Below are 56,453 nucleotides of genomic sequence, written 5' to 3' on the forward strand. Positions count from 1 at the left end.
GCCACCGCAAGCTGACGACCCAGATCAACATCGCCGGCGACCCGTTGGTCAATGACGACTTCGCCTATGCGACCCGGGACGGGCTGGTGCCCGATGTCACCGAGCGTACCGACGAGGCGAGCATCAAGGCCAATGGTCTTGCCGGTCCCTTCGCCGAGATCGAATTCGACATCCATCTGACCTCGCTGGTCAATGGCGTCGACAACCAGATCAACGAGCAGCGCAAGCGCGCCGCCGCCTGATTTGCATCTGCGGCGGCCGACTGAGCCGCCGCCCCCTGACATCAGACATTGTTGCAATCGCTAGAGCCGAGCACGGATCAGCCGTTTGCGGGAGAAGAACCATGTCCGCCGTTATCGACAAAGCCCAAGCCCTCGACGACCTGCTCGCGACAGCGGTCGAGGACGATCATGAGGCCGGCACCTTCCGTTGCCGCCGCGACATCTTCACCAACGAAGACCTCTTCGAACTTGAGATGAAGCACATCTTCGAAAGCAACTGGGTCTATCTCGCCCATGAGAGCCAGATCCCCGAGAACAACGACTATTACACCACCACGATCGGCCGGCAGCCGGTTGTCGTCACCCGCGACAAGACGGGCGAACTGCATGCGGTCATTAATGCCTGCGCCCACCGCGGCGCCATGCTCTGCCGGCGCAAGCACGGCAACAAGGGCAGCTTCACCTGTCCCTTCCATGGCTGGACCTTCTCCAACACCGGCAAGCTTCTGAAGGTGAAGGACGAAAAAACCACGCAATATCCGCCGCAATTCGCCAAGGACGGTTCGCACGACCTGAAGCGCGTCGCCCGTTTCGAGAGCTATCGCGGCTTCCTGTTCGGCAGCCTGAACCCGGATGTCTCGTCGCTCGAAGACTATCTCGGCGAAACGAAAGTCATCATCGACCAGATCGTCGACCAGGCGCCCGATGGCCTCGAAGTGCTACGCGGCAACTCCTCCTACATCTACGACGGGAACTGGAAGCTGCAGATGGAGAACGGCTGCGACGGCTACCACGTCAGCTCCGTTCACTGGAACTATTCGGCGACCATGGGCCGGCGCCACGAGGAAGGCACCAAGGCGGTCGATGCCTCGAGCTGGAGCCGGTCCGTCGCCGGCGTCTACGGCTTCGACAATGGCCACATCCTGCTCTGGACCACGACGATGAACCCCGAGGTTCGCCCGGTCTTCAACTACCGCGACGAGATCAAGGCGCGCGTCGGCGAGGTGCAGGCGGACTTCATCGTCAACCAGACCCGCAATCTCTGCCTCTACCCGAACGTCTTCCTGATGGACCAGTTCAGCACGCAGATCCGCGTGACGCGCCCGATCAGCGTCGACAAGACCGAGATCAGCATCTTCTGCTTCGCGCCGAAGGGCGAAAGTGCCGCAGACCGCACCCTGCGCATCCGTCAGTACGAGGACTTCTTCAACGTGTCGGGCATGGGCACGGCCGACGATCTCGAGGAGTTCCGCGCCTGCCAGCAGGGCTATGCCGGCATCACCGCGCTCTGGAACGACCTTTCGCGCGGCGCGCCGCTCTGGATCGACGGTCCGGATGAAAATGCCAAGCGCATGGGCATCGAACCCTTGCTCTCCGGCGAGCGCAGCGAAGACGAGGGCCTCTTCGTCCGCCAGCACGAATATTGGGCGAAGGTGATGCGCGAAGCGCTTGCCTCCGAGAGACAAGGAGCGGTCGCATGACGATCTCCTATGACACCGCCTGCGCCTTCCTCTACCGCGAAGCGCGCCTGCTCGACGACCGGCAGTGGGACGAATGGCTGACCTGCTATGCGCCCGATGTCAGCTACTGGATGCCGGCCTGGGACGACGACGATCAACTCACCGAGGACCCGCAATCTGAGATCTCGCTGATCTACTATCCGAGCCGAGACGGCCTGGAGGATCGCGTCTTCCGCATCAAGACCGAACGCTCCGGTGCGTCGACGCCGGAGCCGCGCACCAGCCACAACGTCAACAATGTCGAGCTTGTGGCCAATCGCGGTGAGGAGGCGGACTTCCGCTACAACTTTCACACGCTCAACCACCGCTACAAGGTCACCGACCATTTCTTCGGCACCATGTTCGTCACGCTGCGCAAGAGCGGCGACGGGCTCGTGATCGCGCAAAAGAAGATCGTGCTGAAGAACGACTACATCCGCCAGGTCATCGACGTCTACCACATCTGATGACCGCCGCCTGACAGGACTGGGAGGAACAACCATGGCCAGCTACAGGATCGCTTTGAATTTCGAGGACGGCGTCACCCGGTTCGTCGAGTGCCGGGACGACGAGAAGGTGCTCGATGCCGCCTTTCGCAACAAGATCAACCTGCCGATGGACTGTTCCGACGGGGTTTGCGGCACCTGCAAGTGTCGCGCCGAAAGCGGCGCCTACGACCTCGGCGACGATTTCATCGACGACGCGTTGACGGCGGACGAGGCGGCAAGCGGGCTGGTGCTGACCTGCCAGATGAAGCCGTCGAGCGACTGCGTCATCGCGGTGCCGACGACAGCAGCTGCCTGCAAGACCGGGCAGCAGAAGTTCTCCGCCACCGTAGCGCGCGTCGCCCCGCACAACGATGCGGCGATCGTGCTTGAACTGGATATCGAGGGCGCGCCGGCCTTCCTACCGGGCCAATACGTCAATATCGACGTGCCCGGCAGCGGTCAGAGCCGTTCCTATTCCTTCTCCTCGGCTCCGGGCGAGACGCGCCTCGGCTTCCTGCTCAAGAAGATCCCGGGCGGCGTGATGAGCACGTGGCTGGAACGTGCCGAGGCGGGCACGAAGCTGGAACTGACCGGACCGCTCGGCAGCTTCTATCTGCGCGAGGTCCAGCGCCCCTTGCTCTTCCTCGCCGGTGGCACCGGTCTAGCGCCGTTCCTGTCGATGCTTGAGGTGCTGGCGCGCACCAATCCGCAGCAGAAGGTGCATCTGATTTACGGCGTCACCCGCGATCTCGATCTGGTACTTGTCGATGAAATCGAGGCCTATGCCAAGCGGCTTGCCAACTTCACCTTCGACACGGTCGTCGCCGACGCGGCGTCCAGTCATCCGCGCAAGGGCTGGGTCACCCAGCATATGCCGGAGGACGTGCTCAACGGCGGCGACGTCGATGTCTATCTCTGCGGTCCACCGCCAATGGTGGACGCCGTGCGCAAGCATTTCGACGACACCGGCGTGAGGCCCAGCAGCTTTCACTACGAGAAGTTCACGCCGAATGCGGTGGCGAAGGTGGCGGCATGAGCACGCCGCGATTCGAAGGCCGCTTTGCCGGAAAGGTGCTGGTCGTCACCGGCGCTGCGCAAGGCATCGGTCGGGCGGTGGCGCTGCGCGCTGCGCATGAAGGCGGCACGGTGGTGTTCGTCGATCGCGCCGATTTCGTCGCCGAGGTGGCGGCGGAGGCGGGCAGCGAGCGGGCGGCGCCTTTCGTTGCCGATCTCGAATCCCACGAAGGGGCGGCTGCCGCGATGCGCTTTGCGGCGGAAAAATTCGGCGGCATCGACATCCTGATCAACAATGTCGGCGGCGCGATCCGCATGCGTCCCTTCTCGGAGTTTGAACCGGCGCAGATCGATGCGGAGATCCGCCGCTCGCTGATGCCAACGCTTTTTTGCTGCCATGCGGTGCTGCCGCATCTCTTTGCCCGCGGCGGCGGCACCATCGTCAATGTCTCCTCGAACGCCACGCGCGGCATTCACCGCGTGCCCTATTCGGCGGCAAAGGGCGGCGTCAACGCCATCACCCAGTCGCTGGCGATGGAGCTTGCCGATTGCAACATCCGCGTCGTCGCCACGGCGCCCGGCGGAACGGAAGCGCCGCCGCGCCGCATTCCGCGCAATGCCGACGGCGATAGCGAAGCCGAAAAGGCCTGGATGGGCGATGTCGTTCACCAGGTGAAACAGTCGAGCTTCATGAAGCGCTACGGCAGCATCGATGAGCAGGCGGCACCCATTCTGTTCCTGGCCTCGGACGAGGCCTCCTACATCACCGGCAGCGTGCTGCCGGTCGCCGGCGGCGATCTCGGCTGACGGACCATCATTTAAACGCGCTAACACCTGGGGAGGAGATGATGCGCTCTATCGATGTGAATGAGGCGATTGACGGGAGCCCGCTCGGGCGCTTCCAGTGGATGGTGGTGGCGCTGACCGCCCTACTTTTGATCGTTGACGGCTACGACGTCTTCGTCGCCGGAACCGTGCTGCCGACGCTGATCAAGGAATGGGGCCTGAGCAAGCCGCAGGCTGGCGCGCTGCAGGCCTGGGCGCTGTTCGGCATGATGTTCGGGGCGCTGATCTTCGGCCCGCTCGCCGACCGGATCGGCCGCAAGAAAGGCATCGCCATCAGCTTTCTGCTGTTTACGCTTTCGACGCTTCTGACCGGCTTTGCCAATTCGCCGGAGCAGTTCAAGATCTTCCGGTTCTTCGCCGGTCTCGGCTGCGGCGGGTTGATGCCGAATGCCGTGGCGCTGATGAACGAATATGCGCCGAAGCGGCTGCGCGGTACGCTGGTGGCGCTGATGTTCTCCGGCTATTCGGTCGGCGGCATGGTCGCTGCCGGTCTCGGCATCGGCCTCATTCCGTCCTATGGCTGGAAGCCGATGTTCTTCATCGCCGCCGTGCCGCTGCTGCTGTTACCCGTCATTCTCTGGAAGCTGCCGGAATCGCTCGGCTTCCTCATCCGTCAGGGGAAGCAGGACGAGGCGAAGAGGATTTACGCGAAGATCGACCCAAGCGCACGTCTTGATGCCATAGACAGGCTGGTCTTCACGGAAGCGAAGGGCGCCTCCGCATCGGTACTGGAACTTTTCCGCCACCAACGCACGCTACGCACCGTCATGCTCTGGGTCGCCTTCTTCTGCTGCCTGCTGCTCGTCTATCTCTTGTCGTCCTGGCTGCCGAAAGTGCTGCAGGAGGCCGGTTATGCCGAGAAGGCGAGCCTGCTCAGCCTGTTCTCGCTCAATTTCGGCGGCATGGTCGGCGCCATTGCCGGCGGCTGGCTCGGTGACCGCTTCGGACTTCCCAAGGTGGTGGTCGGCTTCTTCGTCGCAGCCGCATTCTCGATCGCGCTGATCGGCTTCAACCCGCCGGCAGGTGTCCTGTTCCTGCTGGTCTTCGTTGCCGGTGCCACCACGATTGGCACGCAGATCCTGCTCTATGCCAGCGTGGCGCAGCTCTACAATCTCTCGGTGCGCTCGACCGGGCTCGGCTGGGCCTCCGGCGTCGGTCGTATCGGCGCCATCGTCGGCCCGACGCTCGGCGGCGTGCTTCTGGCGCAGGAGCTTCCGCTGCAGCAGAACTTCGCGATCTTCGCCATCCCGGCGGCGATCTCGGCCGTCGCCATGTTGGTCTTCGCGGTTAGCAATGCCCGCCGCGTCGAGATCGCACGTCTGGCGGCCGCATAGATTAAGGCGAAGCAATTGGGCCGTGAAAGGCCCGGTTGCCACCCCTTGAGCGCGCGCCGTCGATATCTACCTATTGCAGCGCGCCCACCACCTAGCGCGGCTCTCGCGCCAGCAACATTGGAGCCGCCCTCGCTGGCGGCTTTCCCTATCGGAGCTCCTCTTTCATGGCCTATCTCGACCTGCCCAGCCACCGGCTTCACTACCGCATCGACGGCGACCAGAGCGGCAACGCGCCCTGGCTGCTCTTCTGCAATTCGCTCGGCACCGACCTCTCCATGTGGGACGCGCAGATCACTGATCTGTCGCCGCATTTCCGCGTGCTTCGCTATGATCGCCGTGGCCATGGCCGCTCATCGGCGCCGCCGCCGCCCTATGCACTGTCCGACCTTGGCCAGGACGTGATCGCCCTGTTGGATGGGCTGGAAATTGAGCGGGCACATTTCTGCGGCCTGTCGATCGGCGGCCTGACCGGGCAATGGCTCGGTATCCATGCCGGCGAGCGTTTCGACAGGATGGTTCTCTGCGCGAGCGCGGCCCGCATCGGGACGCCCGAGAGTTGGGCCGCGCGCGTCGACAGCGTCCGGGCGGACGGTCTCGCAGGGCTCGCCGCAGCCACGGCCGAACGCTGGTTCAGTCCGCAATTTGCGGCGAGCCACCCGGAAGCCGTCGATCGCATTCTCGGCGCCTTCACCGCCACCTCGACCGACGGCTATATCGGTGGCTGCACCGCGCTCGCGGGCGCGGACCTGCGGGAGGAGATCGCAGCGATCGCCAATCCCGTGCTCGCCGTCTCCGGCGATAGTGATCCGGTATGCCCGCCGGCGGATCTCGAATACATCGCCGCCCGGGTGCAACGAGGCCGCCACCTGTCGCTGCCGGGCCGGCACATCGTTAACATCGAGTCGGCCAAAGCGTTCAACGCGGCGCTTCTGGCATTCCTTCGCGCTTGATCGCGGCTCGAACGGCGCCACGCCAATCAAATCAGCGCTTACTTGACGGGAACGAGAAGCGGCGCGTCCTTTGTGACGATGTAGGTCGCGAGTTCCGATGCCGTGGCAGTGCCGACGTTCTTCGCCACATGGGCAACGCCGGCCGGAATGAACAGCGCCTGACCGGCCTGAAGCGTCACCGGATCCCGGCCCTCAAGGTGGTATTCGAGCGAGCCTTCAAGCACATAGGCGATTTCTTCGCCCGGATGGGAATGCTTGATCGAGGCCGTGCCCGGTTCGATGTCGACACGAACCTGCACGGCCTCGTGTCCGGGCACGCTGATCTCGTTCTTGATCAGGTCCGTGCGCTGGATGCCTTGCATCTGCTGGGCCTCCGCGATGCGAAGCGTCGTCATGCTGCCGGCGATCAGCAGGGCTGCGGTGATGATGCGGGTCGTTTTCATGGGATCCTCCGTCATGGATGGTTGCATGTGCGTTGTTGGAAGCACGTGCATTTCAGCGGAGGCGTGTATTGGCGGTGTGTCCGCCGATCGGTGCTTTTGTAAGCCTTTGTAGTCTGCGACCTCGTCCTGGCCAGGCGGCGATCCGCGGTGCGCATCGCCGCCTGCCTTGCGATTTTACCGACCGCTATTCGCCAAGGCTCTGTTGCAAGGCCTCGCGGGCAAGTTCGACGATTTCTGCGTGGATGTCGGCACGGGGGCGTTCGGTCGGTTGGCAGATTGGATCGACCTCGCCGAAGGTCTTGAGCAGTTCGGCGGCGCCGTCCTTGCATATCGGCAGGAAGCTGAAGTGGTCCGCTCCGGCGACCGCGGCATAGGAGCCCTTCGGCGTCACCGCCGCCAGCGGCTCGGAGGCGACCGCAAGCGGGATCGTCTCCTTGCTGCCGAGATTGATGAAATGCATCGGGATCGCGATCGCCTTGAGGCTGTCTTCCACATAGGCCTGGGCAAGACCTGGGTCGACGAGTACCGCGGATTTGACCCGGGGGTCCCGGTTCGACTGTTCGAAACGCGCCTTGTCGACGGTGCGCAGATCGAGCTTATCGACATCGACCGGCGCATCATCGACATAGCCCCTGCCGCCGACAAACCACGCGCAGTCCCACTTTTTGTAGCTGTCGCAGTAGCGGGCATAGGCATCGAGACTGGCCCTTGCCCCCGAAATCTCCATGGCGGTCGAGCCGCCGAGAGAAAAACCGAGGACGGCGATCCGCTCCGGGTCGATTGCAGCGCTCCATTGCGGATCCCGGGTGAACGTGTCGATCAATGCCGAAAGGTCAGCCGTCCGTTCCCAAAGCTTCGGCGTGTTGGAGGGCATCGAGTCGCCGCTGGTGGTGCCGGGATGGTTGGGGCCCGCGACGATGAAACCCGCTTTCGCCAGGTCGGCTGCAAGCCAGCTCATGGCTTCGACGCGGCCGCCCGACCCATGGGACAGAACCACCAGCGGATATCGGCCTTGGCGCAAGGGGGCGTTCTTCGATGCGGGCGATCCCTCGAAGATGCGGTTGTCGCCGATAAGCACGGGCTCACCCCCGGCTCCGGCGGGATACCAGACGGTGACGGCAAGTTGGCGTTCCCGCTTGGGTGCGGCAACGTCGATCTCGCGGACGCCGACGTCATCGGCCTGCGCCGAGGCAGCCAGGCTCAGAAGGAAGGCGGCGGCGGGAATGAACTGGAGGAGGGGCATGGGTATCTCGCTGTGTTGGAAAAGACGGCCGATCGTCACAAACGCCCCGCTTGTCCGCGTCCTCGATCGTGATTGAGGTCGTCCCGAATCGCGATCTGGGCAATGATCTGCCCATCGAATGCTTGCCGGCCTTTTGTCTGCCAGCCTTTCCTTTGAAGGACATGTCTTGATCTTCCTGCCGCTCCCGTTCGTCGTCGCCTTGCTGCTTCTCGTCCTGCTTGCCTTCGTGCTGCATGGCGACGAGCCGGCGCGGCGGAACCGGCCGTTCTATGCCCTGTTGACGCTGTGCGCGCTCCAGTCTGTGATCGTCGGGCTGCGTTGGGGCTATGACGTCGCGGCGTTGAAATTCGCGCTGCCGGTGCTCGCGAGCGGTGTGCCGCCGCTGGTGCTTGCGAGTTTCCACAGCCTGATCCGCAAAGACGAGCGCAGCGTTGCTGCGGCGGGGTGGGTCCACGCGGCGCCGACGATCGGCATGCTCGTGCTCGTGCTGTTTGCACCGCGCTACATCGATTTCGCCTTGATCGTCGAATATGTCGGATATGCGCTGGCGCTCCTGAACCTGGCGCGCGTCGGTACGGATGCGCTGGACGAAGCGCGTTTCGAAGGCGCCACCGCGGCGCACCGTGCCCTGCTCATTGCCGCGTTCTCGCTCTGCCTTTCGGCGCTCTTCGATCTGGCGATCCTTCTGGATTTCGAATGGACGAAGGGCGCGAATATCGGCCTTATCGTCAGCAACGCGAACTTGCTGGGCCTGCTCTTCATCGGGCTGACAGCAGTGGTCGCGGACCGTGCGCGCGCGCTTCCGGCCGCCGGCGCGGTCGCCGAAGAGGATCCGGTTGCAACGCCGCAGGATCGCGAAATCCTCAATAGGATCGAGCGCTTGCTCGTCGGCCAGAAACTGGCCCGCGACGAAAACCTCACCCTGTCACGATTGGCGCGCCGCGCGGGCCTGCCCGCCCGGCAGATATCGGCTGCCGTCAACCGGCTGGCGGGCAAGAACGTCTCGCAATACATCAACGAGATCAGAATTGCGGAGGCCTGCCGGCTGTTGCGCGAGACCGATATGTCGGTGACTGCGGCCATGCTTGAATCCGGCTTTCAGACGAAATCGAATTTCAACCGCGAATTCCGCCGCGTCACCACCTTGAGCCCCGTCGCCTGGCGCGAGCAGAACCGGGCCGGTTCGCTTGCCGCCTGACTGCGGCCATGGCGATGCCCGGCCGCGATGCGGCCGGGCTTGAGGGATGCAAGTTGTACGGTGACGCGCTTGCGACCGTTACTGCTGATCTGCGGCATTGTCGCCGATCGTGATCGGAACGTCCTTCGTCTTGCCGGTCCGCCATACGCTTACGTTCTTCGAGGTGCCGGGCGACAGGTCGGCGACCATGCGTGAGAGGTCACGCGGCGACTTCACCGGGTTGCCGCCGAGCGCGGTGATGACGTCGCCGGCCTTGATGCCGGCCTTGGCGGCAGGCGTTCCGCCGTTGACGCCGGCAACGAGCGCGCCCTCGGGCTGGGCAAGGCCGATGGCGTCGGCGATATCAGCCGTGACCGGCTGTATCTGCACGCCGATAAAGCCGTGCTGGATCGAACCATCCTTCATCAGCTCAGCGACGACCTTCTGCGCCTGGTCCGACGGGATGGCGAAGCCGACGCCGACGCTACCGCCGTTCGGCGAATAGATCGCCGTGTTGATGCCGACCACCTGGCCCTTTGCGTCGACCAGCGGTCCGCCGGAATTGCCGTGGTTGATCGGGGCGTCGATCTGGATGAAGTCGTCATAGGGGCCGCTGTGCAGGTCGCGGCCGCGTGCCGAGACGATCCCCGACGTCACCGTCGTGCCGATGCCGAACGGGTTGCCGATCGCCAGCACCTGGTCGCCGACCCGCAAGGTGTCGGAATCGCCCCAAGCAACCGTTGCAAGCGGCTTCGGCGCTGCGATTTTCAGGACCGCCAAATCGTTTTTCGGGTCGGCGCCGACAAGCTTGGCAGGTATCTGCGTGCCGTCGTCGAGCGTCACCATGATGCTCGACGCCTTGTCGATGACATGGTTGTTGGTGACGACGTAACCGTCCGCGGTCACGATGAAACCGGAGCCGAGCGCTTCGGCCCGTTGCGGCTGGCGCTGCTCGGGCGCCTGGTCCGGCATCGGGATGCCCTGGTCGTGGAAGAATTGGCGGAACTGTTCGTCGAAGGGCGAGTTTCCGCCCTGTTGCGAAGGTTCGCTCGCACCGGTGTTGTCGGCCTTGATTACGGTCGTGACCGTGACGACTGCGGGCCTGTCGGCCGATACGATCGGCGCGAAGGACCCGCCAGATGCGGCCGGGACTGCAACGGCCGGTGCGGCCGCGGCGGCGGCCACGTCATGGCCTGAGAAGGCTGCCACGGACAGGGGCGCAATGATGACGGCTGCGCCGAGGAGGGCGGCAGCTCTATACCTCGTGAGAATGTTTGACATGATCCTGTTCCTTTCGCTGCCTGTTTGCCGGACGAACGTGGTCGGGCGCAGCCCGAGGCAGGTCGGGTCTGCGGCGCGGCGTCGGCCGGCTTCGGATTAAGGGCGTCTTGGTGCCGAAGGACCGGACCCTGGGAAGGGCCCGGCGCCATCGGCTACGGCTCACCCGAAGACCGGGTGAGCCTCAACGTCTCGGTCAAGCCATGCGGGCGATGTCACGGTTGAGGTGATGAACGTCACCCTGAAGCCGGGCATAGGACTTGTCCGGCAGCATGCCGTGATGGGCGGCGGCGGTGTTGATCGCTTCGGCGCGCACGGCGCCGTCCTCGCGTTCAAGCTTGCTGTAGTTTGCTGCCGTCAGCTTGCCTTGTTCGCGATCGACGTTGATGCGGTGATTGTCGACCCGGAGTTCATGCAGGACATGATCGAGCCGCGTCGATGCCATGTGGGTCGGTGTCCGGTAGACCGGCATGGCCGGGGTGGACATGTCGTCCTGGGCGAAAATACCCTGGTAGTAATCGCCGGTATAGGCACCCTTTTCGTTGTCGCGGCCGAAATCGTGATGATCGGCGGCAAAGGCGGCGCCGCTCAAAAGGACGAGGGCGACGGTTGCGATGGTGGTGGTCTTGAAGGGCGAGCGCATGACTGCATCTCCTGAATTGAAGGAAGCGCTGCGCGCTTCCATTCGAGACTGTCTCCTATTGTCGCGTCACGGCCGAAGCGGTCGCCGGCAATATTCAGCCTCGAAATGAAGGTATTACTTCCATGCGTCGCCGTCATGTTAATAACGCGTAATATTTCGGTAAACATCTCCGGGAAGCCGCTTCATTAACATTATTTAATGAAGGCAGATTTGCTCTCACATGGCGGTTATTCTTTTCCGGATCGTGTATTGTGGCTCTTTTGCGGCAGTCAGGCTGCGCCTTTTCTAGTCAGTCGAGCCTTTGGGGCGCGAGCACGGAGACGGAACTACGATCCCGCATAATGGGCGCGCGGCCGGATCAGATCGCCGCTGACGACCTGTTCCATCGCGTGTGCGAGCCAGCCGACGGTGCGCGCGAGGGCGAATATCACCATCGGCGCGTCGTCGGGCAGCGCATAGGCGGCCGCGAGTGCGGCCAGCGAGAAATCGAGATTGGCCGGTTCTCCGAGCAGTTCCTCGCCGGCTTCGGCCAGCGCGGCATAGAGCGGCGGCACGTCGAAGCTCGACATGATCGCCTTCGCGCGCGGGTCGCCGTCGGGATAGAGCCTGTGGCCGAAAGCCCGGACCACGCCATCCGAAGACAGCATGGTACGGATCGCCTCGCGCACCCCGCCCACGGCCGCCTGTTCGGCAAGTCGCGTGACACTCAGCCAGGCGCCGCCGTGCCTGGGGCCGGTGAGGGTGGCAAGACCCGAAAGCGTGGCGGCAGAAAGTGCTGCACCGGACGATGCGGTGACCCGTGCCGCAAAGGCGGAGACGTTGAGTTCGTGTTCCGCCGTCAGAACCAGGCATCGGCGGATCGGTTCCGCCGCTTCCGGCCGCCCCCAGCCCTGCGCCAGGCGGTCGTGCAGCAGCCCGTTTTCCCGCAATGGCGCGAGGCCGGCGGCAACGGTCGCGAGCACCTCGGTGGCCTCGGCCTTCAGGATGGCGTGCCTGCGTCCGAGCGCCGGCAGGTCGGCTTCGATGCGCCCGGCAAGAAGGGTAAAGGTCGTTGCAAGCCGCGATTGGCCGCTGTCGGGATCGTTTGCTGGAATGTCAACCGCCGCCGGTGTCTGCCAGAGCAGCGCGGCAATCTCCTCCAGGGTTGCCGTGGCGGCAAGTTCGATCGCGTTGTGGCCGCGATAGGAGAGCTGTCCGCCGGCAATGCTGGAGATCGTCGTCGGCAACACCGGTTCGCCCCAGCGGATCGTCTCGGCCGCCACGACCGATGCCTGTCTTCTGCCGGCGTGGCGCTCGGCCAGCCGGTGCACATCGTCGGCCTGGTAGAGGCTGCGGCGCGGATCGGCAGGATCGGGCTTGGCCCGAATGCGGCCGCGGCTGACATTGGCATAGAGCGTCTGCCGCTTGCTGCCGAGCCTTAGGAGTGCCTCTTCGGCGGTGATCCAGAGTGTGTTCATGTTGATCAATTGCATCAAGATTGACGTCAATAGGTCTAGGTCGGATCATTCTCCTCGTAAAGGAGAAACTTGATGATGAAGAACGGACTTGAAGACGTCGTCGCCGCCGAAACGCAGCTCTCCCATGTTGACGGCGAGGCGGGTCAATTGATCATCCGCGGCGTCTCGCTCGATCACCTGGCCGGCCAGGCGAGCTACGAGGATGTCGTGGCGCTGTTGTTCGAGGGGTTGCTGGGGCCGATGCCGGACCGGACCGAACTCGCGAAGCGCCTGGGTGAAAAGCGGGCCGACGTGTTCGCCCATGTCGGCGCCATCGACGACGCGCTGCTGGAACTGCCGCCGGTCGACATCATGCGCGCACTCATCGCCCGGCTCCCGGATGGGGAGGATCTCGATTCGGCCTTACGTCTGCTCGCCGCGCCGGCCGTCTTCCTGCCGGCGGCGCTGCGCATGAAGAGGGGTGAGGCCCCGGTCGCGCCGACCCCGGCGCTGTCGCACGCCGCCGACATCCTCGCCATGCTCGGCGCCAAGGTGCCAAGCGGCCAAGACGTGGCGGCGCTCGATGCCTATCTGGTGACGATCTCGGACCACGGCCTCAACGCCTCGACCTTCGCCTCGCGCGTGGTCGCCTCCACCAAGGCCGGTCTCACCTCGTCGGTGCTTGCCGCCATCGGCGCCCTCAAGGGGCCGCTCCACGGCGGTGCGCCCGGGCCGGTGCTCGACATGCTGGACGCGATCGGAACGCCTGAGAATGCGCAGGCCTGGCTTTCTGACGCGCTCGACCACGGCGAACGGCTGATGGGCTTCGGCCATCGTGTCTACCGCGTCCGCGATCCCCGCGCCGATGCGCTGAAGGGCGCGCTGAAACGACTGATCGCCACGCATCCGGCGAACCGCGATCGCATTCAACTGGCAGAAGCAGTCGAACAATCGGCGCTCGCCATCCTGAAGGCGCGCAAGCCCGATCGCCCGCTCGACGTCAACGTCGAGTTCTATACGGCGCTGCTGCTCGATGCGCTTCACTTCCCGCGCGACGCCTTCACCGGCGTGTTCGCGATCGGCCGCACCGTCGGCTGGATCGCCCATGCCCGCGAGCAGGCGCTGGAAGGCCGCCTCATCCGGCCGCGTTCGCTCTATGTCGGGCCGCTGCCGCAGCAGGCCGCGTGAGTGTCCTACGCTGAGGCCGAGACCATCCGCGCATTTCGCAGGTGCTGTTGAAAGAACGCCTTCAGATCGCGGAAGTCATCGAAACCAAGGACGGTCGCAAAACGGGCGACCGTCGTCGGCGAGACGGCGCAGGCAAGGGCGATCGAGCGGGCGCTGCCGAAGGCGACGAGGTCGGGCTTCGCCAGCGCGAACAGAGCGATCTGTTCGAGCTGGCGCGGAAGTCTGAGCGCTCGGGACGCAAACATCCCCTTCAATTCCCTCATGTCGCCGGGGCGCCTTTGCGCCGCGTTCGTTTCGGCCTCCGCATGTCCATGGCCTGTCGGCATCTTGGTGCTCTCCATTCACAATCCTCCTCAACGCGCCTGCGCAGTCGCATCCCCTCGAAAGCAGCCGCATGCGGGCTATTTCCCCACCTGTCGCTCACCTTCATGATTTTTCACTTTACTGTACCGTCCGGACGGTATAGTAACTCAAACATCGCTGATCGCAACAACACGTTTTCTGGGGAGGAGACGAGAATGCGTTGGATGAAGTGCTTCAAGGCCGCCGCCATGGCCGGCGTCGCTTTTGCCGCCATGCCGGCGGCTGCGGCCGAAGTCTCGATTTTCTGCAGCTCGGCCGGCGCCGAACTCGAGCTTTGCCAGTCGGCCTCCGAGGCCTGGGCCAAGGAAACCGGCAACACCGTCAAGATCAACAAGATGCCCGCCAACTGGGGCGAGGCGCTGCCGCTCTACCAGCAGCTGCTCGCCGGCAAGTCCGGTGACGTCGACGTCCTGACGCTCGACAACATCTGGGTCGGAACGCTGGCGCCGCATCTGGTCGACCTACGCGAAAAGGTTCCGGCCGACGAAATCGCCGCCCATTTCGAATCCTCGCTCGCCGATGCCACCATCGGCGGCAAGCTTCTGGCCATGCCCTGGTTCGTCGATGCCGGCCTGATGTTCTATCGCAAGGATCTGCTGGAGAAATACGGCAAGGGCGAGCCGAAGACCTGGCAGGAGCTGACCGAAACGGCGAAGTTCATCCAGGACAAGGAACGCGCCGGCGGCAGCCCCGACATGTGGGGCTATGTCTGGCAGGGCCGCGCCTATGAGGGGCTGACCTGCGATGCGCTCGAATGGGTCTCGTCCTTCGGTGGCGGCAATTTCATCTCTCCCGATGGTACAATCACCGCGAACAATCCCGAGGCCGTCAAGGCGCTCGATCTCGCTCGTTCCTGGATCGGCAACATCAGCCCCGAGGGCGTGCTGAACTATGACGAGGAAGGCTCGCGCGGCGTCTTTGAGGCCGGCAATTCCGTCTTCCATCGCAACTGGAGCTATGTCTGGGGCACGACCCAGGCTGAGGACTCTTCGCTGCGCGGCAAGATCGGCGTCATGGCGCTGCCGGTCGGCGCCGAGGGCCAGAAATCGAGCGGTTGCTACGGTGCAGGCCTGCTCGGCGTTTCGAAATACGCTGACGATGTCGATGCGGCCGTGAGCCTTGTGCGCTATCTGACAGGTGCAAAAGAACAGAAGCGCCGTGCGCTGCAGGCCTATAGCCCGACCTTGAAGGCGCTTTACGCGGACAAGGACATCCTCGCCGCCAATCCGTCGCTGGCCTTTGCCGAAAAGGCCTATGCCGAAAGCGCCTCGCGGCCATCGCAGGTGACCGGCGCTTCCTATAACCGCGTTTCGCAGCGGATCTTCAACGGCGTGCACAATGTGCTGAGCGGCAAGGAAAGTGCTGCGGATGCGCTCGCCAAGGTCAGCAGTGATCTGGAGCGGTTGAAGGCGCGGGGCTGGTAGCCGCCTCGACGATACGGGGTTCGGTGTGACGGACCCCGCCACCACAGCATCTGAGGAAACCAACGTGAATATTGCGATCGCACCGTGCTGCTGGGGCATCTATTGGCCCCAGGGGAATGATCTCGGCTGGACCGACTATCTCGACCGCATCCGTGCGGCCGGCTACCGGCACACCGAGCTCGGCCCCTATGGCTACTTCTCCACGGACGCCAAGGTGCTTTCGTCCGAGCTGGCAAGCCGCGACCTAAAGGTCGTCGCGGCGGCCCATGTGCATACGCTCGCCGATGCGTCCACCTGGCCGGTGCTTGAGGAAAAGACGCAGGCGATCTGCAAGCTGCTTGCCGAAATCGGCGGCACGCATTTCATTCTCATGGACGAGTCGGAGTTCTACCCGAAGGATCGCATGGGTGTCGTCGATGAGGCCGGCTGGCGCGCGATGATCGACCAGACGAACCGCGCGGCCGAGATCGCCCGCAGCCACGGCCTGCAGTTCAGCTTCCACCCGCATGTCGGCACCTGTGTCGAGCGTGAAGATCAGATCGAGCGGCTGCTGGCCGACACCGATCCCGATCTTGTCGGGCTTTGCCTCGATACCGGGCACCACGCCTATTGGAAGGCCGACCCGATCGCCTTTTATCGGCGCCACCGCAACCGCATCAACTCGGTGCATCTGAAGAATGTCGACGGCGCCTTCCGCGAGCGCGTGCTTTCCGAAGGCATCCATTCGGATCGTGCCTTTGAAGAGGGTATCATGACCGATCTCGACCGGGGCGTCGTCGATATCGCCGCCTTCGTGTCGGCGCTGCGCGAGACCGGTTACGACGGCCCGCTGGTGGTCGAGCAGGATCTGGCGCTGAACCATCCCGATACGCCGGAAACGATCGCCCGACGCAATTTTGACTTCGTCTCGAAGCTTCTTGCGAACGGGGCCGGCGCATGAAGGTCGAGATCCACGATACGCCGGCCGCCATCGGCGAGCGTCTTGCGGACCGGATCATTGCCGGCATCCGGGAAGCGAGTGCTGCAGGCCGCAACTACGTTCTCGGCTGCCCGGGCGGCCGCAGTCCGTTGCCGGTCTATGAGGCGCTCGGACGCCGTCTTGCTGGCGACCCCGTCGATTGCTCGCGGCTGATCATCGTCATGATGGACGAGTATCTTCGTCCCGCAGAAGGGGACGGTTTCGCCCCGCCGCCGGCTGAGGCGCATTACTCCTGCCGCGGCTTCGGGGAACGTGAGATCGTCGGCCGCATCAATGCGGCGCTGCCGGATCACCTCCGCGTTCCGTCCCAAAACTTTTGGATGCCGGATATTGCGGGACCTGGCGGCTACGATGAGCGCATCGCAGCTGCTGGCGGTATCGATCTTTTCCTGCTTGCCTCCGGTGCCGGCGATGGACACATCGCCTTCAACCCGCCGGGCTCTGCCCGCGACAGCCGGACCCGCATCGTCACCCTTGCCGAGCAGACGCGGCGCGACAATCTCGCGACCTTCCCGGATTTCTCAGGCATCGACGAGGTGCCCTCGCATGGCGTGACGATCGGCATCGGCTCGATCGCCGAGCGATCGAAGGCCGTCGCGATGATCGTCTGGGGCGAAGGCAAGCGTCACGCCTTCTATCGCCTGACGAGCGCCCGCGTTTACGACCCGAGCTGGCCGGCGACCATCGCCGTCGAATGCCGCGGTGCTGAACTCTACGCCGATGCGGACGCCGCCGGCGAATGGGGAGCGCGGTGATGGGCCAGCATGCCATCGGCATCGATGTCGGGGGAACGAAGACCAAGGCCTGCGTTGTGCGTCTTGCCGACGGCGCCGTGATCGTCGAGCGCACCGAACCGACCCGCTGCCAGGAGGGCGGTGCAGCCGTGCTGGAGCTGGTGGCCTCGCTTGCCGAGGCCATTCGCCACGAAGGCGAAGCACTTGGTGTCGATACGACAGGTCTCGGCGTCTGCCTGCCGGAACTGGTGACCGGCGCCGGCGAACCCGCTTCCGCCTGGAACTTCGACTGGCGCGGCCTCGACTATCACAGCCGTCTCGGCGGTTTCGGGCCGCTGCATATCGACAGCGACGTGCGTGCCGCCGCCTTCGCCGAGGGCTGGATTGGTGCCGGTCGCGGTATCGATCCCTTCGTCTACGTGACCATCTCGACCGGGCTTTCGCACTCGCTGGTGATCGGCGGCACGCCCTATGCGGGTGCCCGTGGCTTTGCGATCCATTTTTCCGGCAGCGATCTCGTTGCCTTCTCGGGCGAAGGGCAGGACCAGGCGGTTCGCCACAACCTCGAGCTTTTTGCAAGCGGCAAGGCGCTCGGCGAGCGTTATGGCCAGTTGATCGGCCGGCCGGACGCAAGCGCGCTGCAACTCTTTGAAGCCGAAGAGGAAGACCCGCGGGCGGCACAGATGGTGGCCGACGGTCTTCTGTCGCTCGCCTCCTATCTCGGCCAGCTTGTCAACACGCTCGATCCGGCCGTGCTCATCCTCGGCGGCGGCATCGGCGGCGACCCGTCGGTCAATGCGCGGCTCGCCGCGCTGACGCGGCCGTTCATCTGGGCCGATGGCGCGCGCGACATGCCGATCGTTCCAAGCCTCCTCGGTGATGCGGCCTGCGCCATCGGCGTGGCCGCGCTTGCAAACAGGACTGCCAACCAGACGGTGCGCCAATGAGTGGAATTGCCCTTACCAATGTCGTCAAGCGTTTCGGTGCGCTGACCGTGATCGACAAGGTCAACCTTTCGGTCGCAGAAGGCGAGTTCGTCGTCTTCGTCGGTCCCTCCGGATGCGGGAAGTCGACGCTGCTGCGCATGATCGCCGGGCTCGAGGAAATTACCGACGGCGAGTTGCAGATCGGCGGAGCGCGCATGAACGAGACGGCGCCGGCGCGCCGCGGCATCGCCATGGTGTTCCAGTCCTACGCGCTGTACCCGCATATGAGTGTCGAGCGCAATCTCGGCTTCGCGCTGGAAACGGCGCGCCTTGCCGGCGGCGAAATCAAGGAGCGCGTGGCGAAGGTTGCCCGGTTCCTCAAGATCGAACATCTGCTCGCGCGCCGTCCGGCCCAGCTTTCCGGCGGCCAGCAGCAGCGCGTCGCCATCGGCCGTGCGCTCGTCCGCTCGCAGAAGCTGTTCCTTTTCGACGAGCCGCTTTCCAATCTCGATGCCGATCTGCGCATGGAGATGCGGGTTGAGATCGCCCGCATCCACCGCGAGCTGAAGGCCACCACCGTCTACGTCACCCACGACCAGCTCGAAGCGATGACGCTGGCGGATCGTATCGTCGTGCTGAAGGACGGTCGTATCTCGCAGGTCGGCACGCCGATGGAGCTTTACGAGCGCCCGGCCAACAAGTTCGTCGCCAGCTTCATCGGCGCCCCGCGCATGAATTTTCTCAACGGGACGCTCGCCAATGACGCGGGCGGAAGCCGCCTCGAGGTGCTCGACGCCCGCCATGGGCTTGTGCACTTCGGCTACGAGGGCGAGGTCAGCGTCGGCATCCGGCCGGAAGACCTGATCCTCGGCGGCGGCGACGTCCGCCTGCCCGCGACCGTGCAGCTTGTCGAGCCGCTCGGCGGCGAGGCGCTCGTTCACGCGCGCCTTGGCAACGGCCAGTCGCTGGTCGTCAAGGCGCAGGGCAAACCCGATCTCAAGCCGAATGCCGACATCACCGTCGGCTGGCTGACGTCGAAGGCGCATATCTTCGGTGCCGACGACATGGCGCTTACGGCCAAGGGAGCGTGAAGCCATGATGGCGGGTTCACGATCAACAGGACTGCGGCAGGCGCGCGTTCGTACCGCTTGGCTGTTTCTCGCGCCAAGCCTGCTTGTCCTCACCGGCGTGGCGCTCTGGCCGCTCGGCCGCACCTTCCTCTTTTCCTTTACCGACGCCCTGCTCACCGAGCCGGACTTTTACAGCTATGTCGGTTTCGACAACTACTATGCGCTGTTCGAGGATCCGCTCTGGTGGCAGTCGGTCCGCAACACGCTCTATTTCACGGTCATTTCCGTGTCGATCGAGACCGTTCTGGGTCTCACGATCGCGCTGCTTCTCAATTCTCATATCGCCGGGCGCGGCATGATGCGCGCGATCATCCTGATCCCCTGGTCGATCCCGGTCGTCGTCAGTGCGCGCATGTGGCAATGGATGCTGCACGATCAGTTCGGCATCGTGAATCACGTGCTGAAGCTTGCCGGCGTGATTGAGAGTGGGGTCGCCTGGACTGCCAATTCGGCGCTGGTGATGCCCGTGATCATCGCGGTAGACGTCTGGATCACCACGCCCTTCATGGTGCTCTTGATCCTTGCGGGGTTGTCGATGCTGCCGCGCGGCATCTATGAGGCCGCCTCGATCGATGGCGTGCCGGCATGGAAGCAATTTACCTCGCTGACGCTGCCGCTGCTTGCCCCGAGCATCGCCGTCGCCGTGCTCTTCCGCCTGCTCGACGCGCTGCGCATGTTCGACCTGAGCTATGTGCTCTCCTCCAACAGCGACGACACCAAGACGGTCTCGATCTATGCCCGCGAAGTGCTGGTCAACTTCCAGGACATGGGCGTCGGCTCGGCCGCCAGCACCGCCGTCTTTCTGATGATCGCGCTGGTGACGGCCATCTACGTCACCGTCTTCCGTCTCAATCGCCGCCTCATGGGAGTTTGACATGGTCAGGAGCAACACCGGCAAACGCCTGCACAAGGTCGCGATCTACTCCCTCTTCGCCATCGTCGCGCTCTATACGCTGTTTCCGTTCTATTGGATGATCGCCTCGTCGATGAAGTCGGGCCAGGCGATCTTCGACGTCACCTTCTTGCCCGACCTGAAGTTCAACAATTACGCGGCGATCCTCTCCGACGGCGTCTTCCTGCGCTCGTTGCTGAACTCGCTGATCGTCGCCTTCTCGGTCGTGGCGCTGTCGCTGCTTCTGGCGGTCGGCGCGGCCTATGCGCTCGGCCGCATCGATTTCCGCGGCCGCTCGCCGATCATGCTGCTGGTGCTCGCGGTCTCGATGTTCCCGCAAATCGCGCTGCTTTCTGGGCTCTTCGAGATGATCCGCTGGCTCGGGCTTTACAACACGATCGGCTCGCTGATCTTCGCCTATATGATCTTCACGCTGCCCTTCAACATCTGGGTGCTGACCACCTTCATGCGTGACCTGCCGAAGCAGATCGAAGAGGCGGCGATTATGGACGGCTGCTCGCCGCTGCGCATCGTGCGCTGCATCTTCCTGCCGATGATGGGGCCGGCGCTGATCTCGACGGGGCTTCTCGCCTTCATCGCCTCGTGGAACGAGTTCATGTTCGCGCTGACCTTCATTCTCACCGACGAGAACCGCACCGTGCCGGTGGCGATCGCTTTGATCTCCGGGTCGAGCCGCTACGAGTTCCCCTATGGGGCGATCATGGCCGCCTCGACCATTGTCACGGTGCCGCTGATCATTCTCGCGCTGATATTCCAGAAACACATCGTCTCCGGCCTGACGGCCGGTGCGGTCAAGGGTTGAAATGGCCTCCATTCGAGGCGGAAAGGGTACTCACATGCGTGTCGTTCGTGTTGGTTTGATCGGGCTTGGCGAAGTCAGCCAGCTCATGCATCTACCGATCCTGGCCGATCATCGCCATCTCTTCGAAATCGCCGGCGTCTATGACGTCTCGCCGAGCCTGACGGCCTATTGCTCGGCCCGTTATCCCGGCGCAAAGAAATATGAGACGGCGGAAGCGCTCGTCTCTGCACCTGACATCGATGCCGTCTTCATCCTGACGCCGGACCAGACGCACAGCTTCTATCTGGAGATGGCGCTGAAGGCGAAGAAGCACGTCTTCCTGGAAAAGCCCGCCTGCCTGACGCTCGGCGAAATCGACGCGGTCGCGCCGCTGGCGGATGCCACCGACCGGCTGCTCTTCGTTGCCTATATGCGCCGCTATTCGCCAAGCTTCCTGCGCGCCAAGGCGATGATGCCGGCTACGAGCGACGTGCGTTACGTCCGCGTCCGCGACATCATCTGCGAAGGCCCGTTCTTCATTCGCCAGACGCGGAACATCTTCTATCCTGATGATCTCGACGCCGCGTTCCTGGCGGATTCCCGGGCGCAGACAACGGCGCTTTTGAAGCAGGTGGTTGGCGATGATGCGCCGGCCGATCTGATGCGCGCCTATCAGGTGCTGACCGGACTTTCGTCACACAGCCTTTCGGCGATGCGCGAACTGATCGGCCTGCCGAAGCGGGTGATCGCCGCCCATCACAAGTGCAACGGCGAGTCCATTGTCGCGCTGTTCGACTACGGTCACTTCACCGCGATCTACGAGGCGATGATCGACAACGTCGCTCGTTTCGATGCCCGCATCGAGGTGCTGTCCGATCGCCGTCAGCTGCGCGTCAGCTACGACACGCCCTATATCCGCAACCTGCCGACTTCGCTCGAGGTGATCGACAGCACCGATACCGAAACCGAAACGCGCACTTTCGGCCCTGATTACACCGATCCCTTCGCCTTGGAGCTGCGGGCCTTCCACGATCATCTCGTCAACGGCACAAAGCCGAAGACGACGTTGTCGGACTCGCGTCAGGATCTGGCGTTGATGGCCGAGATCGTCGGTCGCCTGCGCGAGAGTTCGGGGCTATAGCAGGACACGTTTCACACACTAGAGTTGTATCGACATGGCAAAACGCGAAACCGCACGTGACCGCATCCTCACCGCCGCCGAAGCGATCGTCGTCGGCAAGGGCGTGTCATCCCTCACCTTCGACGAAGTGGCGGAGCAGACCGGCCTCAGCAAGGGCGGCATCCTCTACCACTTCGCCAGCAAAGACGCGCTGGTGCGGGCAATGGTCGAGCGTTTCGTCTACCGTTTCGAGACCGGTCTCTCCGGCCTCGAAACCGAGGACGAGGACCCGCATGGCCGCTATACCCGCGCCTATGTGCGCGCCACGCTTGGCGAGGCCACCAGCACCGGCGATCAGTACGATCGCCTGGGTGCCAGCATCACTGCCGCCTTGTCGAACTTTCCCGACCTTCTTGAGATCGTGCGCCAGCAGAATATCCGTTGCCAGGCATCCGTCGAAAACGACGGCCTCGATCCGGTCGAAGCGACGATCACGCGACTGGCGGTCGAGGGCATGTGGCTGGCGGAGGTCTTCAACGTCATGCACCTCGACCCCGAGATGAAGCGTGCCGTCACCGCCCGCCTGCTGGAGCGCACGCACGCAACACCGAAGTAGCGCGCTTCGCGCGCAGACATCCCCACATCGGCGCGCCGCTTCGCGCCAAAATCAAGGAGTTTTCCGATGGGTTACAAGCCGTCTCCCCGTCCCGTCTTCGATCGTCCCAGCCACATCCCCTATGCCGGTGTCACGCGCCATCTCTGGGGCGAGGAAAATGCCGGTCTCGTCGACGACTGGATCTATGCCTCGACCGAAAGCATCCACCAGATCGTCTTCGGCATGCAGCCCGGCGGCTGCTTCAAGCATACGGAGGCCTTCCGCACGATTTTCGGGGCGGACGAGGTTCTCTACGTGCTCTCCGGCACGCTCGGTCTCGCCAATCCCGAGACGGGTGAGTTCTGCATCGCCAAGGAAGGCGAGGCGCTGTTCTTCCGCAAGGATACCTGGCACCACGGCTTCAACCTCGGCAACGAGCAGGTCCGCGTGCTGGAGTTCTTCGCGCCACCGCCGGCCAAGGGTACGTCAGGCCCCTATGCGCGAACCAAGCCCTATATCGAGATCGAGCAATCGCGTTATGGCCAAAGCGAATTCATCCGCCGCTGGCCGATGGAGGCGGAAGCGCAGCGCAAGGCCAGGACAATCCATCCGATGCGCGATGCCGATCTGCTCCTGAGCCTCGATCGACAAACGCAGGGCGCCTATACCGGCCTCTACTGCGCGACCGATCAGCTGACCGTCGGCAAGACGACGCTGCTTTCGGGCAAACGCACCGGCATGGAGCGCCACAAGGGTGACGAATGCCTTTACGTGGTGTCGGGTACCCTGAACATCCATGTGCCGGATGCCGAAGGCCAGGTCTGGTTCGAGCTCAACCCGCGCGACGGCTTCTACATTCCGGCGGGTTTCGATCACCAGTATTTCAACATGACCGGCGACAAGGTGGAGTTCGTCTTCGGCGTGGCGCCGGAATACTGATCTCGAACAAAAAATACGGCAATACCCGCTGGATACTGCCGTATCTGAAAACAGGAAGGACGCTGAAAGACGTTGCTTCCGAAACCAGTCGGCGGCCCTTAGGCCGCCTTCTTTGCATCGAAGGGGATTTCGATGTCGACGGCGAGCGTCGAGACCTGGGGGCCGCGCTCCATCGTCACGCGGACCTTGTCGTCGTCGATCTGCATGTGCTTGGAGATCGCCTGGAGGATCTCGTCGCGCAGTTTGGTGACGAGATCGCTATCGCCGGCGGATGCGCGCTCATGGGCGAGCAGCACCTGCAGCCGTTCGCGGGCGGCCGGCGCTGACTGGGTGCGGGAGAAGAAACGGAAAAGGTTCATGCCGCTTTCCTTCCGAAAATCTTGCCGAGGAAGCTGCGCTTCTCGCCGGGGATGGTGATCGGCAGGGCTTCGCCTTTAAGCCGGCGCGCCGCGTCGAAGTAGGCGAGTGCCGGCGCGCAACGGTTGTCGGCGAGCGTCACCGGCGAACCGACGTTGGAGGCGCGCAGCACGTCGGCGCTTTCCGGGATGATGCCCATCAGCGGGATCGACAGGATTTCCAAGACGTCGTCGACCTTCAGCATATCGCCGCGCTCGGCGCGGATCGGGTCGTAGCGGGTGAGCAGCAGGTGCTTTTCCATGCGCTCGCCGTTTTCGGCCTTGAGGGTCTTGGAATCGAGCAGGCCGATAATGCGATCGGAATCGCGCACCGACGAGACTTCCGGGTTGGTGACGACGATCGCGATGTCGGCATGACGCATGGCCAGCGTCGCGCCGCGCTCGATGCCGGCTGGGCTGTCGCAGATGACCCAGTCGAAGGCGCTCTGAAGGGCGGCGATGACCTTCTCGACACCTTCCGGCGTCAGATTGTCCTTGTCGCGGGTCTGGGAGGCCGGCAGCAAATAGAGCGTTTCCAGGCGCTTGTCGCGGATCAGCGCCTGCGACAGCTTGGCCTCGCCCTGGATCACGTTGACCAGATCATAGACGACGCGGCGTTCCGCGCCCATGACGAGGTCGAGATTGCGCAGACCGACGTCAAAGTCCACGACGACGACTTTCTCGCCGTTCTGAGCGAGTGCGGCGCCCAGTGCGGCGCTGGACGTCGTCTTGCCGACGCCGCCCTTGCCCGATGTAACTACGACTACCTTGCCCATTCGTCTCTCCAAGTATCTGTGAATTCGCCTTCGCCTACGTCCTCGTGACCCCGGCCGGATCGACCTGAATCACCAGATGCGGATGGCCAGCATCCACACCCTTCCTTGCCTCGGCCTAACCGAGCGTTCCCGCCTTCAGCTCTTCGCCGTCGAGCCAGATCTGCACGGCCTTGCCGCGCAGGTTCTGCTCCATGTCGTCGGCCGTCTTGTAGAAGCCGTCGATCGCAATCAGTTCCGCTTCGAGCTTGCGGCAGAAGATCCGCGCCGAGGCATTGCCCGTGGTGCCGGCCATCGCCCGGCCGCGCAGCGCGCCGTAGATGTGGATCGAGCCGCCGGCGACGACTTCGGCGCCCGAGGCGACCGAGCCGATAATCGTCACGTCGCCTTCGGGGAAGAACAGCGACTGGCCGGAGCGTACCGGCTGGGTGACCACGATCGACGGTGTCGCCTTGGCGGCAACCGGCTCTGCCGTGATCACCGTCTCCGCGCCTGCTTCGGCTTCCGCTTCCGGCACCTCGGTCTTTTCGGCCTGTTCCGCCATCTTGGCTTCGTAGTCCGCCGCTGGGCGACCGTCGGTCATCGCGGGCGGAAGGTCGGCGCCGAGCAGAGACTGACGCGCACCTTCGATGCCCATGATACGCACATTGCGCTTGCCGAGCTGGTCGACGAGTTCGCGCAGTTGCGACCGGTCGATATCAAGGCCATCGACGTCGAGCACCACCGGGCGCCGCAGGAAGAAACCGGCGGAGCGGGAGGCGAGATGGTCGAGGCGGGTGAGCCAATCCTCGAGCGGAAGCTCGGGGGTCAGCGCTAGCGCAAGGAAGGATCGCCCCTTGAGGCGGATCGGCCGGGATTCGGTTAACACATCGTTCATCTTGGTAAATTTTCCGTTGCTTCGGTGTATCGATCAAATGGTTAACAAATGGTTAATTCGGCAATGCGAAGGTTAATGAGGCGGCCTTGAGGACCGGTCGCCGAACGCTGGAAAACAAGGAAAATCGGGCGGCGGAAAAAGCTGCTCTTTTGCCCATCGGTGCCCTGGTTTCGGCCGATCAGACGCGGCGCCCGGCGCCGGGAGACGCAGAAAGCGTCGATGAGGCAAGAGCGATTCGTCCGGCCCCCTAAGGGGAGTTGACATTGGAACGCTAAAATAAGAACATAACAAGAACAAAACGGAGGTTCCCATGAATCGGATGGAGACCATGACCCACACGGAAGAAGTGATCGAACGAGCCATGGCCGCCGTTGCGGCCGCCCGCAAGAAGCGGGAACGCGAGGCCGAATGGCGCAAGCGCACCTTCGGCCGCATCGACATGGCGCCGCCATTGCCGCGGCTGAAGCGTGGCGGTGTCCAGCTTTCGCTTCGGCTCGACGGTTCCGCCCGCTGACGAAAGCGCCGACCGCTTCAGGCCCCGTGGCTGGATGACCTACGAAGCGAGCCGAGGCTTCGAGAGGAATGAACATGAGGCATCGTCGAAGCATCGACCTGATGCCGCGCGAAGACGCCGCCGACTACGGGGCGACCCTGGAACTCTTGCCGGAATGGTATGTGCTCGTAGCGAAATGCGGGAACTGCCGGCACCAGGGGCGGATCGATCGCCGCCTTATTGCAAACAGGCGCGGATGGGGCGTCTCTCTCAATTCCATCGGCCCGGCATTGAAATGCGTACGCTGCGGCAACAGGGAAGGGAACAAACTGCTTCTTGGCCGGTTGCCTCGGGACTGATGGGGCGGCGTGGGCAGAAAGCCTGGCGGGGCAAGTGTGTTGCCTTGAGCGCCCGAAGTGGATTTTTATCCGGTTGGAAATGAATCCTCATTATTTATAGTATAGAATCGGAATTTACCGATACGTTGCGCGGTTTCCTGACTTTTAAGCCGATAATTGTTTGATTGTTAACGAAAGTCATCAAGCGTGATTCGCCGAAATCGGCGCGAATTCGGAACAATTTATTATTCCTTTCGTTGATGTCGTGATCGAACGAAAGGATGAGATCATGAAGAAGCTTGTAATCGCCGCGGCTGTTGTTTCTTTGGTGGCAGGATCCGCATTTGCTGAGGATGCCAACCAGAAGGCTGGCACGGCCGCAGGTATCGTTGGCGGCGCGACGGCGGGTGCCGTTGTCGGTGGGCCGATCGGTGCCGGCGTAGGCGCCGTGGTCGGTGGCGCGCTCGGTGGAGCGCTGACGCCGCCGCCGCCGGAAGTCATCACCTATGTCGAACAGCAGCCCGCACCGCCTTCGGTGGTGGTTCAGGAGCAGGTGGTGATCGGTAAACCCATCCCGCAGGCCGTCGTCCTGACGCCCGTACCGGACAATCCGCGCTACGCCTATGCGGTCGTCAATGAGCACCGCGTGATCGTCGAGCCGCAGTCGAGAACGGTCGTCCAGGTCATCAACTGATCGCAGGCGGCTTTTACACCGTAGTCTCTGAAGAAGGGGTGGCGTTTCGCGCCGCCCCTTCCTTCTGCCCAGCTGTTGGCAAGGGGAGGTATCAAGCGCAGCTTGTTCGCCATACGGGCGACTGAGAATGACCGATCGGTCGTGTCGATTGGCAAGAACTGATACTCTGCAGCTTGGATTTCATCGACGGGGAAGCACGTCATGGGAGCTATCGCGCACGAGAACTGGCCGATCGAGACGTGGCGCCCGGGCGTCGAGACCCGCATGCTCATCTCCGCGCTCAACGGTGCTTCCGGACTGTGTCTGTTCGAGCAATGGATCGCGCCCGGCGCCGGCGCGCCCACCCATAGCCATCCTGTCGAAGAGGTACTGACGGTGGTCGCGGGGCAGGCGGAAATGTGGATCGACGACGAACGCGTCCTTCTCACCGCCCATCAATCGCTGATCGTGCCGAAACGACGTCGGCACGGCTTTGCCAATGTCGGCGGCGAAACGCTCCACATTCGCGCCGTGCTCGCATCCGCGGCCTTCGAGGCCAGCTTCGACGGCGCCGCGCAAGCGACGAGGCGCTGGGCAAGCGCATCGATGCGGGAATAGCGTAGGCCGCAACCGCGTCAGGCCGCCACCTCCCAGTGGGCGCGCTGCGCCATCACTCCTCTTAAGCGCTGGCAAAATTCGTCGTGTCCGCAAACGAGTGGCTCTCACGGTGCGTGGCTTGAGTCCTGTATTTTCCGAAAGCTCGCGCCCGGGACTCGCGGCAAGGCCACGGCGGTTGTCCGGCAATGCGACCGCGATGAAAATATACGCGCGAAATATCTAATATAAATCTCGAATTATATTGCTGTTAATTCAAGTATTTATTTCGGCATTGCTTTACGTATTTATGCACATACAGTCCAATGCGACGAATTAACATTCGTACAGCAAAGTATTTTTGAAAATCGTTTGAAGGGGAGTGATCGCATGGCGAGGATCGTAGGTTCCTATGGGAACGACGTTTTGAAGGGGACCGGGGAAAGCGACCGAATCTGGGGGCTGTTCGGCGCCGACACGATCGATGGCGGCGCTGGTGATGATTTCGTCAGCGGCGGCGGCGGGCGCGATACCCTCATCAGCTCGAGTGGCTACGATCGGCTCGACGGCGGCGCCGACGACGACCAGATCGTGCTCAACGGGACGGGTGGCGCGGTCACCGGAGGGGCCGGCTATGACGGTCTCGTGGTCGATTTCTCGCAGACCTCGCAGAAGATGGTGTTCAACGGCGCGGCCGGCCACGGTTATGTCGGCGATCCCGACGTCGCCGGGGGCCACGTCTTCTTCCACGATATCGAGTGGCTGCGGGTGCTTGCCGGCAGCGGCGACGACAGGATCGCCGGTACCGCCTCGGGCGACAACATCTCGACCGGCGCCGGCAACGATGTCGTCTACGCCGGTGGCGGAAACGATCTCATCACCAACAGCGGCGGTCACGACCGTCTCGATGGCGGCGCGGGCAACGACCGCTTCGTTCTCATCGGTACCGGCAGCACCGTTTCCGGTGGCAGCGGCACCGATACGCTGGCCATCGATCTCGTCGCCGCCAAAGCCCCGGTCGTCTTCAACCTGGAAAACGGCCACGGCATCATCGGTTACCAGGCAGCGGGCGAGCGGCACATCTTCGTCACCTATGACGGCATCGAAAAGATCGAAGTGACGACGGGAAGCGGCAACGACCGGATCCTCGGGAGTACCCTTTCCGATGTCATCCAGACCGGCGGCGGCAACGACTTCGTCGATGCGGGTGCCGGCGACGATACGATCATTGACGGGCTCGGCGCCAATCGTCTGTTTGGCGGTGACGGCCGCGACCAGATCACCTCGACGCTCTATTCGGCAGAAATCGACGGTGGGGCGGGCCAGGACTGGCTATGGATCAAGGAAACACAGCGCACGAGCGACCTGACGATCGACTTTTCCGCCGGACGCGCCTCGACTGGCACGGTCATTAACGGCATCGAGGAGGCGAGCCTCATGCTCGGCAGCGGCAGCGATCGGGTCATCGCCGGCGATCTGACCTATCTCGTGGTCGAAGCCGGCGCTGGAAACGATCATCTCGAAGGCGGCGCCGGGGCGGATGCGCTTTATGGTGAAGACGGCAACGATTACATTCACGGGGGTGCCGGAAACGACACGATCGTCACCGGCGCCGGCGACGACGTGGCCTATGGCGGCGACGGAAGGGACACGCTTGCCAATACCGGCGGCAGCGACGTGCTCGATGGCGGGGCCGGAGACGACTGGCTGCAGGACACCTTCCCCGGCAGCGGCAGCCTCGGCGTCGCGTCGATCCTGCGTGGCGGCGCGGGCAATGACACGATCAATGCCCGCTACCTCGGCGAGGTCGATGGCGGCGAGGGCCGGGATCTCCTGAACCTCAACTATGGCGGCCTGCCGGAGGCGATGGACTTCGACGCGGCACGGGGTCTAACCCATACCGGCCTGACCTTCACCGGTATCGAATATTTCAACGTCTCGAGCGGGGGCTACGACGATGTGTTGCGCGGCGGTGACGACAACGACACCTTCTATTCTTCGAGCGGCAACGATATCCTCGACGGGCGCGGCGGCGACGACAGGCTGAGCGGGGCGTCGGAAAACGACCAACTTTTCGGTGGCGACGGGGCGGATTTCCTCGATGGCGGCTCCGAGAACGATCTGTTGAGCGGCGGCAACGGCAGCGATGTGCTGACGGGCGGTCGCGGCGCCGACATCTTTTCCTGGTCGTCGGAAACCTCCGGCGAGGCAGGCCTCGACCGCATTCTCGATTTCGATGGTCGGCAGGGTGATCGCATCGCCTTTTCCGACGAGGCCCAGGACACGACGGGTATTCACAGCTATGCCGATTTCCTGGCCGCGGCGCGCGATACGGCCGATGGCGTCTTCGTCTCCTTCAATGGCTCTGAGACCGAAGGCATTCTGATCGAGGATGTCTCGCTCTCGGTGCTCTCGGAGAGCGATCTCGTCTTCGGCTGAGGCTCCGTCGTCAGACCTCCGCTGCCGCACCTTCGTCTTTGGGTGCGGCATCGTCGGCCTCCGTGGTCAGGCGCCCATCGATAAGGTGAAGGCGCCGGTCCATGCGCGCGGCCATGTCCAGGTCATGAGTGACCGCGACCACGGTCTTGCCCTCGTCGCGCACCAGCGTTTCCAGGATCCTGAAGACCTGCTCGGAGCTCTTGCTGTCGAGGCTGCCGGTCGGTTCGTCGGCGAGGATCAGCGGCGGATCGTTGGCGAGCGCACGGGCGACCGCGACGCGTTGGCGCTGGCCGCCCGAAAGCTGGTCCGGCCGCTTGTCCAGGTGATCGGCGAGCCCGAGTGCGGCAAGCAACTCGCCTGCCTTCTCCCGCATCTCGCTCCGGCCAAGGCGACCGAGCTTGCGCATCGGGATCTCGACGTTCTCGCGGGCGGTAAATTCCGGCAGCAGGAAGTGAAACTGGAAGACGAAGCCGATATTGGCGAGCCGCGTGGAGGCCCGTTCGTCCTCGTCCATCTGCGCCGTATCGCGACCGCGGATCGAAAGTGTGCCGCCGGTCGGCCGGTCTAGCAGGCCGAGCAAATAGAGAAGCGACGATTTGCCGGAACCGGATGGGCCGGTGACGGCGACAAATTCCCGCTCGCCGATGCTCAAGGTGATGTCCTTCACCAGCGTGACCGGCACAGTCTCCTTGAGTATTCGTGTCAGATCCTTGGTTTCGATCAGCGTGCTCATGTTGCGCCCCGGATGATGTCGACGGGATTGGCGCGGGCGGCGCGCCGGGCCGGCAGGTAGCCGGCGACCGCTGCCGATCCAAGTGCGAAGGTGGCGGCGATCAGATAGTGCAGCATGCTCCAGGCAATCGGCAGCCGGGTCATTTCCTGGCCAGTGGCCGCGAGTTCGAAACGGACGAGCGAGAGCGCGTAGATCATTGCGAAACCGAACGCCCAGCCGAGAAGCGTGCCGGCTATAGCGATGGCCACGCCTTCCAGTACGAAGAGGATGCGCATGTCGGCCTCGGTGAAGCCGAGCGACTTCATGATGGCGATGTCGCGCGCTTTTTCGTGCGTGATCGTCGAGATGATGTTGAAGATGCCGAAGCCGGCGACCAGCATGATCGCGGCGACGACCGTGTACATGATGACGTTGCGCACGACGAGCGCCTCGAGGATGGACTCGTTGGCTTCCTGCCAGGCAACGGCCTTGTAGCCAAGCTCCGCCTCGATGCGCCGCGCGACCGCCGGGGCGGCGTTCGGATCGTCGAGCTTGATATTGATCACGTTGATCGCGTTCGGCCGGGCCGAGAGGATCTGCGCGTTTTTCTGCAGCACATAGGCCTCGCCCTCGTCGCGGGCGGTCGTGCCGGTGTGGAAGAGACCGACGATCTTGAAGCGGCGGCTGAGCCCTTCCGAAGAGACGGCGGTGATCGTGTCGCCGAGCTTGGCGCCGAGCCGGGCGGCCATGGTATCGCCGATCACCACATTGTTGCCGCCGGCGGCAAGGGCTGCGAAACTGCCCGCCTTGAAGTCTCCGATGATCGGCGAGACCCGCGGCTCCGCCTGCGGATCGATGCCGATGACGACGGCGCCCACCTCCTGGCCGGAATAGCGAAGCACGCCCTGCGTCTTGAGGGTGGCGGCAAAGCGGCCGGGAACCCAGCCGTCGAGCCAGGAGAGGGCTGCCGTCGGGTTGATGATGCCGCGGCGGTCGTCGCGTGGTCTCAAGCCGGAAATGGCGGCGGCATCGAAAAGGTCTTCTGCCGGCTGGCGGCGCGCCGTGCGCTGCTCGTCGGTCACCTGCACATGCGGCATGGTGTCGACGAGTTGGCGGACGAAGTCGTCTTGGCCGCCCTGCATCAACGCTGCCATGGCAATGGAGAAGCCGACACCGACCGCCACACCCAGCATCGCAACGATCGTCTGCCGGCCCCGGCCGGAGATGTGCGTCAGTGCGATGTCGAGGATGAGGCGCATGACGGGCTCATTTCTCTGGGGCAGGGGTGGCCTTCACCCGCGTGCCGTCGGCAAGGCCGGTCGGGAAGGGCGAGACGATGCGCGCGTCGTCTTCGAGGTCGGAGAGGATCTCGACGCCGTCGGCGCCGCGGATGCCCGTTTTCAGCTCACGGATCCGGGCGCGATTGCCGTCGATCACGGCGGCCTTCGTTCCCTCCAGCGCCACGGTCGGGATGATCAAGGCGCCCTTGGCGACCCGCACGATGATGTTGACGTCGGTCGACATGCCGATCCGAAGTGGCGTGTCGTCGGGCAGCCGAAAGCGCACGCGATAGGTCTTCGTTACAGGATCACCCTTGGGCGTGATGCTGTCGACCGTCGCTTCCAGCTTGCGATCGGGGAAGGCATCCGATCGGAGCAGCGCCTGCTGGCCGACTTCGACGCGTGGGATATCCTCTTCGTTGACGTCGGCGGTCACGATCAGCGGCTTCGGCTCCCCGACCCAGAAGAGCACGGTGCCGAGATCTGCGACCTCGCCGATCTCGCCGTCCTGCCGAAGCACCTGTCCGGCGCTCGGTGCGCGCAGCACATAGGTCGCGAGCCGCGCCTGGCGGCCGGCAACGAGCGCTTCGAGCTGGCCGAGTTCGCTGCGCGCCCGGTCGACCTCCTGTTCGCTGATCGTGCTGCGCTCGGCGAGCGCCAGCTTGCGGCGGTATTCCTCCTGCGCCAGCGTCAGTCGCGCCTGCAGTTCGCCGAGCGCCGCTCGCGCCTCGGTGTCGTCGAGACGGGCTAGCACGTCGCCCTTGGCGACGCGCTGCCCCTCGCAATTGCACTGCTCGACAATGCGCTCGGCGACTGTCGGCGTGACTTTTGCCCAGGTGCGCGGCTCGACCACGCCATCGGCATAGATGATCTCCGCCGCATCGCCGCGTTTCGGCGAAATGACGGAGACGGGAACCGGGCGAAGAAAATACCAGGCGCCCGCCGCACCGATGGCAACGACAACGGCCGCTCCGATTGCATAACGAGTGAGCCGCACGAGACGCTCCTTGAACGCTTCCTATCCGTTCTGTATAAATAGACCGACGGTCGGTTTGTTTCAAGGTCGTCGACTTCCTCGACCTTCGGCAGCATCGTGGACCGCGCCGCAAACCCGTGCTAAGCCGCCCTTCTGGGAGCGCTCATGGTCAGAACGAAGAAATCGCCGGAAGTCCGATCGAACGAGTTGATCGATTGCGCCGAGCGTTTGTTCTTCCTGCACGGCTACGAGAACACGACGGTCAACGACGTCATCCGCGAAGCCAACGTCTCCAAGGGCGCCTTTTACCACTATTTCGTCTCAAAGGAGGCGCTGCTGGAGGCGGTCGCGACCCGCCTGGCTGCGCGGAACCTGAAGGAATTGCAGCCGCTTTTCGAGGATCCGTCGCTCGACGCGGTCGGACAGTTGAATGCGCTTTTCGCCGGCTCGAGGCGGCTGAAGCTCGACATGGCGCCGCAGCTGAAGAACAGCTTCAACGCCCTCTTCAAGCCCGAAAACGTCGCGCTTTACCACCGTATCGACGAGGCGCTGATGACCGTCAGCCTGCCGCTGGTCGCCGAGATGCTGCGGCGTGGGCATGCGGACGGAACGCTCGACGCGCCCGATCCGGAAGCGTCCGCCCTGATGCTGCTGCAACTGCGGCTGAGTGTCGCCAAGGTGATGCACAAGGCCCTGCAGCGGCAGGAGGCCGGCGACCTCGACGGCGCGGCTGCGATGCTCGACGGCTGGATGCGAACCTACGGCACGGCCATCGAACGCTTTCTGAAGCTTCCTGATGGAACGATCGAAGTGACCGAACCGGGTTTCTCCCGCGCTTTCCTCGAGGCATAGCCGACAGTTCGGTAGCCGGCTCGCGCGTCATTGCCGACCGCAGCCACAGGGATCAAAGCGCTCCGTCGACCGCGCCGCTGTTACGCTCGCCGGTGCTCGTCGCCGACGGAAAAAGCTGCGAGCCGAAGGCGCCCTGGCTGCTGATCTCTGGGAAACTGACATCGGCGATCTCGAAATCGGGCATCAGGGCGAGCATCGGCAGGATACGTTCGAACACCGCGCCGCCCAGTGGTGCTGCATTCCAGCCGGAGGTGCGGAAGCCGTAGGTCTCTTTCAGACCCTTGGGCTCGTCGAGCAAGGTGAGAAGCAGGTAGCGCGGATTGTCGACGGGAACGACGCCCATGAAGGAGGTGATGTTCAATTCCTTCGAGTAGCGCCCGCCAACCACCTTTTCGGCCGTGCCGGTCTTGCCGCCGATGAAGTAGCCTTTGACCTCCGCCTTCTTGGCCGAGCCGGTCTTGGCGTTGAGCCGCAGCAGATAGCGCAGCGCCTCGCCGGTCTCCGGCTTGATCAGATCGCGCGCGATGATGCGCTCGTCGAGCGCCGCGCCCTTGATCAGCGTCGGCCTTATGAGACGCCCGCCGTTGACGAGTGCCGCCACCGCGACGCTCGCCTGCAGCGGCGTCACGGCGATGCCGTGACCGTAGGACGCGGTGGCCGTGTCGATCTCGCCCCAGCGCCGCGGCAATTGCGGATGGGCGCTTTCCGGCAGTTCCGTCGTCAGCCGCGACATCTGCCCGAAGCGCGTCAGGAACGCCCGCAGGTTTTCTGGGCCGACCGCGATTGCCATCTTCGCCATCGAGATGTTCGAGGAATAGATGAAGGCCTCCGGCACCGTCAGCGGTCGATGCTGGCCGCGGTAGTCGTTGATGCGGAAGCGGCCGAAGGCGAGCGGCTTGCTGGCGTCGATGACGGAGCGGAGCGTGAACTGGCCGGAATCGAGCGCCATGGCCGTCGTCAGTGCCTTGAAGGTCGAGCCCATTTCGAAGGTGGCGGCGGCGATGCGGTTGATGCGGTCGGGCTTCAGCGCATCGACAGGCAGGTTCGGGTCGAAATCCGGGTAGGAAACGAGCGCCAGGATCTCGCCGTTGGTGACGTCGAGCACCAGGCCGGCGCCGGCCTTGGCGCTGAACTTGGCGATCGCCTTGCGCAGCTCGACCTCGAGCGCGTGCTGGATGCGGATATCGAGCGTCGTGCTGACCGGCTCGAGATTGCGATGGGAGAGATCCATGCCGCTCTGGCGCAGCACCTCCAGCCCCTGGCCTTCGATCCAGCGCTCGATCCCGGCGATGCCGATATTGTCGATATCGACGGTGCCGAGCACATGGGCGGCAAGCGTACCGTTGGGATAGAAGCGCTGCTTCTCGCGCTGGAAACCGATCGCCGGAAGGCCGGCGTTCCAGACGGCCTGCTCTTCGGCGGGCGTTACCTGGCGCTTGATCCAGGCAAAGGCCGCACCGCTCTTCAGGCGTCGATAGAGGTCGCGCCCGTCGAGATCAGGAAAGATCTCGGTCAGCTTCTCGACCGCCTCGTCGACATCGACGATCAGCCGAGGCTCGGCGTAAAGCCCGGAACTCGGAACGTCGATCGCCAGCAGATTGCCGTTGCGGTCAAGGATGGAGGGGCGGCCGAGCGATGGCGGTGGCGGTATGTAGCCGGTGCGCTCATAGTCGGCGACACCCAGCTGGACAAGCCGCGCGAGCATGAGGCCGAAGACGAGCGCGAAGGCGCCGATGACGAGGAGAAGGCGACCGCGGGGATCCGGCCGGGGCTGAACCTTGCGTGCCATCTCAATAAAGTCCGCTGCTGTTGGTGAGAAGTTTTTCGCGCTGTTCGGGCGTAAGGTCCGCATCGGCGGTTGCCGATGTGCTCGCCGTCTCGAAGCCGTCGATGACCGGGCAGCCGCCGGCGCAGGGCGCGGTGCCCGGCTTGAAGGATTCGAGAATGGCGCCCGGCGTGCCCGCCGGCACCGGCTGGCCACTCCTCCGGTCGATCGCCTCGACCGTCATGCCGGTTGGCGCGTGGAAATCGGCCGCCGGCCGCCCGGCAAGCGCCACCTTCATGAAGTCGATGAAGATGGGTGCGGCAAGGCCACCGCCGGTTTCGCCATAGCCCATCGGCTTCGGCGTGTCGTAGCCGAGGAAGACACCCGTGACGACATTAGGCGTGTAGCCGACAAACCAGACGTCCTTCTCGTCATTGGTGGTGCCGGTCTTGCCGGCGATCGGCACGCCGAGCCCGCCGACGTTTCGGGCGGTGCCACGCTCGACAACGCCGCGCAGCATCGAGGTCACCTGATAGGCGGTCATCGGATCGAGTACGTAGTCGCGGTCGTCCACGGGCACGGGCTCTTCCTGGCCGGTCCAGTCGGAGGCGGAGCAAGCGTCGCATTTGCGCTGGTCGTGGCGAAAGATCGTGCGGCCGTAACGATCCTGGATGCGATCGACCATCGAAGGTGTGACGGCCTTGCCGCCATTGGCGATGACCGCATAGGCCGAGACCAGCCTGAGCAGCGTCGTCTCGCCGGCGCCGAGCGACATCGGCAGGTAAGGCTTCAGCTCGTCATAGATGCCGAAACGCTTGCCATAGTCGGCGACCAGATCCATGCCGAGATGGCGCGCAAGGCGCACGGTCATCAGGTTGCGGCTGTTTTCGAGCCCGACGCGCAGCGTCGAGGGGCCGCTGAAGCGCCCGTCGTAGTTCTTCGGCTTCCACATCCGCCCGGCGCCATCGGCAAGGGCGATCGGCGCATCCATCACCAGCGTCGTCGGCGCATAGCCGTTGTCGAGGGCGGCGGCATAGACGAAGGGCTTGAACGACGAGCCCGGCTGGCGATAGGCCTGGGTTGCGCGGTTGAACTCCGACTGGGCATAGGAAAAACCACCGGCAACTGCCAGCACCCGGCCGGTGTTCGGGTCCATCGAGACGAGTGCGCCCTGCACGAGCGGCGGCTGCCGAAGCACGTAGCCGTCGCCCACCTTTTCCACATAGACGACGTCGCCGGGCGCCAGAACCCCGTCCGGTCCCGCGGCGCAGCCCCGCTTTGCCTTGGCCGCGCGGCAGAGCGCCCAGGCCATGCCCGACCGGTCAAGGCGGATCGTCTCGTCGGTGCCAAGTGCCCCGCTCCGTGCCGCAGCCGGCGGTCTTAGCCCGATCTCTGCTCCATCCTTGTCGGTCGCCAGCACCACGCCGAGACGCCATTCCGGCACGTCGGCAAGCGGCTGCAGCTTGGCGAGTGCCGCCGCCCAGTTTCCGCTCGAGGGCAGCCGGGTGACGGGGCCGCGGTAGCCCTTCGCCTGGTCATAGGCGACGAGGCCCTTGCGCAGTGCCACCATGGCCGCCGCCTGCAATCGCGGATCGAGTGTCGTTCGTACCGAGAAGCCGGCCGTATAAAGGGCGGCCTCGCCATACCGGGCGTTGAGTTGGCGGCGGACGTCCTCGGTGAAATAGTCGGAACTCGCGACCGCGGGCGATTGCTGGCGTTGCCTGACGCCGAGGGGGGTGGCGGATGCCTTGGCGGCGGCCGCGGCGTCGATGACGCCGTTCTGCCGCATCTGGTCGATCACCCAGTTGCGGCGGCCGGTGGCCCGTTCCGCCTGTCGGTCCGGGTCGTAATTGTTGGGCGCCTTCGGCAGGGCTGCGAGGAAGGCGGCGTCCGCGACCGAGAGCTCGCTGACCGGCTTGTCGAAATAGGTGAGTGCCGCCTGCGCCACGCCATAGGCACCGCGCCCGAGATAGATGTCGTTGAGATAGAGTTCGAGGATGCGGTCCTTGGAATAGGTCTGGTCGATCCGAAGCGAAAGGATCGCCTCACGCAGCTTGCGCTCCACCGTGCGGTCCGACGTCAGCAGGAAATTCTTGGCGATCTGCTGCGTGATCGTCGAGCCGCCGATCATGCGCCGACCGGAGCCGTAGTTGGCGAGATTGGCGAGCAGCGCCGTGCCGATGCTCGCAACGTCGATGCCGGGATGGGTGTAGAAGTTCTTGTCCTCGGCGGAGAGGAACGCCTGGCGCACACGGGCGGGGATGGTGGCGATGGGCAGGAACAGCCGGCGCTCCCGCGCGAGTTCGGCGACCATGGTGCCGTCGGCGGCATAGAGGCGGCTGGTCACCGCCGGCTCCCAGTTGGCGAGTGTGCGGTGATCGGGCAGGTGCCGCGTCAGGGCTGCGACGAGCGCGGCGGAAGCCAGCGCGACGACGACAGTAAGATTGAGGCATGTGCCGAGCAGATTTGCGACGAACTTCATAATGGGCAGAGCGGACCTTCATGGCAGCAGGCAGCGTCGCCGGCACGGGCGTTCGTGCAGCGGGTGGGCGCATGCGGAGCGGAGTATTGGTGTACACCCACGTCCGCGGACGTGGGTTCGGCGACGGTGCCAGCGGCCGCTAGGGCCAGATGAAACGGCGCATGGATCGGGTCTCCGAAAGCGGTGCGATTGACCGCGCCTTTCCTGAGTTGGCGGCTGCCGGACAACGGCACGCACCGCCGATAAAGTTCACCGTAAAGGGATTGTGCTCGCGCAACAAACCACGTTTATTTGCGAGACCCATTAGGTGAGTTAGGGCATTCATGGTCAGGCCATATCTTCCGCTCAATGCGCTGCGCGCTTTCGAAGCCTCGGCGCGGCATCTGAGCTTTACCCGCGCAGCGATCGAGCTCTGCGTTACGCAGGCTGCGGTCAGCCATCAGGTCAAGCTTCTCGAAAACCGCCTGAACGTGACCCTGTTCAAGCGGCTGCCGCGCGGACTGATGATCACGGCCGAGGGCGAGGCGCTGCTGCCGGTCCTGCGCGATAGCTTCGACCGGATGGCGGACATGCTCGACCGCTTCGAGGCGGGGCATATCCGCGAAGTGCTGATGATCGGCGCCGTCGGCACGTTTGCGGTCGGCTGGCTGCTGCCGCGGCTCGCCGATTTCCAGGCGAAATATCCCTTTGTCGACGTCCGTCTTTCCACCAACAACAACCGCGTCGACATGGCGGCCGAGGGCCTCGATTTCGCCATCCGCTTCGGCGGCGGTTCCTGGCACAATATCGAGGCAACGCGGCTCTTCGAGGCGCCTTTGTCCGTGCTTTGCATCCCCGAGATCGCCGAGCGACTGAAGACGCCGGCCGATCTGCTCGACGAGACGCTGCTCCGGTCCTACCGGGCCGATGAGTGGGTGACCTGGTTCGATGCAGCCGGCATCGCCTATCCGGCGCCGCTGCTCAAGGGCATCGTCTTCGACAGTTCGCTGGCGATGATGGAGGCAGCTGCCCAGGGGATCGGCGTGGCACTGGCGCCGCCGCTGATGTTCTCGCGGCTGCTGTCGAACGGCACGATGCGCCAACCCTTCGACGTTCATACCTCGATGGGAAGCTACTGGCTGACGCGGCTGAAATCGCGCCCCGTCACGCCGGCGATGACCGCCTTCCACGATTGGCTCGCGGCGGCCGCCGAGCAGGAGGCGGCGGCCTTGCCGGCCACGCCGGACGTTATCGCAGGCTGATCCTCCGCCACAGGGCCGTGGCGCCGCAAGGTGTGCCACCCATGCGCTGCGCGGAGTTGTGTCTTGTAGGCCTAATAATTCTAATGCCTACCACCAATTCTACTGATGGTAACGGCGCACGGCTTTTCCGCTCACTCGGACGATTTGGCCGTCGAGCACTCGTAGACCGTCCGTCCGCTTTGCGCGTCGACGCCGGCAAGGCTCACCTCGTAGCCCCAGAGATGGCGGATATGGCGCATCGTCGCGTCACGGCTGCCTTCGTCGAGCAGGATGCCGTGCTTGACGTTGTGCTGCAGCCGCAATTGCCGGTCGCCGAGGAGATCGACGTCCATCACCTGGATGTCCGGCTGGTTGGCGGCAACGTCGTAGCTGTTGGCGAGCGCCGAACGAACGGCGGAGTAGCCGCGCTCGTTGTGGATCGAGGCAACCTCGACGAAACGATCCGACGAGCGGTCGGAGAGCTGGAACAGCCGGAACTTGCGCATCACCGCCGGGCTCAGATACTGCAGGATGAAGGACTCGTCGCGATGGTTCGCCCAGGCGTCACGCAGCGTTTCCATCCAGTCGCCGTTGCCGGCAAAGGAGGGGAACCAGTCGCGGTCTTCGTCCGTCGGCTCGGTGGCAATCCGCTGGATGTCCTGCATCATCGCAAAGCCGAGCGCGTAAGGATTGATGCCCGGATAGCGCCGATCGTCGAAATCCGGCTGGAAGACGACGTTGGAATGGCTCTGCAACAGCTCCAGCATATGGCCTTCGCCGATCCTGCCCTGGTCGTAGAGGCGGTTGATGATGGTGTAGTGCACGAAAGTGGCGCAGCCCTCGTTCATGACCTTGGTCTGGCGCTGCGGTGAAAAATACTGCGCGATCACGCGCACGATCCTGAGCAGTTCCCGCTGCCAGGGCTCCAGGATCAGGCTGTGTTTTTCGAGAAAATAGAGCAGGTTCTCTTCCGGCAGGTTGAGCACCTTTTTGCGCTCGGAGGCGTCGCGCTCGGCCTCGGCCGGATCGCGGTTCTCGGCCACCTGCGGCAGCGTTCGCCAGAGGTCGCTATAGGTCTGCTCCTCATATTCCAGCCGTTCACGCGCCCTCTCGCGCACCTTCTCCGAGGAGAGGCGCGGCGGGCGGCGGTAGCGGAAGACGCCCTGGTCCATCAGTGCGTGGGCGGAATCGAGGATCGCTTCGACGGCGGCGGTGCCGTGGCGCTCCTCGCATTTGGTCACGTATTTCTTGGCGAAATCCATGTAGCTCAGGATCGCGCCGGCATCGGTCCACTGGCGGAAGAGATAGTTGTTCTTGAAGAAGTGGTTATGGCCGAAGGCCGCATGCGCGGTCACCAGCGCCTGCATCGCCATGGTGTTTTCTTCCATGAGATAGGTGATGCAGGGATTGGAATTGATCACCAGCTCATAGGCAAGGCCGCGGTGGCCCTTGCGGTAGTGATGCTCTTCATAGGCAAAGCGCTTGCCGAAGGACCAGTGCTGGTACATGAGCGGCATGCCGACCGAGGAATAGGCGTCGAGCATCTGTTCGGAAGTGATGATCTCCAGCTGGTTCGGGTAGACGCTGAGGCCCATTTCCTCGATCGCGACCTGCTCGATCGCGTCATAGGCACGCGACAGCGTCGCAAAATTCCAGTCGGACCCCTGGAACAGGAGACCTGAGGTCGTGCGTCGTGCCATCCGGTCTCCCCCTCATTTCCGGGTGCGTACGGCCGGCTGCCGGGCAAAAAGCCTGCGGAAGACCGGGTAGATGTCGGCGGGTTTGGCGATCCGGGTCATCTGGAAATTCGACTTCTCGCCGTCCACCGTGCGATAGGCGCGCCAGAGCGCGGTACCGTTGTCCGTAGAGCCGAAGATTTCCGTCTCGCGCTCGTCGATGATTTCGACATAGGCATAGTACTGGCAGAGCTTCGTCAGCTTTTCCCTGAGCAGGGCCGCACAGTGTTCGCTGTCGCCAATGATGTTGTCGCCGTCGGACGCTTGGGCGGCATAGATGTTCCAGATCTGCGAGGGGTAGCGATCCTCGACGATCCTGATCATCTCTTCGAGCGCGGTCGATACGATCGTGCCGCCGCTCTGGGTGCTGTAGAAGAAGGTCTCCTCGTCGACCTCGCGCGCCTCGTCCGTGTGGCGGATGAAGACGATGTCGATGCGTTCGTACCGCCGCTTCAAAAACAGGTGCAGAAGCACGAAGAAGCGCTTGGCGAGGTCCTTCTCGCGCTCGCCCATGGAGGCCGAGACGTCCATCAGGCAGAACATCACGGCGTTGGCGTTCGGCAGCGGCTGCTGCTCGAAGCGGTTGAAGCGGATGTCGACCGGATCGACGTAAGGGATACGCCGCCGTTTCTTCTCGATCCTTTCCAGCTCGCCGCGCAGTTCCTTGAGCCTCTGTCGGCTCTTCGCCGTCGGCTCCGGTTCCGCTTCCAGTTGCGCGATCTCGTCGGTGACCGCGGTCAGTTCCTTCTCCTTCGGCCGGTGCAGCGCCAGGCGCCGGCCGAAACTGTTGCGCATCGTGCGCCCGACATTGATGTTCGTCGGCGTTCCCGCCGTGGCGAAGCCGGCGCGGCGGGGCTTGAAGGTGACGGTTTCCTTGAGGCTGAGCTTGACCATGTCGGGGAGCTCCAGATCCTCGAAAAAGAGGTCCAGCACTTCCTCGCGCGACAGGATGAACTGGAAATCATCGTCGCTTTCGCCGGTGCCGGGCTTGCCCTTGCCGCCGCCACCGCCGCCCGCTTCCGGTTTCGGCAGGCGGTCGCCTGCCGAAAACTCCTTGTTGCCGGGAAGAACGTAGTTGCGCTCGCCGGAGCCGCGGGACGGCTGGAACGTCGGCTCGCTGGCACCATCGGTCGGCATCGGCACGCCATGGGCGGCATCGACGTCGATGATCCTGTCCGACTTGACCTGATCCTTGATGACCCGCTTGAGCTCTTCGCGGGCCCGCTTCAGAAAGCGTTGTCGATTGCCGAGGCTCTTATCCTTCGGATTGAGCCGCCGGTCGATGAAATTCGGCATATACCAATCCCCTGCTTCGGCCCAATCCCCTGTTTCGGCATCGTCAGCCCGCCTTGTTGACCCGCATGTACCAGTCGACCAGCCGTCGGACCTGACGCTCCGTGTAGCCGCGTTCCGTCATGCGTTGGACGAACTCGGCGTGTTGCTTTTCGGATGCGCTGTCCTTCTTCGAGCCGAAGCTGATGACCGGAAGCAGGTCTTCGACCTGGCCGAACATGCGCTTCTCGATCACATCGCGAAGCTTTTCATAGCTCGTCCAGGAGGGGTTGCGCCCATGGTTCTTGGCGCGGGCGCGCAGGGTGAACTTGACAACCTCGTTGCGGAAGTCCTTGGGATTGGCGATGCCGGCCGGCTTTTCGATCTGCGACAGCTCGCTGTCGAGGATCTCCCGGTTGAGGATCTGTCCGGTATCCGGATCCTTGAAGTCCTGATCTTCGAGCCAGGCGTCGGCATAGGCGATGTAACGGTCGAACAGGTTCTGGCCGTATTCGCTGTAGGATTCGAGATAGGCCTTCTGGATTTCGTGGCCGATGAACTCGGCGTAGCGCGAGGCCAGCTCGGATTTGATGAAGTCGAGGTAGCTCGCTTCCGTCTCCTTCGGGAACTGTTCGCGGCGGATCGCCTGTTCCAGAATGTACATGAGATGCACGGGATCGGCCGCGACCTCCTTGGTGTCGTAGTTGAAGGTTTCCGACAGAACCTTGAAGGCAAAGCGGGTGCTGATGCCGGTCATGCCCTCGTCGACGCCGGCGGCATCGCGATATTCCTGAACGGACTTCGCCTTGGGATCGGTGTCCTTCAGGTTCTCGCCGTCATAGACCCGCATCTTGGTATAGAGCGGCGAGTTCTCATGACGCGCAAGGCGGGTGGAGACGGTGAAGCGGCTGAGGCTTTCCAGCACTTCCGGTGCGCAGGGGCTCTTGGTCAGTTCGCTTTCGCGCAAAAGCTTCTCGTAGATCTGCCGCTCTTCGGTGACGCGCAGGCAGTACGGCACCTTGACCACGAGGATGCGGTCGAGGAAGGCCTCATTGTTCTTGTTGTTCTTGAACTGCAGCCATTCGGACTCGTTGGAATGCGCAACGACGATGCCCTGATAGGGGAAGCCCCCGAAGCTTTCGGTGCCGTTGTAGTTGCCTTCCTGGGTGGCGGTCAAAAGCGGATGCAGCACCTTGATCGGCGCCTTGAACATTTCGACGAATTCGAGCAGGCCTTGCGTCGTGCGGTTGAGCCCGCCGCTGTAGGAGTAGGCGTCGGGATCGGCCTGGCTGTAGTTTTCCAGCTGGCGGATGTCGACCTTGCCGACCAGCGAGGAAACGTCCTGATTGTTCTCGTCGCCGGGTTCGGTCTTGGCGATCGCCACCTGGCGCAGCCGCGATGGCATCAGCTTGACGACGCTGAACTTGGAGATGTCGCCATCGACTTCGTCGAGCCGCTTCGTCGCCCAGGGGGAGATCAGACCGGTCAGCCGGCGTCGGCCGATGCCGTATTTGTCTTCGAGCAGATCGGCCATGCGGTCGGGATGGAAGAGGCCGAGCGGTGATTCAAAAACCGGGCTGACCTTTCCGCCGACCGCCAGCGTGTAGATCGGCTGAAGTTCCATCAGCTTTTTCAGGCGCTCGGCGAGCGAAGACTTGCCGCCGCCGACCGGGCCGAGCAGGTAGAGGATCTGCTTGCGCTCCTCCAGTCCTTGCGCTGCATAGCGGAAGTAGCCGACGATGCGCTCGATCGTATCCTCCATGCCGTAGAAGTCGGCGAAGGATGGATAGATCTTGACGGTCCGGTTTGAGAAGATGCGGCCGAGGCGTTCGTCCGCGCTGGTATCGATGAGGGTTGGATTACCTATGGCTGTAACCATCCGCTCTTGCGCGGTGGCATACATGCTTTTGTCGTCACGACATGCCAGAAGGTATTCTTGAAGGCTGATTTCTTCTTGCGCTGCACTTGTATAGATCTCCGAGAAGAGATCAAAAACGTCGCATTCGCTCTTTTGCATCATGCTCTCCCGCGGCCGCTGGCTGAGACGGGGATCGCTGCTTATCGGCTCGCTCATTCGAATAAACGGCGTCCCATGCGCAATGTTCCTTCAGAGTACTCGCTTTCTCGTGATTCTCGAAGGGGTTGTTTCAATGAATGAAAAATCGTGACTGCGGCATCACGAAAACCTGATCGAAGCGGCGGTCACGCGGCGTTGAAGGCGGGCGCGAGCGCGCTTGGCGCCGCGTGTGACCGGGCGTTTTCTGTGTCGGCGCCACGTTCGGTTGCGTCAGCCGCCGCCGGGGTCGCCAAGGCGGCGAACATGGGTGACCAGGGCCGCGTCGCCCATGGTCGCGGCCCGGACATGGCCGACGCCCGGCGCTGCAACCATGGATAAGTTGTCTTCGACACCGGCGGCGCGATGGCGGCCCCGTGCTTCGGCATGAGCGTGCTCGACGGCGCCGCCGTCCAGCGGCGCTTGAGCGAGGGGCAGAGGCGTTAGGCGAGCCAGGCCGGCAGGCGCGCCGGAACGCGGCCGGTGAGCGCTGCCTCGACGCAGTCGGCAAGGTTGCTGAAGCGCACGGCGCGGCCGGAAAGACCGGGACCGTAATGGGCGTATTTGCCGGAATTGGTCATCAGTGCCCGTGTCTTCGTCGGGAATACCGGCTCCGAAATCGAGCACCAGCAAAGATCCGGCAGCACCTGGATGCCGCTTTCTTCAAGGCGGGCAAGCAGACCTTCGTCGCGCGCGGCGGCAATCGCGTCTCGTCCGGCGGTGACGATGACGGCGACGTTGCTGTCGCGCTTGCGGCCGTCGAAGGCCGTGGCCAGAGCGCGGCATTCCTCAATCGACGCATGCGGGCTGCCGATGGCGACGAGTTCGACCTCCTCCGGACCGTCGTTCAGGAGCGACCAGGCAGCGGCCATGTCGGCGCGGTTGATCGTCGTGCGGTCGGCATCCTTGGCCGCGGCGCCTTCCGCTTCCGGGGTCACGCCCTCCACATGCAGCATCGGGGATGCAGACGTCGTGCCGAAGGCGGCGCAAAGCGCCTTGAGGTCGTCACGCGACGGGCGTGCCGATGCAAGACCGCGCAACAGCGGAATGCGGTCGGGCGCGGCCTTGCCGGCGAGGTAGCCGATCAACGGCCAGAAGGCATCGTCGATATTGTCAGGCAGCTCCACGTCGATGACGCGCGTCGCCTTGCGCGGCGCGTCGAGATAGACGCCCGAGAGCGGTGCGCGACCGGTCAGCGCGATGCAGAGGTCGAGAAAATCAGGGTGCTTCGCCGTACGCGCGCCAAGCACGGTGTTGGCGAAGATCACCGCATTGGATTCTGCCCAGGCGATCGCTTCGCCGGACTTCGGCGCGCTGTCGAGCAGATAGGGTGAGCAGGTGAAAGTCGGGCGGCAGCCCATGCGCACATAGGCGTCGGCCAGCCTGGCCGCCGGGTCGCCGAACGATTCCGGGACGCCCTGTGCCTGCCAGTTGGCGCGGTCGACGGAGATCGCGTTCATCGTCGTCGGCACCCGAACCTTGGCGCCCATGTCCGCCATCTTCTCGGCGAAGGTGAGGTTGGCCGGGCTCGCATAGATGCAGCCGTCGATATGGCCCTGGACCACGTCGATCAGTTTTTCCGCGCCCTGCTGCGCTGCCATCGCCGCGATGATGCGCATTGCCTGTTGCACCGCGATGCCGTCACGGCCGTCGAGCATGGCGCGATCGTCGTCGGAGAGGTCGAGCGCTGTCGTTGCCGGCGGAGCGACCGGGATTGCCAAGCCATCGGCTTCGATCGCCGTATCGCTGATACGCGCGGTCTTTGCCTGCGACAGCGCCTTGAACGCGTCGCGCGAAAGCCGCAGCACCGGCAGGGGTTTTCCGAACATTTCGGCCGCGATCAGCGCGCCGAGCGTCAGCACGTCCTCGGCTTCCGAGAAGACAAGGGCCGCAGGCGCACGGCCGGTCAGCGCCATGTCGAGCAGCACGCCCGAACCGGTGCAGGAACCGCGGCTCGACGGCATCATCAGGATGCCGCCGGTGAGACAGAGGCCGTGCAGCGGGTGGTGCACGTCGATCACCCGGCCCGTTGCCGGATCGACCCCGCCCCAGAAGCTCAGCGCCTCCTCAGTGGCGATGACGGGGCCATCGGCGGAGCCGGAAAGAATGCTGCGGGCGGAGATCGATTGGGTCATTTTACGACAAATCCATGAGCAAAGGGGTCGCGGTCATCGATGAAGATCGTGTTGATGCCGGTCATGCGGGCCCAGCCGGCGATCGAGGGAATGATGGCGTCACGGTCGGCGACCTCGGTCGCCGCCTCGACGCGGCCCTTGAACAGCGAGCCGATGATCGACTCGTGCACGAACTCGTCGCCGACCTTGAGCTTGCCCTTGGCGGCAAGCTGGGCCATGCGCGCCGATGTGCCGGTGCCGCAGGGCGACCGGTCGATCGCCTTTTCGCCGTAGAAGACGGCGTTGCGCGCATGCGCCTCGGCGTTTGTCGGTTTTCCGGTCCACTGGATGTGGCTGAGGCCCTGAATTTCCGGGTGCTCCAGATGCACGAACTCGTATTTGGCATTGAGCGCCGCGCGCAGCTTAGGGCTCCAGCCGACAAGTTCGCCGGCGGTGTGGTCGGCCATGTCGCAAAAATTTTTCTGCGGCTCGACGATGGCGTAGAAGTTGCCGCCGTAGGCGACGTCGACGACGATCTCGCCGAGACCCTCGACCTCAGCCGTCAGCCCCTCGGCGTAGAGGAAGCCCGGTACGTTGGTGAGGCGCACTTCTTCGACGAAGCGGCCTTCCTGGCGATAGGTGATGTCGACCTTGCCGGCCGGCGCGTCGATCGAAAGTCTGCCGGGCTCGCGCGGGGTGATCAGGCCGTTTTCGATCGCCATGGTAATGGTGCCGATCGTGCCATGGCCGCACATCGGCAGACAGCCCGACGTTTCGATGAAGAGCACCGCCACGTCGCAGTCCGGCCGGGTCGGCGGATAGAGGATCGAGCCCGACATCATGTCGTGGCCGCGCGGCTCGAACATCAGGCCGGTACGGATCCAATCGAACTCACGCAGGAAATGCGCCCGCTTCTCCAGCATGTTGGCGCCTTCGAGCCGCGGCCCGCCGCCGGAAACGAGGCGGACCGGATTGCCGCAGGTGTGGCCGTCGATGCAGGAGAAGGTGTGGTTGGCCATGGTCTAAACTCTGTCAGAAACGTTGGGGCGAGAAGGAGCTGATGTCGATCGCCGGCCGCCGGCCGGTGAGCAGGTCGGCAACGAGCCGGGCGGTGCCGGCCGATTGCGTCAGACCGAGATGGCCGTGGCCGAAAGCGTAGACGACGCGGCCCGTGGCGCGGGCGCGGCCGATCGCCGGCAGGCTGTCGGGCAGCGACGGGCGGAAACCCATCCATTGCACGCCGCCCTCGCTCTTGAAGCCGGGCAGGAAGGTCTGCGCCTTCTTCAGCATGGCCTCCGAGCGGCGGAAGTTCGGCGGCAACTTCAGCCCGCCGAGTTCAACGGCGCCGCCGACGCGGATGCCGGTCGAAAGCCGCGTCACGACGAAGCCGTGGCCGCCGAAGGTGACCTGGGTGCGCAGGTCAAAGGCATCCTGCGGCAGGGTGGTGTTGTAGCCGCGCTCGGTTTCGAGCGGGATGCGCTCGCCAAGCGTGCGGGCGACCTGGTGCGAGAACGCGCCGGCCGAAAGGACGACCTGTTCAGTCCGCCGGGGCTTGCCGTCGGCCGTCAGTTCGACGCCGCCTTCGACAGGCTTCAGCCCCGTGACCTCGGCGCGCTCGATCACGCCGCCCTTGGCGCGGAAATGGTCTGCCAGCGCCAGCGTGTAGAGCTTGGGATCGGCGATCGAATACCAGCCGGGGGTAAAGGTGCCATGGGTGAAGCGCGATGCGAGACCGGGCTGGATCTCGGCCATCTCGGCCGCGCCCATGTGCCGGAATTCGATGCCGTGTTCGGCGCGCGCGGTCCAGCCGGGAAGCGAGGCCTTCAGCTCGGCGTCGCTTTCATAGACCTGCAGATTGCCTTCCTTGCGCAGCATCGGCAGCGTGCCGGTCTCGGCCAGGAACGGTTCGAGTTCCGCCTTGGAGAGATCCATCATCGCCGTCTGCGCGGTCGTCGAATGGGCGACACGGCTTGCCGAACAGGCGCGCCAGAAGCGGAACATCCACGGCGCGATCTGCGCGGCATAGGCCGGCGGCACGCTCAAAGGGCCGAGCGGGTCGAGCAGCCACTTCGGCGCCTTCTTGAGGATGCCGGGCGAAGCGAGCGGCAAGATGTCGGTGAAGGCGAAGGCCCCGGCATTGCCCGCCGAGGCACCTGCTGCCGGACCTTCCCGGTCGAGCACGGTGACGGAAAGTCCCCGTGCCTGGGCGGCAATGGCCGCAGAAAGGCCGACAACGCCGGCGCCGATGACGATGACGTCAGGCTGAACTGCATTCTTCATGATCGGCTCAGTGCGTCGCTGCCAGGAACTTCTGGAGTTCCGGATCCTTCGGCGCGCCGAAGAGCGCCTCCGGTGCGGCGATTTCTGCCATCACGCCCTTGTGGAAGAAGGCGACGCGGTCGGAGACTTCGCGGGCAAACTTCATCTCGTGGGTGACGCAGATCATCGTCATGCCTTCGGAGGCCAGCATGCGCAGCGTGTCGAGCACTTCGCCGACGAGCTGCGGGTCGAGCGCCGAGGTGACTTCGTCGAACAGCATGTATTCCGGTGACATGGCAAGCGCGCGGGCGATCGCCATGCGCTGCTGCTGGCCGCCCGACATGCGGGTCGGGTAGACGCCGAGCTTCTCGCCGAGGCCGACGTGGGTGAGCTGCTTGACGGCGATCTCCTCGGCTTTCTCCTTGGAAAGGCCGAGCACCTTGCGCGGCGCCAGCGTGACGTTTTCAAGCACGGTCAGGTGCGGGAAAGCATTGAATTGCTGGAAGACGATGCCGAGCTTGCTGCGCAGCTTGTTGAGGTTCGTTGATTTCGCGTGGACCTCGGTGCCGTCGACCAGGATGCGGCCGGAATCGATCGGTTCGAGACCGTTGATGCAGGTGAGCAGCGTCGATTTTCCGGAACCGGAGCCGCCGATGATGGTCAGCACCTCGCCCTTGTTGACGGTGAGGTCGATGCCTTTGAGAACCTCCAGCGAGCCGAAGGATTTGCGAACGTTCTGGATCTCAATCATTGGACCACCGTTTTTCAAGGTAACCGCCGAGCCGGGCGATCGGGAAGCTGATGAGGAAGTAGATGGCGCCGCAGATCAAAAGGATCAGCAGCGGTTCCTGCAGGCGGGTGACGAGCACCTGCGAGGCGCGCAAAAGTTCGATCAGGCCGAGCCAGAGCACGAGTGCCGAGTCCTTCATGACGCCGAGCGTCAGGCCGATCCAGGACGGAAGCGACACGCGGGTCGCAAGCGGCGCCACGATGTAGCGCATGTCCTGCCACCAGGTCATGCCGAGCGAGCGGGCGGCACGGCGCGTCGTCGGCGGAACCGAAGAAATGCCGCCGCGAACGATCTCGGTGCAATAGGCGGCCGTATAGAGCGACAGCACCACGCAGGAGGTCGTGAACGGCGCCCAGCCGAGCTTGGCGATCGCCTGGAAGGCGTTGGCAAGCACCAGCTGGATCAAGAGCGGCACGGAACGGAAGATATCGAGCACGAAGGTGAGCGGCATGGCCCAGTAGGGGCCGACCTGATTGCGCACGACGCCGAAGATGATGCCGAGCACGGTGCCGGCCGTCACGGAGACGGCGGTGACCGCGAGCGTCATCAGGGCGCCCTGTAACAGAAAGCCGAGATCAGCGAGGGTGAGGGCGGTGTTGAACATCTCTCACCTCTCCTAGTAACGAAACATGCGCGCGGCGAGCAGGCGCGCGCCAAGGGTCACGGCTTTGGCGATCAGGTAGTAGATCACTGCGGCGATCGCGAAGAATTCGAAGGTGCGGAACGAGCGGGCGTTCAGCTCCTGGGTGATGCCTGCAAGGTCGGTGTTCATGCCGACGGTGACACCGAGCGATGTCATCAGGATCGCCCAGACCATCTGGTTGGTGACCGGCAGGAAGGCGATGCGGAACATCTGCGGCAGCACGATATAGCGGAAGGCCTGGACCGGCGTCATGCCGAGCGAACGGCCGGCGCGGGTCTGTGTATCCGGGATGGCCTTGAGCGCGCCGCGGAAGTTCTCGGCGAGATAGCCGGCATTGTTGAAGGCGATCCCCGCAAGCAACGCCGTATAGGGGCTGAGGTGAATGCCGAAATTGCCGAGGCCGAAATGGGCCATATAGATCTGGAACAGCGCCGGCGTGTTGCGGGCGATTTCGACCCAGGCGGTGGCAAAGCCACCGAGGATGCGATTGCCGGACAGGCGGCAGGCCGTGAGCGCGAGCGCCAGCGCCAGGCCGATGACCATCGAGAGCAGAGCCACCTGCAAGGTGACCAGCGCTCCATCGAGCATCTGCGGCAGGGCTTTGAGCGCCTGGTTCCAATGGAAGGTGTAACTGAACATGTTTCGTCTCGCCTCTTCGGAAACGAATAGCGGCGCGAAGCTAGACTTCGCGCCGCCAGATAGACGGCATATTAGCGGTAAACGCCCTTTGCCGTAAGGTCGGGCAGTTCGCCGCCGACCCACTTTTCATAGAGTTCGGCATAACGGCCGGTGCGGACCTGCTGGTTGATGAAAAGATTGAGGAAGTTGATGAAGCCGTATTCTTCGCGGTTGGTGAAGAGCGCGACGTAGTCGGTGTCGAACGGAGCCTTGCCGACGACGGAGATGCCGGCAAACTTGCCGCCCTTGACGTTGGCCTGGGCGACCGTCGAGGTCGAAACCGTGGCGTCGATCTGGCCCTGGCTGAGCGCGAGGAAGACGTCTGCCTGAGTCTGGTACGGACGGAACTCGCCAGCACCCCATTCCTTGACCTGCTTTTCGAGCGCGATCGCTTCGAACGTGCCGGCGGTCGCGCCGACGGTCTTGCCCTTCATGTCTTCGAAGGACTTGACGCCCGACTTCTCGTTGGCGGTGACAGCCATTTCGAAGGCGAAGTAAGGGATCGTCATGCCGACGGTCTTGGCACGCTCAAGCGTGTCCGAGGTCGAGGCAACGCCGACGTCGACACGGCCCGACATCAGAGCAGGAATACGCTCCGGGAACGGGGTCTCGACGATTTCGGCGGTGACGCCGAGGGCCTTTGCGAGATCGTTGCAGTAGTCGACGTCAAAACCGATCGGGTTGTTGTTCTCGTCGCGAGAACCCATCGGCGGGAAGTCGAGCACGACTGCGCAACGCAGCGTACCCGAGCCGATGACGTCATCCAGCTTGTCGGCATGGGCCTGGCTGGTCAGAGCAGCGGCCGCAACGAGGCCGAGCGCGAGCACCGAAGTCTTCATTTTCTCTCTCCCTGAAATGAGTGCCGTTTGACGGCTGAGGCACTATTCCGTTTTAGAGAGCACAAATCAATAGAAAAATACAATTAGTATACAAAAAGTATAAGTTCATAACGCAGAACGCGCGCAGGCATCCCATTTGTTTCGCGAAATGGGATGCCTGCGAAGCGATCTGTCGTGTCTTGCGGCTGCGGGCGGCAAGCCACCCGCAGCGTCTGCCGGTGCCTTAGCCCTGGAAGTCCTCGGGCAGCAGGCCTTCCGGCATGTTCTGGTAGGCGACCGGACGCAGGAAGCGGCGGATCGACATCGTGCCGACGCTGGTTGCGCCGAAGTTGGTCGAGGCCGGATATGGTCCCCCATGCACCATGGAATCCACCACCTCGACGCCAGTCGGGAAGCCGTTGACGAGCACGCGGCCGGCCTTGCGCTCGAGGATCGGGCGCAGGCGACGGGCGGTCTCGAGGTCGGCCGCATCCATGTGGATGGTGGTGGTCAGCTGCCCCTCGAAACCGCGGGCAAGCTGTTCCATCTCTTCGGTCGAACCGACACGGACGACGAGGCCGAGCGGGCCGAAGACCTCTTCGCCGAGCGCGTGGTCGGCAAGGAACTGGTCGCCGGTCGTCTCGAACAGGTTCGGCGAGACCGAGCGGCCGGAAGATTCGGTCGTCAGCAGCGGCTTCACGGTGTTGCGGCTTTCAAAGCGCGCCTGGCCATCGTGATAGGCCTTGGCGATGCCGTCGGTGAGCATCGTTTGCGGCGCGACCTTGCCGAGCGCCTCGACGGCGGCCGACGTGAAGCGGTCGGCATCGGCGCCTTCGACAACCACGGCGATGCCGGGGTTGGTGCAGAACTGGCCGGCGCCCATGGTGAGCGAGCCGGCCCAGCCCTGGCCGAGACCTTCGGCGCGTGCCTTCAGGGCTTCCGGCAGCAGGAACATCGGGTTGACCGAGCCGAGCTCGCCGAAGAACGGGATCGGCTCCGGACGCGCAGCGCAGAGATTGAAGAGCGCACGGCCACCGGCGAGCGAACCGGTGAAGCCGACGGCCTTGATCAGCGGATGCTGCACCAGCGCTTCGCCGACCTGGCGGTTGCCGCCCTGGATCAGCGAGAAGACGCCCGGGTGAACGCCGGTCTTGCGGATGGCGGCTTCGACGGCCTGCGCGACGATCTCACCGGTGCCCGGGTGGGCCGAGTGGCCCTTGACGACCACGGGGCAGCCAGCGGCAAGGGCGGCAGCCGTGTCGCCGCCGGCGGTCGAGAAGGCCAGCGGGAAGTTCGAGGCGCCGAAGACGGCGACCGGGCCGATCGGGCGCTGGATGAGGCGGATTTCCGGGCGCGGCGCCGGCTGGCGCTCGGGCAGGGCCGCATCGAAACGGCGGTCGAGATATTCGCCCTTCTCGATGTGATCGGCGAAAAGGCGGAGCTGGCCGGTGGTGCGGCCGCGTTCGCCCTGCAGGCGCGCTTCCGGCAGGCCGGTTTCCTGGGTGCCGATCTCGGTGATGGCTTCGGCGCGTGCTTCGATCTCATCGGCAATCGCGCGCAGGAACGCGGCGCGCTCGGCGCGGGTCGAATAGCCGTAGCTCAGGAACGCTTCTTCGGCCGCTTCAGCGGCGCGGTTGACCAGCTCTACCGTGCCGGTGGCGAACTGATGGACCGGCCCGTGGGCGGGTGCGGATGCGAAGGTACCCGCGCCGTCGAGCCATTCGCCGGCGACAAGGTGTTTTCCTTTGGGGGTGAAGGCCATCTGCCGATCCTTTCGTTCGATCCCGGATTGCCTTTTCTGGCAGAGGGGATCATGGCTGAATTGCACTTGTCGGATCTTTGTATACTATATGTATGCAGAACATCAATCGCCTGACTGGCCCTTCCGGATCAGGCGCAGCATTTGAGAGGGAGAGAGATGAGCGAAACCAATACCCTGACGATCGCAGCACTTTTCGAGCGCGTCGAGGCGATCTTCCTGAAGGCGGGGCTCAACGCCATTCAGGCCGGTGCACTGGCCCGGGTGATCGTCGCCGGCGAGCGCGATGCCTGCAAGTCGCACGGCATCTACCGCATCGAAGGGGCGCTCAGGACCGTCAAGGCGGGCAAGGTGAAGCCAGATGCCGTTCCGGAGCTCGATGCGCAGGAAGGCTCGGCCATCGTCAAGGTCAACGCCAAGGGCGGTTTCGCCAATCCGGCCTTCGAACTCGGCCTGCCGGCGCTGGCCGAACGTGCCCGTACGCTCGGCATTGCCGCGCTCGTCATCAATGATTGCACCCATTTCTCGGCGCTCTGGCCGGAAGTAGAAGGGCTGACCGGCGAGGGACTTGCCGGCCTCGTCATGTGCCCAAGCTATGCGACGGTTGCGCCGACCGGCGGCAACAAGCCGTTGCTCGGCACCAACCCCTTTGCCTTCGGCTGGCCGCGCGAAAACAAGCCGCCCTACGTCTTCGACTTCGCGACTTCGGTTGCCGCCCGCGGCGAGATCGAGCTGCACCGCCGTGCCGGCAAGCCTTTGCCGGAGGGCTGGGCGATCGATGCCGAGGGTAATCCGACCACCGACCCGGAAGCGGCGCTTGCCGGCGCCATGCTGCCCTTCGGCGGCCACAAGGGTTCGGCTATCGGCACGATGGTCGAGCTTCTCGCCGGCATCATGATCGGCGACCTGACGAGCCCGGAAGTGCTCGACTATCTCGGCACGACGACGCTGGCACCCTTCCATGGCGAACTGATCGTCGCCTTCTCGCCGGAGAAGTTTGCCGCCGGCCGTCCGGGCGATCCTTTCGCCCGCGCGGAAGTGCTCTTCGAAGCGATTGTCGGCCAGGGCGCGCGCCTGCCGTCGCAGCGCCGCTTCGTCGCGCGCGCCAAGTCGGAGGCCGAGGGCGTCGTGCTGAATACCGCCGAAATGGAGCAACTCGACCGCTTGCTTACCCTTGGATTGGATGCCGTCGCGTAAGCAACGGCTAACCTTTTCGCGGTTTCTTCGCTGCGCCGCCATCGCCGTCGCCGTCGATAAAAGAAGGCCCTCTCAACCGGAGGGCCTTTTCTACGAGAGGCGCACCCCACTCACCCTCTTCATCCTCGCGCTCGTGCCGGGATCCAGTAATCCTACGTCCGTCAGGTCTAAGGGCTCTTCCCCTGCTGGAGTCCTGACACAGGAATGAGGGAAATCTTGGCTGCTGCTTGCGATGCAAACGCGGCTTGCGGTCTTGAACGGGTCGACACAAAAAAAGGCCCTCCAACCGGAGGGCCTTTCTCGTTTTACGGGCCGATATTGATAATCAGGCCTTGTACTTCTGGACGGCGCCCGGGAGCTTGCTCCACTCGCCGTACCAGCTGTTGAACAGCTTGAACTGGGCTTCGACGTAGCCGCGCTGGCTGTCGGAGAGAACGTCGCTCTCGTTGAAGTGCAGCGTGTATTCCTTGTCGCCCTTCAGCACCATCATGTGCTTGAAGTAGAGAACGAGGTCCGGGCCTTCGTCGAAGGACGAGAGAACGGCGAGCGCCTGTTCCAGTTCCAGTGCGCGCAGACGGGCGTCGACGTCGCCTTCGGCGGCGGCGCGCGACAGGTTGCACATGTGGATGACTTCCTTCGGCAGGACGCAGCCGATGCCGGTGATCGCACCCGTTGCACCGCAGTTGACGAAGCCGTGGAACACGGCCGTGTCGACGCCAATCATCAGCGAGACGCCATCGTCACGGCTGGTGATGTTTTCGGCCGCATAGCGCATGTCGGCAGCGCCGCCGAATTCCTTGAAGCCGACGAGGTTCGGATGTTCGGCGCGCAGCGCGAAGAACAGGTCGGCGCGGGTGGCGAAGCCGTAGTAGGGGCTGTTGTAGATGACAGCCGGCAGGCTCGGGGCAGCCGAGAGAATTGCCTTGAAGTGGTTCTTCTGGGCAGCGACGACCGAGCCACGCGACAGAACGCGCGGGATGACCATCAGGCCCTGGGCGCCGACCTTCTCGGCGTGCGCTGCATGCGCGACGGCCGAAGCGGTGTTGACGGCGCCGGTGCCGACGATGACCGGGATGCCGGCCTTGACCAGGCGTTCGACGCCTTCCATGCGCTGTTCGTCGGTCAGGAGCGGCCAGTCACCCATCGAGCCGCAGTAAACCACGGCGGACATGCCCTGAGCGATCAGCTCCTTGCCCTTGCGCACCAGCGCGTCGAAATCGGGGGTGCGGTCTTCCTTGCAGGGGGTCATCAGCGCCGGGATGACGCCGGTGAAAATCTGAGCCTTCATCTGAAACTCCTCTCGGGCTTTGTCTTCAGGGCAGCGGCGCACCTACGCCCCTGCCTTTGATCTAGACAATAGCCGTTTGTATTTTATTTGTCGACAAGAAAAATACAAAAGCCGCTACAGGGCGATGTCGAGCTTGCTATTGCGGGCAAAAAGCTTCTGCACCTGCTCGACGATCTGCTCCGCATGCGCCTTGCCGAGCCGATCGGCAGCCTCGACGTCGCGCGCGGCGATCGCCGCGATCATGGCCGCGTGCTCGTCGACGAAACGCTGGGGAAACTGCTCGTCATAGGACTGGTAATAGAGACGCAGGATA

52 protein-coding genes and 1 pseudogene (2 of these 53 only partly in view) are annotated in these 56,453 nt (G+C 63.9%); 26 read left to right on the top strand and 27 right to left on the bottom strand.

Features of this window, described 5'->3' with window-relative positions; all coding sequences use genetic code 11:
- The 7 genes from catA to pcaD form a co-directional block, all read left to right on the top strand.
- A protein-coding gene (catA, locus tag ACIQUG_RS24765) for a catechol 1,2-dioxygenase (protein WP_402324767.1) crosses the window boundary here: on the top strand, positions 1-242 show its 3' end. It extends 697 nt beyond the left edge of the window; the window shows 242 of its 939 coding nt (coding positions 698-939); its start codon lies off the left edge, out of view; the stop codon is at positions 240-242.
- A gap of 101 nt (positions 243-343) precedes the next feature.
- Positions 344-1,702: a Rieske 2Fe-2S domain-containing protein gene (locus ACIQUG_RS24770; protein ID WP_402324768.1), complete on the top strand. Its 1,359-nt coding sequence runs from the start codon at positions 344-346 to the stop codon at positions 1,700-1,702.
- On the top strand, positions 1,699-2,187 hold the full coding sequence (gene benB / locus ACIQUG_RS24775) for a benzoate 1,2-dioxygenase small subunit (protein WP_402324769.1): 489 nt from the start codon (positions 1,699-1,701) through the stop codon (positions 2,185-2,187). Before ACIQUG_RS24770 ends, benB begins: the two co-directional genes overlap by 4 nt.
- Positions 2,188-2,221: 34 nt before the next feature.
- On the top strand, positions 2,222-3,244 hold the full coding sequence (benC, locus tag ACIQUG_RS24780) for a benzoate 1,2-dioxygenase electron transfer component BenC (protein WP_402324770.1): 1,023 nt from the start codon (positions 2,222-2,224) through the stop codon (positions 3,242-3,244).
- Entirely contained in the window at positions 3,241-4,029 is a 789-nt protein-coding gene (locus tag ACIQUG_RS24785) for a 1,6-dihydroxycyclohexa-2,4-diene-1-carboxylate dehydrogenase (protein WP_402324771.1), read from the top strand. The genes benC and ACIQUG_RS24785 overlap by 4 nt, the downstream gene beginning before the upstream one ends.
- 38 nt (positions 4,030-4,067) lie before the next feature.
- Positions 4,068-5,402 carry an MFS transporter gene (locus ACIQUG_RS24790; protein WP_402324772.1) on the top strand — a complete coding sequence of 445 codons (1,335 nt, stop codon included), beginning with the start codon at positions 4,068-4,070 and terminating at the stop codon, positions 5,400-5,402.
- 164 nt (positions 5,403-5,566) lie between these two features.
- Entirely contained in the window at positions 5,567-6,352 is a 786-nt protein-coding gene (pcaD, locus tag ACIQUG_RS24795) for a 3-oxoadipate enol-lactonase (protein WP_402324773.1), read from the top strand.
- A 38-nt stretch (positions 6,353-6,390) separates the two neighbouring features.
- On the opposite strand, the gene ACIQUG_RS24800 is transcribed toward pcaD, so the two are convergent.
- Positions 6,391-6,795 (bottom strand): cupin domain-containing protein, encoded by a 405-nt coding sequence (locus ACIQUG_RS24800; protein WP_402324774.1) that lies wholly within the window; start codon positions 6,793-6,795, stop codon positions 6,391-6,393.
- Between the two features lie 184 nt (positions 6,796-6,979).
- Positions 6,980-8,038 (bottom strand): alpha/beta hydrolase family protein, encoded by a 1,059-nt coding sequence (locus tag ACIQUG_RS24805; RefSeq protein ID WP_402324775.1) that lies wholly within the window; start codon positions 8,036-8,038, stop codon positions 6,980-6,982.
- 166 nt (positions 8,039-8,204) lie between these two features.
- Between ACIQUG_RS24805 and ACIQUG_RS24810 the strand changes: the two genes are divergently transcribed.
- A complete protein-coding gene (locus ACIQUG_RS24810) occupies positions 8,205-9,236 on the top strand; it encodes a helix-turn-helix domain-containing protein (protein WP_402324776.1) in 1,032 nt (343 codons plus the stop codon).
- A gap of 81 nt (positions 9,237-9,317) precedes the next feature.
- On the opposite strand, the pseudogene ACIQUG_RS24815 reads toward ACIQUG_RS24810, so the two are convergent.
- The 3 genes and pseudogenes from ACIQUG_RS24815 to ACIQUG_RS24825 all read right to left on the bottom strand — a co-directional run.
- Positions 9,318-10,496: pseudogene (locus ACIQUG_RS24815) on the bottom strand (Do family serine endopeptidase); the annotation flags it as partial.
- 193 nt (positions 10,497-10,689) lie between these two features.
- Complete coding sequence (locus ACIQUG_RS24820; protein WP_043618779.1) at positions 10,690-11,136, bottom strand: hypothetical protein; 447 nt, start codon at positions 11,134-11,136, stop codon at positions 10,690-10,692.
- 326 nt (positions 11,137-11,462) lie between these two features.
- Complete coding sequence (locus ACIQUG_RS24825; RefSeq protein WP_402324777.1) at positions 11,463-12,593, bottom strand: citrate synthase; 1,131 nt, start codon at positions 12,591-12,593, stop codon at positions 11,463-11,465.
- Positions 12,594-12,668: 75 nt separating this feature from the next.
- Here ACIQUG_RS24825 and ACIQUG_RS24830 point away from each other — a divergent pair, with 75 nt between their 5' ends.
- Positions 12,669-13,760, top strand: coding sequence for a citrate synthase/methylcitrate synthase (locus ACIQUG_RS24830; RefSeq protein WP_402325194.1), 1,092 nt, complete (start codon positions 12,669-12,671; stop codon positions 13,758-13,760).
- 5 nt (positions 13,761-13,765) lie between these two features.
- Here the strand turns inward: ACIQUG_RS24830 and ACIQUG_RS24835 are convergent, their stop codons facing one another.
- Positions 13,766-14,101, bottom strand: coding sequence for a MurR/RpiR family transcriptional regulator (locus ACIQUG_RS24835; protein ID WP_402324778.1), 336 nt, complete (start codon positions 14,099-14,101; stop codon positions 13,766-13,768).
- A 186-nt stretch (positions 14,102-14,287) separates the two neighbouring features.
- Here ACIQUG_RS24835 and ACIQUG_RS24840 point away from each other — a divergent pair, with 186 nt between their 5' ends.
- From ACIQUG_RS24840 to ACIQUG_RS24885, 10 genes are all read left to right on the top strand, one after another.
- Positions 14,288-15,547 (top strand): ABC transporter substrate-binding protein, encoded by a 1,260-nt coding sequence (locus tag ACIQUG_RS24840; RefSeq protein WP_402325195.1) that lies wholly within the window; start codon positions 14,288-14,290, stop codon positions 15,545-15,547.
- Positions 15,548-15,611: 64 nt separating this feature from the next.
- A complete protein-coding gene (locus ACIQUG_RS24845; protein WP_402324779.1) occupies positions 15,612-16,487 on the top strand; it encodes a sugar phosphate isomerase/epimerase family protein in 876 nt (291 codons plus the stop codon).
- Positions 16,484-17,281, top strand: a complete 798-nt coding sequence (locus ACIQUG_RS24850; RefSeq protein WP_402324780.1) for a 6-phosphogluconolactonase — start codon at positions 16,484-16,486, stop codon at positions 17,279-17,281. Before ACIQUG_RS24845 ends, ACIQUG_RS24850 begins: the two co-directional genes overlap by 4 nt.
- Entirely contained in the window at positions 17,281-18,207 is a 927-nt protein-coding gene (locus tag ACIQUG_RS24855; RefSeq protein ID WP_402324781.1) for an ROK family protein, read from the top strand. Before ACIQUG_RS24850 ends, ACIQUG_RS24855 begins: the two co-directional genes overlap by 1 nt.
- Positions 18,204-19,277, top strand: coding sequence for an ABC transporter ATP-binding protein (locus tag ACIQUG_RS24860; RefSeq protein ID WP_402324782.1), 1,074 nt, complete (start codon positions 18,204-18,206; stop codon positions 19,275-19,277). Before ACIQUG_RS24855 ends, ACIQUG_RS24860 begins: the two co-directional genes overlap by 4 nt.
- A 7-nt stretch (positions 19,278-19,284) precedes the next feature.
- Positions 19,285-20,190 carry a carbohydrate ABC transporter permease gene (locus ACIQUG_RS24865; protein ID WP_090296665.1) on the top strand — a complete coding sequence of 302 codons (906 nt, stop codon included), beginning with the start codon at positions 19,285-19,287 and terminating at the stop codon, positions 20,188-20,190.
- A 1-nt stretch (position 20,191) separates the two neighbouring features.
- A complete protein-coding gene (locus ACIQUG_RS24870; RefSeq protein ID WP_402324783.1) occupies positions 20,192-21,031 on the top strand; it encodes a carbohydrate ABC transporter permease in 840 nt (279 codons plus the stop codon).
- A 34-nt stretch (positions 21,032-21,065) separates the two neighbouring features.
- Complete coding sequence (locus ACIQUG_RS24875) at positions 21,066-22,151, top strand: Gfo/Idh/MocA family protein (RefSeq protein WP_402324784.1); 1,086 nt, start codon at positions 21,066-21,068, stop codon at positions 22,149-22,151.
- Between the two features lie 34 nt (positions 22,152-22,185).
- Positions 22,186-22,746 (top strand): TetR/AcrR family transcriptional regulator, encoded by a 561-nt coding sequence (locus tag ACIQUG_RS24880; RefSeq protein WP_402324786.1) that lies wholly within the window; start codon positions 22,186-22,188, stop codon positions 22,744-22,746.
- Positions 22,747-22,812: 66 nt separating this feature from the next.
- Positions 22,813-23,664 (top strand): cupin domain-containing protein, encoded by an 852-nt coding sequence (locus tag ACIQUG_RS24885; RefSeq protein ID WP_402324787.1) that lies wholly within the window; start codon positions 22,813-22,815, stop codon positions 23,662-23,664.
- A 98-nt stretch (positions 23,665-23,762) separates the two neighbouring features.
- On the opposite strand, the gene minE is transcribed toward ACIQUG_RS24885, so the two are convergent.
- The 3 genes from minE to minC form a co-directional block, all read right to left on the bottom strand.
- Positions 23,763-24,023: a cell division topological specificity factor MinE gene (gene minE / locus ACIQUG_RS24890; protein WP_034798387.1), complete on the bottom strand. Its 261-nt coding sequence runs from the start codon at positions 24,021-24,023 to the stop codon at positions 23,763-23,765.
- Positions 24,020-24,835, bottom strand: coding sequence for a septum site-determining protein MinD (gene minD, locus ACIQUG_RS24895; protein ID WP_192450099.1), 816 nt, complete (start codon positions 24,833-24,835; stop codon positions 24,020-24,022). Before minD ends, minE begins: the two co-directional genes overlap by 4 nt.
- 115 nt (positions 24,836-24,950) lie before the next feature.
- A complete protein-coding gene (minC, locus tag ACIQUG_RS24900) occupies positions 24,951-25,709 on the bottom strand; it encodes a septum site-determining protein MinC (RefSeq protein ID WP_402324788.1) in 759 nt (252 codons plus the stop codon).
- 328 nt (positions 25,710-26,037) lie between these two features.
- Here minC and ACIQUG_RS24905 point away from each other — a divergent pair, with 328 nt between their 5' ends.
- The 4 genes from ACIQUG_RS24905 (at position 26,038) to ACIQUG_RS24920 (ending at position 30,246) form a co-directional block, all read left to right on the top strand.
- Complete coding sequence (locus tag ACIQUG_RS24905; protein ID WP_034798488.1) at positions 26,038-26,223, top strand: hypothetical protein; 186 nt, start codon at positions 26,038-26,040, stop codon at positions 26,221-26,223.
- Positions 26,224-26,829: 606 nt separating this feature from the next.
- Positions 26,830-27,234: a DUF1236 domain-containing protein gene (locus ACIQUG_RS24910; protein WP_192450101.1), complete on the top strand. Its 405-nt coding sequence runs from the start codon at positions 26,830-26,832 to the stop codon at positions 27,232-27,234.
- Between the two features lie 201 nt (positions 27,235-27,435).
- Entirely contained in the window at positions 27,436-27,831 is a 396-nt protein-coding gene (locus ACIQUG_RS24915; protein ID WP_402324789.1) for a cupin domain-containing protein, read from the top strand.
- Positions 27,832-28,197: 366 nt separating this feature from the next.
- Positions 28,198-30,246 (top strand): calcium-binding protein, encoded by a 2,049-nt coding sequence (locus ACIQUG_RS24920; RefSeq protein WP_402324791.1) that lies wholly within the window; start codon positions 28,198-28,200, stop codon positions 30,244-30,246.
- Positions 30,247-30,256: 10 nt separating this feature from the next.
- On the opposite strand, the gene ACIQUG_RS24925 is transcribed toward ACIQUG_RS24920, so the two are convergent.
- From ACIQUG_RS24925 to ACIQUG_RS24935, 3 genes are read right to left on the bottom strand one after another with little or no spacing between them, the layout of a single operon-like run.
- Positions 30,257-30,979 (bottom strand): ABC transporter ATP-binding protein, encoded by a 723-nt coding sequence (locus ACIQUG_RS24925; protein WP_402324792.1) that lies wholly within the window; start codon positions 30,977-30,979, stop codon positions 30,257-30,259.
- Positions 30,976-32,217 (bottom strand): ABC transporter permease, encoded by a 1,242-nt coding sequence (locus ACIQUG_RS24930; protein WP_402324793.1) that lies wholly within the window; start codon positions 32,215-32,217, stop codon positions 30,976-30,978. The genes ACIQUG_RS24925 and ACIQUG_RS24930 overlap by 4 nt, the downstream gene beginning before the upstream one ends.
- Positions 32,218-32,224: 7 nt before the next feature.
- On the bottom strand, positions 32,225-33,235 hold the full coding sequence (locus ACIQUG_RS24935; protein ID WP_402324795.1) for an efflux RND transporter periplasmic adaptor subunit: 1,011 nt from the start codon (positions 33,233-33,235) through the stop codon (positions 32,225-32,227).
- A 144-nt stretch (positions 33,236-33,379) separates the two neighbouring features.
- On the opposite strand from ACIQUG_RS24935, the gene ACIQUG_RS24940 reads away from it, so the two are divergent.
- A complete protein-coding gene (locus ACIQUG_RS24940) occupies positions 33,380-34,066 on the top strand; it encodes a TetR/AcrR family transcriptional regulator (RefSeq protein ID WP_192450106.1) in 687 nt (228 codons plus the stop codon).
- Between the two features lie 52 nt (positions 34,067-34,118).
- Here ACIQUG_RS24940 and ACIQUG_RS24945 read toward each other — a convergent pair whose 3' ends face one another.
- Positions 34,119-35,855 (bottom strand): peptidoglycan D,D-transpeptidase FtsI family protein, encoded by a 1,737-nt coding sequence (locus tag ACIQUG_RS24945; RefSeq protein WP_402324796.1) that lies wholly within the window; start codon positions 35,853-35,855, stop codon positions 34,119-34,121.
- A gap of 1 nt (position 35,856) precedes the next feature.
- Entirely contained in the window at positions 35,857-38,316 is a 2,460-nt protein-coding gene (locus tag ACIQUG_RS24950) for a penicillin-binding protein 1A (protein WP_402325196.1), read from the bottom strand.
- Positions 38,317-38,636: 320 nt separating this feature from the next.
- Between ACIQUG_RS24950 and ACIQUG_RS24955 the strand changes: the two genes are divergently transcribed.
- The gene (locus ACIQUG_RS24955; RefSeq protein ID WP_051659435.1) at positions 38,637-39,554 is read left to right on the top strand and encodes a LysR family transcriptional regulator; all 918 of its coding nucleotides are present in this window, start codon (positions 38,637-38,639) and stop codon (positions 39,552-39,554) included.
- Between the two features lie 131 nt (positions 39,555-39,685).
- Here ACIQUG_RS24955 and ACIQUG_RS24960 read toward each other — a convergent pair whose 3' ends face one another.
- The 11 genes from ACIQUG_RS24960 to ACIQUG_RS25010 all read right to left on the bottom strand — a co-directional run bounded on the left by ACIQUG_RS24960 (position 39,686) and on the right by ACIQUG_RS25010 (position 53,658).
- Entirely contained in the window at positions 39,686-41,233 is a 1,548-nt protein-coding gene (locus ACIQUG_RS24960; protein WP_402324798.1) for a SpoVR family protein, read from the bottom strand.
- A 12-nt stretch (positions 41,234-41,245) separates the two neighbouring features.
- Positions 41,246-42,565 carry a YeaH/YhbH family protein gene (locus ACIQUG_RS24965; RefSeq protein ID WP_192450111.1) on the bottom strand — a complete coding sequence of 440 codons (1,320 nt, stop codon included), beginning with the start codon at positions 42,563-42,565 and terminating at the stop codon, positions 41,246-41,248.
- Positions 42,566-42,608: 43 nt separating this feature from the next.
- A complete protein-coding gene (locus tag ACIQUG_RS24970) occupies positions 42,609-44,558 on the bottom strand; it encodes a PrkA family serine protein kinase (RefSeq protein ID WP_034798403.1) in 1,950 nt (649 codons plus the stop codon).
- Positions 44,559-45,037: 479 nt separating this feature from the next.
- Positions 45,038-46,729 carry an aconitase X gene (locus tag ACIQUG_RS24975; RefSeq protein WP_402324799.1) on the bottom strand — a complete coding sequence of 564 codons (1,692 nt, stop codon included), beginning with the start codon at positions 46,727-46,729 and terminating at the stop codon, positions 45,038-45,040.
- Positions 46,726-47,727 carry a 4-hydroxyproline epimerase gene (locus ACIQUG_RS24980; protein WP_402324800.1) on the bottom strand — a complete coding sequence of 334 codons (1,002 nt, stop codon included), beginning with the start codon at positions 47,725-47,727 and terminating at the stop codon, positions 46,726-46,728. Before ACIQUG_RS24980 ends, ACIQUG_RS24975 begins: the two co-directional genes overlap by 4 nt.
- A gap of 13 nt (positions 47,728-47,740) precedes the next feature.
- Positions 47,741-48,988 (bottom strand): NAD(P)/FAD-dependent oxidoreductase, encoded by a 1,248-nt coding sequence (locus ACIQUG_RS24985; RefSeq protein ID WP_402324802.1) that lies wholly within the window; start codon positions 48,986-48,988, stop codon positions 47,741-47,743.
- Positions 48,989-48,995: 7 nt separating this feature from the next.
- Complete coding sequence (locus ACIQUG_RS24990) at positions 48,996-49,718, bottom strand: amino acid ABC transporter ATP-binding protein (RefSeq protein ID WP_043612991.1); 723 nt, start codon at positions 49,716-49,718, stop codon at positions 48,996-48,998.
- A complete protein-coding gene (locus ACIQUG_RS24995) occupies positions 49,711-50,361 on the bottom strand; it encodes an amino acid ABC transporter permease (RefSeq protein WP_043612988.1) in 651 nt (216 codons plus the stop codon). Before ACIQUG_RS24995 ends, ACIQUG_RS24990 begins: the two co-directional genes overlap by 8 nt.
- Positions 50,362-50,373: 12 nt before the next feature.
- Positions 50,374-51,039, bottom strand: coding sequence for an amino acid ABC transporter permease (locus ACIQUG_RS25000; RefSeq protein WP_402324805.1), 666 nt, complete (start codon positions 51,037-51,039; stop codon positions 50,374-50,376).
- Between the two features lie 71 nt (positions 51,040-51,110).
- On the bottom strand, positions 51,111-51,917 hold the full coding sequence (locus ACIQUG_RS25005) for a transporter substrate-binding domain-containing protein (protein ID WP_043612984.1): 807 nt from the start codon (positions 51,915-51,917) through the stop codon (positions 51,111-51,113).
- A gap of 223 nt (positions 51,918-52,140) precedes the next feature.
- Positions 52,141-53,658: an aldehyde dehydrogenase (NADP(+)) gene (locus ACIQUG_RS25010; RefSeq protein WP_192450116.1), complete on the bottom strand. Its 1,518-nt coding sequence runs from the start codon at positions 53,656-53,658 to the stop codon at positions 52,141-52,143.
- Positions 53,659-53,814: 156 nt separating this feature from the next.
- Here ACIQUG_RS25010 and ACIQUG_RS25015 point away from each other — a divergent pair, with 156 nt between their 5' ends.
- Entirely contained in the window at positions 53,815-54,852 is a 1,038-nt protein-coding gene (locus ACIQUG_RS25015) for an Ldh family oxidoreductase (protein WP_402324807.1), read from the top strand.
- Positions 54,853-55,177: 325 nt separating this feature from the next.
- Here ACIQUG_RS25015 and ACIQUG_RS25020 read toward each other — a convergent pair whose 3' ends face one another.
- Both ACIQUG_RS25020 and ACIQUG_RS25025 read right to left on the bottom strand, forming a co-directional pair.
- Positions 55,178-56,140, bottom strand: a complete 963-nt coding sequence (locus ACIQUG_RS25020) for a dihydrodipicolinate synthase family protein (protein ID WP_043612977.1) — start codon at positions 56,138-56,140, stop codon at positions 55,178-55,180.
- Between the two features lie 114 nt (positions 56,141-56,254).
- Positions 56,255-56,453, bottom strand: the 3' portion of a protein-coding gene (locus tag ACIQUG_RS25025) for a GntR family transcriptional regulator (protein WP_043613006.1). 512 nt of this gene lie beyond the right edge of the window; the window shows 199 of its 711 coding nt (coding positions 513-711); the start codon falls outside the window, past its right edge; its stop codon occupies positions 56,255-56,257.

This window comes from Ensifer sp. NPDC090286 (assembly GCF_044769565.1).
Classification (GTDB): Bacteria; Pseudomonadota; Alphaproteobacteria; order Rhizobiales; family Rhizobiaceae; genus Ensifer.

Coding starts and splice junctions, on each gene's coding strand:
- ACIQUG_RS24835 (WP_402324778.1), bottom strand. CDS start 14,101: ATGGAGAGCACCAAGATGCCGACAGGCCATGGACATGCGGAGGCCGAA.
- ACIQUG_RS24925 (WP_402324792.1), bottom strand. CDS start 30,979: ATGAGCACGCTGATCGAAACCAAGGATCTGACACGAATACTCAAGGAG.
- ACIQUG_RS24830 (WP_402325194.1), top strand. CDS start 12,669: ATGAAGAACGGACTTGAAGACGTCGTCGCCGCCGAAACGCAGCTCTCC.
- ACIQUG_RS24970 (WP_034798403.1), bottom strand. CDS start 44,558: ATGCAAAAGAGCGAATGCGACGTTTTTGATCTCTTCTCGGAGATCTAT.
- ACIQUG_RS24990 (WP_043612991.1), bottom strand. CDS start 49,718: ATGATTGAGATCCAGAACGTTCGCAAATCCTTCGGCTCGCTGGAGGTT.
- pcaD (WP_402324773.1), top strand. CDS start 5,567: ATGGCCTATCTCGACCTGCCCAGCCACCGGCTTCACTACCGCATCGAC.
- minE (WP_034798387.1), bottom strand. CDS start 24,023: ATGAACCTTTTCCGTTTCTTCTCCCGCACCCAGTCAGCGCCGGCCGCC.
- ACIQUG_RS24995 (WP_043612988.1), bottom strand. CDS start 50,361: ATGTTCAACACCGCCCTCACCCTCGCTGATCTCGGCTTTCTGTTACAG.
- ACIQUG_RS24920 (WP_402324791.1), top strand. CDS start 28,198: ATGGCGAGGATCGTAGGTTCCTATGGGAACGACGTTTTGAAGGGGACC.
- ACIQUG_RS24975 (WP_402324799.1), bottom strand. CDS start 46,729: ATGACCCAATCGATCTCCGCCCGCAGCATTCTTTCCGGCTCCGCCGAT.
- ACIQUG_RS24820 (WP_043618779.1), bottom strand. CDS start 11,136: ATGCGCTCGCCCTTCAAGACCACCACCATCGCAACCGTCGCCCTCGTC.
- ACIQUG_RS24915 (WP_402324789.1), top strand. CDS start 27,436: ATGGGAGCTATCGCGCACGAGAACTGGCCGATCGAGACGTGGCGCCCG.
- ACIQUG_RS24885 (WP_402324787.1), top strand. CDS start 22,813: ATGGGTTACAAGCCGTCTCCCCGTCCCGTCTTCGATCGTCCCAGCCAC.
- ACIQUG_RS24880 (WP_402324786.1), top strand. CDS start 22,186: ATGGCAAAACGCGAAACCGCACGTGACCGCATCCTCACCGCCGCCGAA.
- ACIQUG_RS24870 (WP_402324783.1), top strand. CDS start 20,192: ATGGTCAGGAGCAACACCGGCAAACGCCTGCACAAGGTCGCGATCTAC.
- ACIQUG_RS24965 (WP_192450111.1), bottom strand. CDS start 42,565: ATGCCGAATTTCATCGACCGGCGGCTCAATCCGAAGGATAAGAGCCTC.
- ACIQUG_RS24805 (WP_402324775.1), bottom strand. CDS start 8,038: ATGCCCCTCCTCCAGTTCATTCCCGCCGCCGCCTTCCTTCTGAGCCTG.
- benC (WP_402324770.1), top strand. CDS start 2,222: ATGGCCAGCTACAGGATCGCTTTGAATTTCGAGGACGGCGTCACCCGG.
- ACIQUG_RS24855 (WP_402324781.1), top strand. CDS start 17,281: ATGGGCCAGCATGCCATCGGCATCGATGTCGGGGGAACGAAGACCAAG.
- ACIQUG_RS24940 (WP_192450106.1), top strand. CDS start 33,380: ATGGTCAGAACGAAGAAATCGCCGGAAGTCCGATCGAACGAGTTGATC.
- ACIQUG_RS24875 (WP_402324784.1), top strand. CDS start 21,066: ATGCGTGTCGTTCGTGTTGGTTTGATCGGGCTTGGCGAAGTCAGCCAG.
- minC (WP_402324788.1), bottom strand. CDS start 25,709: ATGAACGATGTGTTAACCGAATCCCGGCCGATCCGCCTCAAGGGGCGA.
- ACIQUG_RS24930 (WP_402324793.1), bottom strand. CDS start 32,217: ATGCGCCTCATCCTCGACATCGCACTGACGCACATCTCCGGCCGGGGC.
- ACIQUG_RS25015 (WP_402324807.1), top strand. CDS start 53,815: ATGAGCGAAACCAATACCCTGACGATCGCAGCACTTTTCGAGCGCGTC.
- ACIQUG_RS24945 (WP_402324796.1), bottom strand. CDS start 35,855: ATGGCACGCAAGGTTCAGCCCCGGCCGGATCCCCGCGGTCGCCTTCTC.
- ACIQUG_RS25010 (WP_192450116.1), bottom strand. CDS start 53,658: ATGGCCTTCACCCCCAAAGGAAAACACCTTGTCGCCGGCGAATGGCTC.
- ACIQUG_RS25005 (WP_043612984.1), bottom strand. CDS start 51,917: ATGAAGACTTCGGTGCTCGCGCTCGGCCTCGTTGCGGCCGCTGCTCTG.
- ACIQUG_RS24985 (WP_402324802.1), bottom strand. CDS start 48,988: ATGAAGAATGCAGTTCAGCCTGACGTCATCGTCATCGGCGCCGGCGTT.
- ACIQUG_RS24800 (WP_402324774.1), bottom strand. CDS start 6,795: ATGAAAACGACCCGCATCATCACCGCAGCCCTGCTGATCGCCGGCAGC.
- ACIQUG_RS24910 (WP_192450101.1), top strand. CDS start 26,830: ATGAAGAAGCTTGTAATCGCCGCGGCTGTTGTTTCTTTGGTGGCAGGA.
- ACIQUG_RS24860 (WP_402324782.1), top strand. CDS start 18,204: ATGAGTGGAATTGCCCTTACCAATGTCGTCAAGCGTTTCGGTGCGCTG.
- ACIQUG_RS24840 (WP_402325195.1), top strand. CDS start 14,288: ATGAAGTGCTTCAAGGCCGCCGCCATGGCCGGCGTCGCTTTTGCCGCC.
- ACIQUG_RS24955 (WP_051659435.1), top strand. CDS start 38,637: ATGGTCAGGCCATATCTTCCGCTCAATGCGCTGCGCGCTTTCGAAGCC.
- ACIQUG_RS24790 (WP_402324772.1), top strand. CDS start 4,068: ATGATGCGCTCTATCGATGTGAATGAGGCGATTGACGGGAGCCCGCTC.
- minD (WP_192450099.1), bottom strand. CDS start 24,835: ATGGGCAAGGTAGTCGTAGTTACATCGGGCAAGGGCGGCGTCGGCAAG.
- ACIQUG_RS25020 (WP_043612977.1), bottom strand. CDS start 56,140: ATGAAGGCTCAGATTTTCACCGGCGTCATCCCGGCGCTGATGACCCCC.
- ACIQUG_RS24980 (WP_402324800.1), bottom strand. CDS start 47,727: ATGGCCAACCACACCTTCTCCTGCATCGACGGCCACACCTGCGGCAAT.
- benB (WP_402324769.1), top strand. CDS start 1,699: ATGACGATCTCCTATGACACCGCCTGCGCCTTCCTCTACCGCGAAGCG.
- ACIQUG_RS24865 (WP_090296665.1), top strand. CDS start 19,285: ATGGCGGGTTCACGATCAACAGGACTGCGGCAGGCGCGCGTTCGTACC.
- ACIQUG_RS25000 (WP_402324805.1), bottom strand. CDS start 51,039: ATGTTCAGTTACACCTTCCATTGGAACCAGGCGCTCAAAGCCCTGCCG.
- ACIQUG_RS24785 (WP_402324771.1), top strand. CDS start 3,241: ATGAGCACGCCGCGATTCGAAGGCCGCTTTGCCGGAAAGGTGCTGGTC.
- ACIQUG_RS24825 (WP_402324777.1), bottom strand. CDS start 12,593: ATGAACACACTCTGGATCACCGCCGAAGAGGCACTCCTAAGGCTCGGC.
- ACIQUG_RS24960 (WP_402324798.1), bottom strand. CDS start 41,233: ATGGCACGACGCACGACCTCAGGTCTCCTGTTCCAGGGGTCCGACTGG.
- ACIQUG_RS24770 (WP_402324768.1), top strand. CDS start 344: ATGTCCGCCGTTATCGACAAAGCCCAAGCCCTCGACGACCTGCTCGCG.
- ACIQUG_RS24850 (WP_402324780.1), top strand. CDS start 16,484: ATGAAGGTCGAGATCCACGATACGCCGGCCGCCATCGGCGAGCGTCTT.
- ACIQUG_RS24905 (WP_034798488.1), top strand. CDS start 26,038: ATGACCCACACGGAAGAAGTGATCGAACGAGCCATGGCCGCCGTTGCG.